The organism is Amycolatopsis orientalis DSM 40040 = KCTC 9412 (genome assembly GCF_000478275.1).
Taxonomy (GTDB): Bacteria; Actinomycetota; Actinomycetes; order Mycobacteriales; family Pseudonocardiaceae; genus Amycolatopsis; species Amycolatopsis orientalis.
In genome coordinates this window covers 1-56,564 of the sequence record NZ_ASJB01000065.1, presented here as the reverse complement: position 1 = coordinate 56,564, position 56,564 = coordinate 1, and the positions used below count along the sequence as shown (strand labels likewise).

Below are 56,564 nucleotides of genomic sequence, written 5' to 3'. Positions count from 1 at the left end.
CGGCGGGGACGAAATACCACTCGCGCAGCACCGCGGGCAGGAAGGCCAGTGCCGCGACGACCGGCCCCGCGAGCAGCAGGAGAACGATTTCCCAGACGAACGGCAGATCGGGCGTGGCGAGGAATCCGCCCGCCAGTGACAGCAGCACCCCGGCCACGCCGCCGGCCAGCCCGGCGGCCGCGGCTTCGGCCGACGCGAGCGCGAGGACCTGACCGCCGGTCGCGCCGCGGGCACGCAGCAGGTCCTGATCCGAGCGCAGTGACCGCTCCGAGGGGGTGGCCAGCAGCACCACGAGCGCCATCGCGGGAACCCACGGCGGGGCCGGGTTCCCCGTCCAGCCGTGCACCGCGAGCAGCGTGACGACGATCGCGACCCCGGCCGCGGACACGCCGAGCCGGGCGGGACGCACGCGCGCGATCCCGCCGACCCACAACGCCATCGCGGCGATCACCGGTCCCGCACCAGCTTCCCGTCGACCATCACCCAGCACTCACCGAACAACCCGGCCGGGGCGGGCTCGGCCGTGGCCACCAGCAGCCCGGCGGACAGCCGGTCCGCCGCGCGCACGAGCCGGTCCAGCAGCCGCTCCCCCGCGGGCCTGTCCAGCCACCCCGCCGGGTCGTCGGCGAGGATCAGTTTCGGCGCCGGTGCCAGCGCCCTGGCCAGCATGGCCAGCCGCATCTGCTCGCCGGTCAGGTCACGGGGGGCCTTCTTGGCGAAGCCGGCGAGACCGACCAGGTCGAGGGCGTCGTCGACGGCGTCACGGACGGCGGTGCCGGTGCGGCCCGCGAGGACCAGCGGCAACGCGACATTGAGCCGGACGTCGAGATCGCGCAGGAGCCCGCCGTCCTGCAGGACCAGCCCGATCAGTTCGGGACCCGGCGGCTCCGGCTCGAACGACGGCCACTCGATCGTGCCCGCCGTCGGTTTCTTCATCCCGGCGAGCAGATGCAGCAACGTGGTCTTCCCGGATCCGGCCCGGCCGGTCAGCACCGCGCGGGTCTCCGCGGCGATCGCGCAGCAGACGCCGTGCACCGCCACCACCGCGGTCAGCCCGGTGCCATAGGTGTACGCCAGTTCCTCGGTGCGGACCAGCGGTGTCGTCACGCCACTCTCACGATCCGGTGCGCGGCCGCCGCGATGTCGGGATCACGGGTCGCCACGACGACGGCCGTCCCGCGCCGGGCGACGGTGCACAACAGGTCCATGAGTTCGAGCGCGGCCAGCCTGTCGAGTTCGCCCGCCGGTTCGTCGGCGAAGACGACCTCGGGCGAGCCCGCCAGCACGACGGCGACCCCGGCCCGCGCGACTTCCAGCGCCGACAGGGTGGCCGGATAGGCGTCACCGCGGCCGGCCAGGCCGGTCAGCGCAAGCAGGTCAGTGGCGTTTTCCGGGGCTTTCTCGGGAGCACGGCGGGCGGCGAGCCTGCCCGCCAGCACGACGTTCTGCCCGACGGTGAGGTGGCCGAAGAGATTTCCACGCCTGAGCAGCACGCCGACGCCGCGGCCACCGAGAGGGGTGTCGCCTCCTCCGGCGGGCAGCACTGCCACACACTCGCCCGGGACGGCGAACCGGACGAGGGGGACGGATCCGGGCCCCGGGCCTGCCATGACGGCGGCACGTCGGCGCATGGCCCCAAGGTAAGGCGAACGGGGTCAACATCGCCTTGATCTGAGGTCAACGGACGGCAAAATATCGCGTCTGACGGGTGATCCTCTTCCTCGTCGGCCACACTCTGTCCGTGCGCCGACGGATCGTGACCCTCACCGTGCTGGCCGCGGTGCTGGCGATCACCCTCTTCGGGGTGCCGCTGGCCCTCGCGGTCGCCAAGTTCCACGAGAGCATGTCCACGCACGACCTCGAACGCGCCGCCGACACCGTCGCCCTCGCGGTGACCGGTGACCTCGCCAACGGACGGGTCCCGGAGCTGAGGCCCGCCGAACTCGGGCCCGAGGGCCAGACCCGGACCCTGGGCATCGTGATCGGGGTCTACTCGCCGACCGGCAGGCTCGTCACCGGCCAGGGCCCGGCACACGCCGACGACTTCGTCCGCAGCGCCCGCGACAGCGACCGGGCCAGCGGGCTCCTGGGCGACGAGGTGGTCCTCGCCGAACCCGTGCTCAGCGGGCCGGCGGTGGTCGGGGTGATCCGCGCCTCCCATCCCCGCGCCGTCCTGGACGACCGGATCCGGGCGACCTGGCTGAAGATGGCCGGGCTCGCGGGGATCGCGATCGGGGCCAGCTGGCTGATCGGGCTCAGGATCTCCGCCCGGCTGGCGCGGCCGCTGGAGGAGCTGGCCGTCACCGCCGAACGCCTCGGCGAGGGCGATTTCACCGTGCGTACCCGCCGCACCGGGGTCCGGGAAATCGATCAGGTCGCCGAAGCACTCGACGTCACCTCCGAGCGGATCGGCGAGACGCTGGAGCGCGAGCGGACGTTCTCCTCCGACGCCTCCCACCAGCTGCGGACGCCGCTGACCGGGCTGCGCCTGCAGCTGGAGGCGGCGCTGGAGAGCCCCGACCGCGACCCCTACGCGACCATCCGGGACGGCATCGCGTCGGCCGACCGGCTGGAACGCACCATCGACGACCTGCTGGCGCTGGCGACCCAGAGCCGGGCCCCGCGGGCCCTGCTGGACCTGGGCAAACTGTTCGAAGAGGTCCGCCAGACCTGGCACGGTCTGCTCGCCGGACGTGGCCGGGCGCTGCGGATCAGCGGGCGCGAGGCCCTGCCCGCGCGGGCGGCGGACGCGGCCGTCCGGCAGGTGCTCGCCGTGCTGCTGGACAACGCGGCGACGCACGGCCACGGCACGGTCACCGTCGTCGCCCGCGACGCCGGGGACGCGCTGGCCATCGACGTGAGCGACGAGGGCGCCATCCCCGACGGGGCGGATCCGTTCGTGACCAGGGACGAGGCGCAGGGGCACGGGATCGGGCTGCGGCTGGCGCGGAGCCTGGCCGAGGCGGAAGGCGGGCGGCTGCGGCTGTCCAGTCCGGCACCGACGACGTTCACGCTGCTTCTGCCCGCCGAACGTCCCTCACCGCGAGAAGAAGGCCCGGGCCTGGCGAGCTAGGGGGGGTTACTCGCCAGGCCGGGCCGGTAGGAGGCAAACGCGCCCCGACAGCGCGCACGGCATGCCACCTGAAAGAAGACGGTAAAGACCAACGGGCCAACAGACGGTACACGCCGGATTAACTGACACTTTGCTTTTCGATGTCACAGGAATTCAGCGACCGTCAAGCCGGGCTGAATCGATCGTGGGAAGATATGACGTATGACCACCGAGCCGGCGCCGAGATGGCGGAGACTGGAACCGGACGAGCGTAAGGAACAGATCTTCGCCTGCGCGGCCCGCCTTTTCGCGGACCGTCCCTACTCGGAAGTGTCCACATCGGACATCGCGGCCGAGGCCGGGGTCGCCAGGGGGCTCATCAACCACTACTTCGGCACGAAACGCGAGCTGTACCTGGAGATCATCCGGCGCGCGCTGACCGTGCCGCGGCTCGCCGTCGAGATCCTGCCCGACGGCCCGCTCGAACTGCGCGCCGACGTCGCCATCGACTGGTTCCTGGACATGGTCACCAGCCAGGAGAAGATGTGGCTGGCCGCGATCGCGCCGGAGGGCATCGGGCGGGACCTCGAAGTCGAGCGGATCCTGGAGGAGGCCGATCGCGAATCGGCGGACAGGGTGCTCGAAGCCGTCGGCCTGTCCCGCGAAAGCGAGCACGGACAGGAGCTGAACGCGCTGGTCCGCGCGTTCGGCGGGATGGTCAAGGCGGCGGGCCGGGAATGGCTCGTCCGCGGTTCGCTCGATCGCGGGCAGGTACACACGCTGCTCAGCAAGTCACTGGTCACCCTGGTCGGCGAGGTCTTCCCCGAGATCCAGCGCGCCGCCCCGCGAAGCTGACCGGAGAAGCCCCCGGCACCGCGAGGGGGAGGTTGGTGCCAGGGGCTCCGGACCGGCGGCGAACCCCCGGTATCACTCCACACTACGCCGATCCGGCGTCACCCTTGGTGTCGAACTTCGAAGACCGTCTCACGGTCACTCAGCTGGGCGAGCCGGTGCTCCAGCCCGTCGAGACAGCGCTCGACCGCGTAACCGTAGAGGCGTTCGTAGTACCCGGCCGCGAGATCGGGGTCGGCGACCAGCGCCGCGATCGACTCGCCGAGCGCCGCCATCCCCGGCAGGTCGTCGCGGTGACGGTACGCCGCGTAGCCCTCGCTCCGGTCGAGCTGCAGCGCCATCGCGCTCTCGCGGTCGTCCTCCATCGCGACGAACTGGCAGGCGGTGGCGAGCAGCAGGTTGTAGGCGAACGGCGCCTCGGCGCCGAACCCGGCCGCGAGCAGACGGCCGATACCGGTGTCCATGGTCGGCACCGCGGCCTCGACCGTCGGCCCGAACAGGGCCAGCCGTCGCGCCGAACCGGGATAGCGGCGCAGCACGGTGCGCACGGTGGGCAGGAATTCGTCGAACCAGGCCCGCCACGGCAGGGTCTTGTCGGGCAGGGTCAGTTCACCGACCACCCGGTCCAGCACCGCGACGACCACGGCGTCCCGGTCGCCGACGTGGTGGTAGACCACCGCGGGGTAGGCGTCGACCGCGGCCGCGAGCTGCCGCAACGTCCAGTTCTCCAGGCCCGACTGGGCCGACAGCTCCACGGCGGCGTCCACGATCCGGTCTCTGGTGACCGCCGGCCGCCCGGAGGCCGCGCGTGACCGGGAGCGGGAACCCACGTCTTCGGGGAAAGTCGGCATGCGGTCAACCGTAACCGGCCGGTGGCACGGCGGTGGACATCCGGGCAGGATCGGCGCCATGCCCCGTGCGCGCGTGAACGGCCTCGAACTCGAGTACGACACCTTCGGCTCCCCCGCGGACCCACCGCTCGTCCTGGTGATGGGACTGGGCGCCCAGATGGTCACCTGGGAGGAAGGCTTCTGCGAACTGCTCGCCGAGGGCGGGATCCACGTCGTCCGGTTCGACAACCGCGACATCGGCCTCTCGTCCTATCTGGACGATCTCCCCGTCCCGGACCTCGGCGCCCTCGCGGCGGGCGACCTGACGACGGCGCCGTACCTGCTCTCGGATCTCGCGTCCGACGTCACCGGCCTGTTCGACGCGCTCGGCTTCGACCGCGCGCACGTCGTCGGCGCTTCGATGGGCGGGATGATCGTGCAGCAGCTCGCGATCGACTCCCCGGAGCGGTTGCTCAGCCTCACGTCGATCATGTCGACCACCGGGGATCCGTCGGTCGGGCATCCGGAACCCGCCGCGCTCGCCGCGCTGACCAGGCCGCCCGCCGCCACCCGCGAGCAGGCGATCGAAGACGGTGTCGCGTGGTTCAAGCTCGTGGGTTCGCCCGGTCACCCCTCCGACGAGGAGTACCTGCGGATGAGGGCGGCGCGCAACTACGACCGGGCGAACCACCCGGCGGGCGGACTGCGGCAGGCCGCCGCCGTCGTCGCCTCGGGTGACCGCACGATGAAGCTGCGCGAGGTCCGCGTCCCGGCTTTGGTCATCCACGGCGAGAGCGATCCGCTGATCAACGTCAGCGGCGGGAAGGCGACCGTGGCGGCGATCCCGGACGCGGAACTGGTGCTGTATCCCGGAATGGGGCACGAGCTGCCGCGGCAGCTGTGGCCCGCGATCACGGGCGCGATCCTCGCGCACGCGCGGAAGGCCTGAGGCGTCAGGCTTTGTGGCGGTCAGGGGCCACTTTTCAGCACATGATGGCTCTTTTCTCCCCGGCAGGAACTTGGGCGGTTCGGGAGCCGGCGCTCCAGGCTCACAACTGTCCACAGAGGACGCGAGTCAACGAGAAATGTCCGCTTGCCTCCAGTTTGACCGTATCCTCAAGTACGTGAAGGCCCCCTTGCCTACCCTCAAGGTAGTGAAGGAGGCCTTCACGTACTTCTTCACGTCACAGGGGCTGATCACGCACGCGCGGAAGGCATGGGGCGTCAGGCTCGGCGGCCGGGGGGCGTGTGGGTTTTGCTTCATCTAACGCAACAAAATCCACACAGTCCCGTATCGCCACTCCCGACCATCAGAATTCCGTCAGGATTCCCGGCCTCCGCGTAGGGAACCCGTTCACGCGGACCGCACGTCCGGTGACGCGGAGTTGACTGTGCGGATGAGGAATTCCGACGGCTTCGGTTTCCCGTTCGGTTGCGCTTCCGTAGTCGGCGCGGCATCGCTGGCCGGGCTCCTCGGTGGGGCCGAGCGACAGGGTTTCTCCTTGGCGGCACTGGGTTTCGTCGTACTCGTCACCGGAGTGGTCACGAGTGTGGCCGCCGCGGCCGGAACCGGGGTGATCGCCTGGAGCGTCCATTCTGGATTCGCCGTCGGCACGCTCGGCGAACTCCAGTTCACCGCCGAGACCGGGGTGGCCGCGGTCGTGTTCTTCGGCGCGACGGCGACCGGCGCGGTCGCCGGGGCGGCACGGCGCGGCCGGTGGCTTCAGCGGGCGACGACCATCGCGACCACGGTCGTGAAAGAACCGCCGACGTTCAAGGTCAGCACGTTCCGCGCGCCCTCGACCTGAAGCGGCCCGGCCGTGCCCGCGACCTGGCGCGCGGCGTCGTGCACCATCCGCACCCCGGTCGCGCCGACCGGGTGACCGAGGCCGAGCAGCCCGCCGCCGGGGTTCACCGGGAGGACGCCGTCGCGCGCGATCCCGCCGGATTCGATCAGCCGTCCCGCCGTTCCGGGCGGGGCCGCGCCGAGATGTTCCAGCGCCACCAGCGCGGTGATGGTGAAGCAATCGTGCAGTTCGACGACGTCCATCTCCTCGGCGCCGGAGACCTCCGCGCGCCGGTACGCGTCGAGTACCGCACCGCGCAGATGCGGGAACAGGTACTCCTGCCCTTCGGCGCGATCCAGCTTGCCCCGCAACGACAAATGCGCCGTCCGGTGGCCGAATCCGGCCAGCCTCGGGACCTCCGCGAGGTCGCGGCCCGCGCGTTTCGCCCACTCGGCGGCGAAGTCCGGCGACGCCAGCACGATCGCGGCCGCGCCGTCGGAGATGCGGCCGCAGTCGTTCTTGCGCAGCACGCCTTCCACGACCGGGTTCAGCCGGTCGTCCTGGCCGAACGAACCGTCGGGGAAGGTCCAGTCGCGCGCCTGCGCCATCGGGTTGAGCGCGGCGTTCGCGAACGCGTTCCGCGCGAACAGGCCGAGATGCGCGGGATCGAGGCCGTATCGCCAGTCGTAGACGTCCGCGACGTCGGCGAACAAGGCGGGCCAAGGGAATTCGGCCGAGCGTGCCTCGGCGCCGACCCAGGCCGCGGAGCCGAGGTGCCCGGCCGCGGACCGCGCGTCGACGTTGCGCATGAGTTCGAGCCCGGTCACCAGCGCGACGTCGTAGCGGCCGGATTCGAGGTCGGCGCTCGCGGCGAGCACCGCCGTCCCGCCGGACGCGCAAGCGGCCTCGTGCCGGACGCTGGGCACGCCGTCCAGATCCGGGATGGCCGCCACCAGCAGCCCGCCGAGCTGGGCCTGGCCGGTGAACAACTCGGCGGCCAGGTTCGCCACGTGGGCGACGCCGATCTCGCCCGCCTCGACCTGCGCGTCCACCAGGGCGTCCGGGACCACTTCGGCGAACATCTCGAAGAGCCCGCCGCCCTCTTTCGCGAAGTTCCGCGCGAAATCGGTCTGTGCCCCGCCCAGTACGAAGACCGTCATCGGCCCGGTTCCACCCTTTTGACGCCGTGCCCGGGTCGCCCCGCCCCCTGGAAGGGGCGACCCGGACCGCGGCTTTCCGGATCACTCAACTACGGGAAGGTTCCAGCTGGTCCGCCCGGACCCAGGTCGCGTGAAAACCGAGCGGGACACGCTGGGGCAGCAGGACCCTGGCCACGGGTCCGGCAGCGAGATCGGCGGCGTCGAAGATGTCCAGCTCCGAGCGCCCCTCACGCTCGTCCTGGACGAAGGTCACCAGATAGCCGTCATCGGAATCGGCGGCCGCGCCGTCGCGGGGTGCGAACGGCGCCTCACTGCCCCACCGGCCCGCACCGAAGCGATGTTCGGTCTTGGAGCCGGCATGATTGTCGTAGCACACCAGGCCGTCGAACTTCAGCGTCGACTCCGGCGAGATGTGCACCGCGTAGGAGAAGCGATTCCGGCCGCCGACCACCCTCGAGTCGACGGACGGAAACTCGGTGTTGTCGTCGTCGAGCTGGTTCTCCAGGCACTGTCCGGTCCGCAGGTTGAACCGGTAGCGGTGCAGGGAGGCGTCCAGCCGCAGGTACGACAGCATCTTGGCGAGCGGGGTGCGGGCGTCGGCTGCCGGGGCGGCCAATTGATCATGCGGACGCTGGACGCGGCAGACGTCGAGGATGATTTCCTCGTCCTGCTCCCAGGAATTGACGACGTGGTAGATGTAGCAGGGGTCGGCTTCGAACCAGCGGATCTGGCTACCGTTACCGTAGCGAGGCAGTACCCCGAACCGGCTCGGCAGCGACCGGTCGAACAGCAGCCGGAGACGGCCGTTGCGCGCCGCCTCCGGGTCATGGATCAGCGGCAGATCCATCAGGATCGCGTAGTTCTCGGTGATCGCCATGTCGTGCGGCAGGCGGGGACCGGGGAGTTCGATCTCGGTCGTGCTCGCGACCTTGCCGTCCGCGCTGATCACGCCGTAGCGCAGGTACGGCGGCCGCGGCCCGTAGTCGAACCAGAACATCTCGCCGGTGCGCTCGTCGACCTTCGGATGCGCCATCATGTCGCCGACCAGCGTGCCGAGGAAGTTCTCGGCGCCCAGCGTCTCCAGGGAGAGCGGGTCGATCGCGTACGGCGTCCCGCACATGTACCAGGTGGAGAGCACCTGGCCGCGGTGGAAGATCAGGTCGGTGTTGGCGCTGTCCTTGACGTTCAGGCCGTGGGAGTTGCCGAAGGGATTGCCCTTCGGCGATTCCATGATGCCCTTCCACAGCGCCTTCCCCGCCTCGGATTCGGCTTCGAAGGCCTTCGTGCGGATCCAGCGGTTGCGGTAGCGGGCCTTGCCGTTCTCCAGGTGGACCGCGTGGATCATGCCGTCGCCGTCGAACCAGTGGTAGCGGCCTTCCGGCTCGAACCGCGGGTTGGGCCCGTTGCGCAGGTACACCCCGTTGAGATCCGCGGGGATCTGGCCGATGACCTCGAGATCGCTCGCGTCGATCTCTTCGCCGACCGGGGCGTAGACGCCCATCAGATACGGGTTGACCTCGGGTTCCGCGGCGGTGGCCGCCACGAGGATCGGCTGTTCGGAGGCACTCGTCATCGGTTTCTCCCCGGCGGGTTCGCGTTGACCGATTGGCTGAGACACTATGATTTCTGTAGTCAGCTGTCAATAGACTTCTTCTGCTGTAGTCAGTAGTACGCTGACGGCGACAACCTCACGGAAGGGATGTACGTGACAGAGGCGACGGCGCAGCGCGTCAGGCCGGCGGGCGACCCGCTCCGCCGGGCGCTCGAACTGCTCGGGGACCAGTGGACGCTGCTGATCCTGCAGAGCCTCTTCCTGCGCTTCCGTCGCTACGAGGAACTGCGGCTGCGTCTCGGCATCTCCCCCACCGCGCTTTCCGGGCGGCTGCGGGAAATGGTCGACGCGGGCGTGCTCGTCCGCACGCCCTACCGGGACGCGCGGCGCACCCGGCACGAGTACCGGCTCACCGAACGCGGCCTCGACCTGTGGCCGCTGCTGATCTCGATCTGGGCCTGGGAGCGGGAATGGGTCGAAGGGCGGCGCGCCGTCCTGCCGACGCTGATCCACCTCGACTGCGAACTGGCCACCTCGGCGCCGCTGGGCTGCGCCTCCTGCGAACGCCGCGTCGACGCCCGCGACGTCCGCGCGCGACGGCTCGACGACACCGGCGTCGTCGAAGCGACGGCGACGAAACGCTTCCGCCGCAAGGACGCCGAGTCCCTCGCGGGCGATCCGCTGATGTTCTTCCCGGACACCATGGAACTGCTCGGCGACCGCTGGTCGACCGGGCTCGTGGTGAGCGCGCTGCTCGGGGCGCGGCATTTCTCCGAGTTCGAACGGGAACTCGGGATCGGCCCGAGTGTGCTGTCGGGACGGCTCAGCAAGCTCGTGGACGTCGGCGTCCTGCGGACCGGCGTTGCGAAGACCCGCACCGACGCCCACGACTACCGCCTGACGGCGAAGGGGCTCGCGTTCTTCCCCGCGCTCGCCTTCATCGCCGAGTGGTCACGGGGGTTCGAGGTGCCGGGGCAGGCGCCGGACATCACGCTGGATCACGTCGACTGCGGTAACCGGCTGAAGCCGATCCTGCTGTGCGACCACTGCTGGCGGCCGCTGCTGCGGAGCCGGATCCGGTTCGGCGGACCGGTCCAGCTGCCCACACCGTCCAGGTGACGTAAATCGACTCGCCAAGCCGGTCCGTTCCTGACAGGCTGGCGTGGTCACACGTCGTCACCTCGGAGGTAGTAATGACTGAACCGGCACCGTCCCCAGCGGATGGCGAAGAGGACGACACCAAGCGCAAGTTCCGCGAAGCCCTGGAGCGCAAGCAGGCCCAGGCCCGTTCCGGTTCGGCCCACGAAAGCGGCGGGGCGAAGAACCTGCACGCCCACGGTCCGGCCGCGAACAAGCGCACCTTCCGTCGCAAGAGCGGCTGAGTCCCGGCCCCCAAGTGCCATGAAAGGTCCTTTCCTTGCGAATTTCGCAAGGAAAGGACCTTTCATGGCGTTACGGGACGAGCCCCTACACCGTCAGGATCGAGCGCAGCCCGCCCACCTCGGTCATCCGGCGCTCGGCCAGCCGGTCGGCCGCCGTCGCCGGTGGCACACCGTCGGCCTTGGCCAGCGCGAACACCGCCTTGGTGGTGTCGAAGATCGCCGTGGTCTTGCGCTTCGCCCGCGCGAAGTCGAAGCCGTGCCGTTCGTCGTCGACCTGGATCACGCCACCGGCGTTGACCAGGTAGTCCGGCGCGAAGAGGATGCCACGGTCGTCGAGCTGCTTGTCGACGCCGGGGTGCGCGAGCTGGTTGTTGGCCGCGCCGCAGACGATCTTGGACCGGAGCAGGCCGACGGTCTCGTCGGTGAGCACCCCGCCCAGCGCGCACGGCGCGAAGACGTCGAGTTCGGTGCGGATCAGGGTGTCCAGGTCCTCGACGACCTCCACCCCGGGGTACGCGGCGCGGGTGCGCTCGATCGCCGCGGGCGACACGTCGGTGATGACCACCTGCGCGCCCGCCTCGATCAGATGCCCGACCAGGATGTGCCCGACCTTGCCGACCCCGGCGACGCCGACCTTGCGGCCCGCGAGGTCCGGGACGCCCCAGACGGCGTCCGCGGAGGCACGCATGCCCTGGTACGTACCGAAAGCGGTGAGCACCGAGGAGTCGCCGGCGCCGCCGTTCTCCGGCGAGCGGCCCGTGACGAACTCCGATTCGCGGGCGACGATGTCCATGTCCTGCACGTAGGTGCCGACGTCGCAGGCGGTGATGTAGCGGCCGCCCAGTGACTGGACGAACCGGCCGAAGGCGCGCAGCAGCGCTTCGGTCTTGTGCTTGGCGGGATCGCCGATGATGACGGCCTTGCCGCCGCCGAGGTCGAGCCCGGCGAGCGCGTTCTTGTACGCCATCCCCTTCGACAGGGCGAGGACGTCAGCCAGCGCGGCGTCCTCGGACTCGTAGGGGTAGAACCGGGTTCCGCCGAGCGACGGCCCGAGCGCCGTCGAGTAGATCCCGATGATGGCCTTCAGGCCGGTGGCCTGGTCTTGGCAGAAGACGACCTGTTCATGGCCGGTACCTTGGCCGAACACTTCCGTCACTGTGGTGACTCCTTGTCCTGGAGTGCACGCTGCTTGTGGCTCACGTGCGAAGTTCCTGCAACAAGGCACAATCCCCGACGAAGGTCGTCCGGCGGCGACGGTGCCACATCGCAAACCTAGATCGCCCCGGCCCGTTCGCCAAGCCGGGGGGCGGGCCGTCTCAGCCGTTGACGACCTCTTCCAGGACGCGGAGCGCGGAATCGAGCTGAGTGTCGGACAGATACGGCGCCGGTCCGAACCTCAGGTACGCGCCGCGGCTGTCGGTCCGGACCCCGCGCCGGGCGAGGGCGGCCTGCAGCGCACCGGCGTCGGCGCACTTCAGGGACAGGAAGCCGCCGATGCGGTCCAGCGGCGTCTCCCGGTCACGCGTGATGACGGCTTCGGGCAGGCGGAGCCTGTCGAAACCCTCGGCGAGGTAACCGACCTGATGCCGCGACACCTCCCGCAGGAACTCGGGCGTGAGCCCTTGTTCGGCGAAGAACCGGAAGACGCGCGCGCCCCGGTAGTGGCTCGTCGGGTCGTAGGTCGCGCCGGCGAACCTGTCCGCTCCGGAGGCGTAGGCGACCTCGCCGGGACGGCGGTCGTCCGCGAGCGCACCGAACTCGGCGTACCAGCCGGTGACGACCGGGCGCAGTTCCTGCGCGTGCGCGGGCATCCGCAGGAAGCAGTTACCCTCGCCGAGCTGGAGGTACTTGTAGCCGCCGCCGAGCACCCAGGCGTTGGTGAGCCCGAGGTCGTGCAGCGAGAACGGGACGACGCCGAGCGCGTGGTAGGCGTCGACGACTAGGTTCACCGACTGCTTGAGACAGACGTCGGCGAGGTGGGCCAGTCCCGGCACGAGCCGGGAGGTCTCGAACAGCACGGCCGAGACGAGTACCGCGGCCGTGTCTTCGGTGACCTCGGCGGCGACGCGTTCGGCGAGCGTGGCGACCGGCGTCACGGGGACGCGGATCACCTCGACACCTTCCTCGGCCAGCCGTGCCAGCTGACGGCGCAGCGTGTGGAACTCGCCGTCGGTCGTGACGATCCTTGGCCGTCCGCGCAGGTCCATCGCGGACAGGAAGCGGATCACCAGGTCGTGGGTGCTGGCACCGAGCGCGATGGCGCCGTGCGGGTCACCGAGCAGCGCACGGAACCCCGCCCGCATCTCCTCGGCCTTCGCGAAGGCCCGGTCCCACTTCGTGTCGACCTCTTCGGCGGCGTCGGCGAAGGCTTCGAGAAGACCTTCCTCCGCGACGTCCGGCCAGGCCTGGTGCGAATGTCCGGTCAGCAGGATCCGGTCCGCCACACCGAATTTCGTGTAGTGCGCCGCGAGCGCGTTGGGGTCGCGGCGGAGTTCGCCGAGGTTCGTCACAGCCGGCTCCGCACCGCCCAAAGGTCCGGGAACATCGGAGAGAAAAGCGTCGTACGCAGGTAATGCGCGCCCGACGACCCCCCCGTCCCGGTCTTGTCTCCGATGGTGCGCTCGACCATCTTCACGTGCCGATACCGCCACTCCTGCATCCCTTCGTCCAGATCGACCAGGTGCTCCGCCACGACGGACGGCCCGGTGTCGTCGCGGTAGACCCGCAACAGAACCTCTTGGAGCGCTGGAGAGGGTTCGAGTGGCTTGGTGACATCGCGCCCGGTCGGGACGTCGTATCCCTTCACCGCCAGGTAGGCGGTGAAGGAATCGAAGAGCGACGGCCGTGACATCGCGCCCGCGATCTGGGCACGTTGCTCACCGCCCTCGGGGTAATGCGCGAACACCCGCTCGTCCCGGCGGCCGAGAACGGCCTCCAGTACGCGGAACTGAGCCGACTGGAACCCGCTCGAAGCGTCGAGTCGCGCCCGGAAACCGGTGAACTGGCTCGGAGTCATCGTCTCGAGCACATCGATCTGCGCGACCACCACCTTGAAGATAGTCAGAATCCGGCGCAGTGTGCGGACGGCGTGAGCGGTGTTACCCGCCTCGAGTTGCTCCTGCAGGTAAAGCGCCTCGTGGAGAACTTGTTTGAACCAAAGTTCATACACTTGGTGGATAACGATGAAGAGCATTTCGTCGTGCTCGTCCGACCGCGGATGCTGGGCGTCCAGCAGTTCGTCCAGCGAAAGGTAGGACGTGTAACTCAATGCGGCCTGTGTTTCGTTCATGGTTCGGTCACTCCATCGAAGTGGCGCTGCGCCGCCGGGGCCAGCGCCTGGTAAAGATCATGGAACAGCTCGACCGCGGCCGCCCGGCTCGGCGGAGCCGGTACCAGCCCGACCGGGAGTTCCGGGTCGAGCGACGGGAAGGCGCGGAAGGTGTGCGTCAACCAGGTTCGGACCTGGAACGCTTCGGCGTCAGGCAGATCGCCTGAATATCCGCCGAAATCTCGGACGAACGCGTCGTAACGCGCGGCGAGGCCGTCGAGGTTCCAGGCCCGGCCGGCGAAGCGCCGGACGTCGAGCGCGGGCGACGGGGTGCCGAGCATCAGCCCGGCGTATTCGGAGACGTCGAGTTCGGCCAGCAGGGTGAGCACCTCGGCCTCGCGGTCGTGCGGGGCGATCCAGGTGCCGTCCTGCACCGGGCCGAAGCCGAGGAAGCGCAGGCGGCGGACCAGCCGTTCCCGTGCCTGACGGCGGCTTTCCGGAATGCTCTGCCACAGCACGGTCCACTGCCCGACCTCCCGTTCGCGGCGGCCGAGGGAGAAGATCCGGCGGTCGCCGTCCTCCAGCAGCGCGATCGTGCGGCGGGTCAGCGAGTAGTGGACCAGCCGTCCCGCCTTGTGCCGGGCGAGCAGGTCGCGGCGGGCGAGCCTGGCCAGCGCGATCCGCGCCGCGCCGTCGGAGAAGCCGAGTCCGGCCAGCACGCCGACCAGGCCGCCGGACCAGACACGGCGGCTCTCGCGTGGCGACACGTAGGTGCCGAGCAGCGTCATCACCAGCTCCTGGGGAGCCGGGTCGCCGTGGGGCGGGGGCGATGCGGGCATGGGCGCAACTCTATACACCTCAGGCCGCTGCGGTGTAGCTTGATTCGGGTGACGTACTTCGCGGATTTGAGCTCGCGTCAGGTCGCGGCGCTCGCGTCCGACGAGCGTGTGCCGGTGCTGCTGCTGCCGGTGGGCGCCGTCGAACCGCACGGACCGCACGCGCCGCTGGGCACCGATCCCCTGATCTCGCGGGGGATGTGCGAACGCGCCGCCGCGCGGCTGGCCGGTGATCCCGGGGTGCGGGTGCTGATCCTGCCCGAGGTGCCCTATGGCGTGACGCGGTTCGCGGCCGGGTTCGCGGGCGGCATCTCCGTCGGCGAGGAGACCCTGCACGCGCTGCTGACCGAGATCTGCGGCGCGCTCATCGAGCAGGGACTCACCCGGATCCTGCTGGTCAACAACCATTTCGAGCCGGCACAGCTGGCCGTGCTGCGCCGGGTGGCGGAGACCGCGGGCGTCGGCTTCGTCGACCTGGTCCGCCGCCGGTACGCCTCGCGTCTCACCGACGAGTTCCGTTCCGGCGAATGCCACGCCGGGCGGTACGAGACGTCGCTCGTGCTCGCCGACCGGCCCGATCTGGTCGACGCCGCGATCCAGCGCGAGTTGCCGCCGGTCCACGTCGACCTGGCTCGCGGCGGGGTCACGGATTTCGCGTCGGCCGGGATGACCGAGGCCTACTGCGGCACCCCCGCCCAGGCGACCGCCGAAGAAGGCGAAGAGACCTTCTCGGTGCTCACCGACATCCTGGTCGAAGCGATCCGGGAGCTGGCATGACCTTCAACCTGGCGACCCATTTCGTCGACCGCCTCCCCGCCGGGCGGACCGCGTTGCTGTGCGGCGACGAGGAAGTCACCTACGGGGAGCTCGCCGCCCTGGTGAACCGGGCGGGCAACGTGTTGCGCGATCTCGGTGTCCGAAGTGGACAGCGGGTCCTGCTGGCGTTGAACGACAGCGTCGAATTCGTCGCCGTCTGGTACGCGGCGCAGAAGATCGGCGCCGTCACCGCCGAAGTCTATTCCTTCCTGCAGCCCAAGGATTACGCGTACTACCTGAACTACACCGAGGCCGTGGTCGTCGTCGCCGATTCCTCGACGCTGCCCGCGCTGCGCGAGGCCGGGGCGCGGAACCTGCTGGTGGTCGGCGATGCCGTGCTGGAGCCCGGCGAGCACTCGTTCGCCACGCTGGCCGCGTCCGCCTCCCCCGCTCTGGAGGCCGCGCCGACCACACTGGACGACGTCGCGATCTGGAAGTTCACCACCGGCAGCACCGGTTCGCCCAAGGCCTGTGTGCATCCGGCGCGGAGCGCGCTGGAGAGCTTCGAGCGGTACGCGCTCGGCGTGCTCGATCTGCGCGAGGACGACCGCGTGCTGGCCGTACCGAAACTGTTCTTCGGCTACGCGCGCGATCTGACCGCGCTGTTCCCGTTCGGGGTGGGCGCGTCCGGGATCGTCTTCCCGCAGCGCAGCACCGCGAGCCTGCTGTTCTCCCTGATCGAGCGCTACCGGCCGACGATCCTGGTCAACGTGCCGACCATGATGAGCGCGATGATCGCCGATCCGGCGGCGGCGGGTGTGGACATGAGTTCGCTGCGCCTCGCGACATCGGCGGGCGAGGCGCTGCCGTCGGAGCTGCATCGCAAGTGGGACAACCTGTTCGGGGTCCCGGTGATCGACGGGATCGGCTCCTCTGAGGCGTACCACATCTATATCTCCAACACCCCCGGCGCCCAGCGGATCGGCAGCCTCGGCCGCGAGGTCCCCGGCTACACCGCGCGGATCCTCGACGAGACAGGGGAAGCGTTGCCGGACGGGGAGATCGGCACACTGGAGGTCACCGGGCCGACCATCGCCCGCGAGTACCACGGCGACCCGGAGAAGACCGCCCGGACGTTCCACGGCGACACCCTGCGCACCGGCGACCTGTTCAGCCGCGACACCGACGGCTGCTTCCACCATCACGGCCGCGCCGACGACCTGCTGAAGGTGTCCGGCGTATTCGTGGCGCCGAGCGAGATCGAAGACTGCCTCATCGGTCATCCCGCCGTCGTCGACTGCGCGGTGGTGGGCGTGACCGTCGACGGCCTGGTGGTCCCGCGCGCGTGTGTCGTACTGGCCGAGGGCGCTTCCGTCACGGCCGAGGAACTCCGGAATCACGCGCGAGCGCAGCTGGCGAAGCACAAATACCCGCGCGAGGTGGTGTTCGTGACCGGACTCCCCCGCACCGCCAATGGGAAACTCGATCGGCGCGCGCTGCGCCGGGTGGAGGCGCAGTGAGCAGGATCGTCGTCGTCACCGGCGGGACACGCGGGATCGGCGCGGCCATCGCCGCCCGGTTCCGGGCCGCGGGTGACCGGGTGCACGCCCCCGGCCGGGCCGACTGCGACGTCACCGACGAGGACGCCGTCGCGCGGTACTTCGACGAACTGGGGCCGGTGGACGTGCTGGTGAACAACGCCGGGATCTCGGCGAGCGCCCCGCTGGCGAAGACGTCGCTGGACCAGTGGCGTACCCAGTTCGAGGTCAACGCGACCGGCGCTTTCCTGTGCACACGGGCGGTTCTGCCCGGGATGCGGTCCCGCGACACCGGCCGGATCGTCACGGTCGCCTCGACGGCGTCGCATATCGGCTACCGCTACACGGCCGGCTACACCGCGTCGAAACACGCCGCCGTCGGGCTGATGCGGGCCACCGCCGCCGAGGTCACCGGTACCGGCGTCACCGCGAACGCCGTCTGCCCGGCCTTCGTGCGCACGGATATGACAGCCGCCTCCGTGGCCCGGATCAGGGAACGGACCGGCCGGGACGAAGCCGACGCGGAGGCCGCCCTCGCGGCCGCGTCGCCACTCGGCCGCCTGCTCGAACCCGACGAGGTCGCCCACGCGGTGGCCTTCTTCGCGGCGCCCGAAGCGGCCGCGATCAACGGACAGACACTCGTCCTCGATGGAGGTGGGATCCAGTCATGAGCCCGTTCCGCGCCACGCCGCCGATCACGGCGAACTGGGAGCATTTCGAGTTCACTGTGGACGACGGCGTCGCCACGGTCACCTTGGACCGTCCCGAAAAGCTGAACGCGCTCACCTTCGACGTCTACGCGGACCTCCGGGATCTGCTGGCCGAGTTGCCGCACCGCGGCGACGTCCGGGTGCTGGTCGTCACCGGCCGGGGACGCGGGTTCTGCTCCGGTGGCGACGTCGAGGAGATCATCGGCGAGCTGCAGAAGATGGAGTCCGCGGAACTGCTGGAGTTCACCCGCATGACCGGTGCGGTGGTGAAGGCGCTGCGCGAATGCCCCATCCCGGTGATCGCCGCGGTGAACGGGGTCGCGGCGGGCGCGGGTTCGGTGATCGCGCTGGCGAGTGACTTCCGGCTGCTGGCGTCGTCGGCGAAGTTCGCGTTCCTGTTCACGAAGGTCGGCCTCGCCGGTGCCGACATGGGTTCGGCGTACCTGCTGCCGCGACTGGTGGGGCTGGGTCGCGCGACGGAGTTGCTGATGCTGGGCGACAAGATCGACGCCGCGCGGGCCGAGACGATCGGGCTGGCTTCGAAGGTCGTGCCCGACTCCGACCTGGCTTCCGAGGCTACGACGTTGGCCCGGCGTCTGGCGGATGGGCCGGCTTTGGCTTACGGGACAACGAAAGTGCTGCTGACGCGGGAACTGGACATGGACCTCGGGAGTTCCATCGAGCTTGAGGCGATCACGCAGGCTTTGCTGATGACGGCGAAGGACCACGGCGAGTTCTATGCGGCCTGGAGCGCCGGACGCGCGCCCCGCTGGACCGGCCGGTGAACTCTTTCCCGCGTTTAGTCGGCTAAATGCGATCCGGGGCGGCTCCCAGTAACCGTTCGGCCAGTACCCGGCATCGCTCCCCCAGTTCGGCCGGCTCGATCACCTCGAACGCGTGCCCCAGCACCACCACGTGCATCAGCAGGAAGTCGAGGTCCCCGGCCCCGCTCACCACCTCGCACCGCGAAGGACCCCGTTCCCGCACCACCGCCGCCGACGCCGGGATCTGTGCCCGCACCACCGGAGCGGGCGCGTGTACCAGGAATCGCGCTTGGTGCCGGTAGACGCGGCTGGCGATGTTCTCCTGCACGTAGGCCGCGGCGTCGGGAGCCGGCCGCGGGCGGAATCGCCACGTACGCGCGGAAACCCCGGTCATCCGGTCGACGCGGAAGGTCCGCCAGTCGGAGCGATCGAGGTCGTAGGCGAGCAGGTACCAGCGCCGCCCGGAAGCCACCAGCCGATACGGCTCGACCCGGCGCTGCGTCAGGCCCGAGGACGACGGATAGCCGAAGCCCGCTTCGACCTCGTCGCGGCAGGCACGCGCCAAGGTCATGAGGACGTCGGGGTCGATCGGCGCGCGGCTTCCGTCGAAGGAGACGACCGAGCCGGACAGCGCGCTCACCTCGTGCCGCAGCCGGGTCGGGAGCACCCGGTCGAGTTTCGTCAGCGCCCGGAGCGCGGCGTCCCCGCTGCCGGCGCCGGCGAGCAGGGAGACGGCGGTGGCGATCGCCTCCTCGTCGTCGAGCAGCAACGGCGGCATGTCGTGGCCGGGGCCGAGCTGGTAGCCGCCACCGACACCGTTGCTGGCCGCCACCGGAAAGCCGAGCGCGCGCAGCCGTTCGATGTCCCGCCGGATCGTGCGCGGGGTGACGCCGAGCCGCTCGCCCAGTTCGGGCCCGGTCCACACCGCGCGCTGCTGCAGGAGCCCGAGCAGGGTGAGCACCCGCTCCGTCGTCCCTAGCTCGTCCTCCATGTCACCCACCGTCGCAGAGGTAGCGGACCGATCCTGTCCGCTAGGCATGTCAGAGTAGTCCCATGAACCGAAAGAGCCGCGAAATCCAGGTCACCTTCGACGCCCTCGACCCGAAGGCCCTGTCGACCTTCTGGCGGGACGCCCTGGGGTACGTCCACCCCGGGCCGCCGGGGGTGGAGGTGCCCGAAGGCACCGACCCGCTGGACGTGTGGGCCGAGTTCCTCGAACGCGTCGGCGTGCCCGAGGATCAGCGCAACACCCGCTCGGCGCTGGAAGATCCCGCCGGGGAGGGGCCGCGGATCTTCTTCCAGCAGGTGCCGGAGGACAAGATCGCCAAGAACCGCGTCCACCTCGACATCCGTGCCGCCCCCGGGCTCCAGGGCGACGAACGGATGGCGGCACTGGAAGCCGAGTGCGACAGGCTCGTCGCGCTGGGGGCGAAGCGGATCCAGCGTTTCGAACCCGAGCAGCCGCTGAGCCTGGGCTTCATCGTGATGAACGACCCCGAGGGCAACGAATTCTGCCTGGACTGAGCCTTTCACGCTCGTGAGTGGTAATGACGGTTCTAACCCTCATTACCACTCACGAGGCTCGACGTGCGGCCGCCTCAGACCGTGGTCACGGCGATCGCGTTGTCCTCCAGCGATCCGAAGTACAGCGTCCCGGCCCGCTCGCGAACGCCGACGAGCACATGGAACCCGTCGATCTCCCCGCGCAGTTCGTGGACCTGCTTCCCGTCCGGGGTCACCCCGCGCACCCCGCATTCCCGCGCGGGCGCGGGCTGCAAGGCGGTCGGCAACGCCCGGACACCGGCCCGCAGCGGCGCGGGGAGCTTCTGTATCAAGGAGAGCGCGGGCACCTTCGGGCTGGCGATGGTGATCCAGATCAGCCCATCGCTGCCGGTCGAGATGTTGTCGGGGTAGCCCCACAGATCGTCGACGAGGACATCGCGTTCGCCCGCCTTGGCGCCGGTGAGCCACACGCGCGAGACCCGGTACGCGCCGGTCTCCGCGACGGCCACATAGGACTCGTCGGGTGGCAGCGCGACGCCGTTGGCGAACTGGAAACCGTCGGCCAGCTGCTCGATCTTCCCGTCCGGGGTCCGCCGCAGCAGACGGCCGCCGCCGGTCTGCTCGATCAGGTCGTCACGCCATTTCTCGATGCCGAACCGCCGCGACGAATCGGTGAAGTACACCGAACCGTCGGAAGCCACGGCGGCGTTGTTGCAGAACACGAAATCGAGCCCCACCGCAGAAGTCGCCAACGTGGTCACGGGACCACCGGCGAGCGGCATCGTGAGCAGTCCGGCCTTCGCGTCGCAGATCAGGAGGTCGTCGCCGAAGAACTCCAGGCCGAGCGGACGCCCGCCGGTGTCGCCGAGGACGTCGATCCGCGAACCGTCCGGTGCCACGCGGAGCACGCGCCCGTCGTCGACACCGGTGTAGATCCGCCCCTGATCGTCGACCAGGACGTCCTCGGGACCGTGCCCGTTGACCGGGATGACCTTGACCTCGCCGAACGTCATCGCGTTTCTCCTCGTGTCGCGGTGCGGGACACTAACGGTAGGTGAGCAGTTCGGCGGCTTCCGCCTCGAAATGCGGATGTTCGTTGAACGACAGCATGGTCACCCCGCCGCGGCCGGACACCAGTTTGGTGATGCCCGCGTTCACGGTGACCCGGTTCAGTTTCAGCAGCCCGGCCTCCGGCGTGCCCATGAGCACGCCGCAGACCGTGGCGATGACCCCGCCGGAGCTGAAGACGACGGCGTGTTCGCCTTTGCCCAACGACGCCACGACATCGGCCAGCGCGGCCTCGACCCGCGCCAGGAACGCGGGCCAGGTTTCGGCGCACGGGCTGTCCTCCCCCGCCGAGACCCAGGCGTTCAGCGCGCCGTCCAACGCGGCTTGATACGCCCGCGAATCGGTCTGCTGCACCCCGGCGGCGTGGTACTTCGCGATGTCGACGTGGTCGTACTCGTTCCAGCGCTCGTCCTCGACGACGGCGATCCCCGAACCGAGCACCTTCAACGCCGTCGCGGCCGTGTCCCGTTGGCGGGCCAGGGTTCCGGACCGCGCCTGGGTGAACTCGACGCCGCGCCGCAGCAGTTCCGCACCGGCCACAGTGGATTGTTCGAAGCCGCGTGGCGAGAGCTGGTCGTAGTTCTCCGCGCCGAACGAGGCCTGTCCGTGGCGGACCAGGTAGATCGCGCCCACCTACGCGTCTCCCTTCGCGATGATCCGGCGGCAGCGCCCGTCGAGGTAGCCGACGAACTGCCACAGATCCTTGAAGGCGGGGTTGTGCGTCTGTCCTTTGTGGAACCGGAAGTAGATCTGCTGGATCACCACGGCGAGCCGGAACAGACCGTAGACCTCGTAGAACGTCCAGTCGCCGATCTCGAGCCCCGACCGCTCCGCGTACCGCCGCACGAACTCCTCGCGTGTGTACATCCCCGGCACGTGCGTCGGCTGACGACGGCTGAGCTTCATCACGTCGTCGTCATCGCCGGACACCCAGTACGCGAGCGTGCTGCCCAGTTCCATCAGCGGATCGCCGAGGGTGGCCATCTCCCAGTCGAGGACGCCGACGATGTCGAGAGCGTCGTCGAGCACCAGGTTGTCGAGCCGGTAGTCGTTGTGGATCAAGCAGATCTTGACCTCGGACGGCTGGTTCTCCGCCAGCCAGGCCATCACTTCGGCGCAGTCCGGGACGTTCTCCGTGCGCGCCTTGCGGAACCGCTCGGACCAGCCGCGCACCTGACGCTCGACGTAGCCGGCGCCCTTGCCGAGGTCGGCCAGCCCGGCGGCCTCGACGTCGACGGCGTGCAACTCCAACAGCCTGTCGACGACCTTGCCGCACAGCTCGCGCGCGCCCTCCGCCGAGAGTTCGAGATCAGCGGGGAGATCTCCGCGCAGGATCAGGCCTTCGAGCCGTTCCATCACGTAGAAGTCCCCGCCCAGCACGGTTTCGTCGTCGCAGAAGGCGAGAACCTCGGGCACGTAGGGGAAGACCGGCCGCAGCCCCTGCTGGACCCGGAACTCGCGGCGCATGTCGTGCGCCGACGCGGCCTTGTGTCCGGCGGGCGGGCGCCGCAGGATCAGCTCCCGGTCCGGATAGGTCAGCAGGTAGGTGAGGTTCGAGGCCCCGCCGGGGAACTGGCGGACGCCGGGCGGCGTGTCACCGAGCCCGGGCACCCGTGCGGCCAGCCAGCGGTGCACCGCGGCGGGGTCGAACGAGTCCTCACCGCGTACCTCGACGGTCTTGTCCGCGGCCAGGGTCATGCGAACTTCTTCAGCACCGACGCGGGGATGAACCGGAACACCCTCGCGAGCACGCTCCACGGCCACGACGGAACGAACGCCTTCGCCCCCTCGGCTTCGATCGCCTTCACCATCGCCTGCGCGCCGGGTTCGGCCTTCGTGCCGAGCGGGACCTTCGAGATGTCCTCGTTCATCTCCGATTCGATGAACCCGGGCAGCAGCGTGGTGACCTTGATCGGCGTCTTCATCAACTCGATCCGGGTGCCCTCGGCGAACGCCCAGATGCCCGCCTTCGAAGCGGCGTACGCGGTCAGGTTGCCGGGGAAGGCGCGAAGCGCGGAGAAGGAGGACACGACCACGAGGTGGCCGTCCTTCTGTTTGCGGAAGATGCCCACAGCGGCCTCGATCTGGGCGGCCGCCGCCAGGAAGTTGGTCTGGAGGGTCTGCCGGTTGGCGTCGAACCGGCCGGAGCCGATGGGCTGGCCCTTGCCGAGTCCCGCGTTCACGATCACGCGATCGAGGGATCCGAGTTCCTCGCGGAACTCCTCGAAGACGGTGAAGACCTGGTCGTGATCGTTCACGTCCAGCTTCCGGGTGACGACGGTGATTCCGGGATAGGCCTTCTTGAGTTCCGCGGCGAGGGTGTCGAGCCGGTCCAGCCGCCGCGCGGCCAGAGCCAGATTGCGGCCCCTGGCGGCGTACTGCCTGGCCATTCCTTCGCCGAGTCCGGAGCTCGCCCCGGTGATCAGGATGTTCTTCCGCAGGACCATGTCTGGAGCGTACCCGTTGGTAACAAGTCCGGCGCCCCTCGGACAGGGGGCTGCCCCCGACGCCTGGGGTTCGCCGGGGGCAGCCTGTCCGAAAGGGCTCTACTTCACCTGAAGCAGCTTGTTCGCGGTGCCCCCGGTCGGGTTGCTGATCTTGCCGTCGGCGGCCGCGGCGACCAGGCCTTCGGCGACCTGGGCCGGGGTGGCGTCAGGGTGGGCCGAGAGGTAGAGCGCGGCAGCGCCGGCGACGTGCGGCGAAGCCATCGAGGTACCGCTGATGGTGTTCGTGGCGTCGTCACCGGTGCCCCACGTCGAGGTGATGTCGACACCCGGCGCGTAGAGGTCCACGACCGAACCGTAGTTCGAGAAGCTGGCCTGCTTGTCGGTCTTGTCGCTGGCGGCCACCGTGATGGCCTCCTTGACCCGGGCCGGGGAGGTGGTGCCGGCGTCGGCGGACTCGTTGCCCGCCGCGAGCGCGAAGGTCACGCCCTTCTCGATGGCACCCTTGACCGCCGCGTCCAGGGCGTCGTCCGCGCCGCCGCCCAGGCTCATGTTGGCGACCGACGGGCCCTTGGCGTTCGCCGCGACCCAGTCGACACCGGCGACGACACCCTCGGTGGTGCCGCTGCCGTTGGCGTCCAGCACGCGGACGCCGACGATCTTCACGCCCTTGGCCAGGCCGTGCTCCGTGCCACCGATGGTGCCGGCGACGTGCGTACCGTGACCGTGCTCGTCGTTGGGGGTGTCGTCATTGTCGACGAAGTCCTTGCCGCCGGTCGCGCGGTCCCCGAAGTCCTTGTGCGAGCCGCGGACACCGGTGTCGATGACGTAGGCGGTGACGTTGTCGGCCTTCGTCGGGTAGGTGTACTTGGTGTCGAGCGGCAGGTCCGCCTGGTCGACGCGGTCCAGGCCCCACGACGGCGGGTTGTCCTGGGTCTCGCTGATCTTGAACGTCTTGTTCTGGACGACGTAGGCGACCTGCGGGTCGGCGGCGAGACGCTTCGCGGCGGCCTCGTCGGCCTTGATCGAGAAGCCGTTCAGCGCCGAACCGAACGTGCGGGAAAGCGTGGTGCCGTACTGACCGGTGAGGCCCTGCGCCTTGGCGGCGACGTTCGCGGTGACCTCGTTCGCCGCGGCCACCCCCTTGCCGACCGCGGTGGGCTTGAGGACGACGATGTAGCTGCCGCCGACCGCGTTGGCCGCACCCGCGCCGCGGATCTCGCCCTGCTGGTCGGCCTGGGCCGCACCCGCGCCGAACGTGGCGACCGCCGCGGTCACCCCGGCGAGGGCGACCCCCGCCATCAAGCCGCTCCGGGTCTTTCGGGACTTCAGGTTCTTCCGGGACTTGCTCACTGGTTCCCTTCCTGCCGCGCCACGTGCGATCACCCGGGAGGATGATCGTTGCTGAGAGCCATGCAAGCCGGTGCGCTGGTGGCCGGGCAATGATTCACAGTTACCAGTACTAGGCCAAAAGGAGCAGTCCCGCTCGTCCGGAAAGTCGTTTTCGCCAGGCAGACAGTGCCACTGAAGCGTTACCCCAGACTGATAATGTTATTCGTGTTGTTATCAACCGGATCGGAAACGGCAGACGGGGGCGGTCGGGCGGCATATGGTGGCGGGGAGCGCGATCACGGACGACGACGACCAGCCACCGACGGCCTTCGCGACGACGTTGCGGTCGGCCATCGCCACCAGCGGCCTCAGCCTCGACCGGATCCAGGCCCGGCTCCTGGCGCGCGGCGCGTCGGTGAGCGTGACGGCGCTGAGCTACTGGCAATCGGGCAAACGGCAGCCTGAACGGCAGAGTTCGCTGTCCGCGGTCCGGGTCCTCGAAGAGGTACTGGCGGTGCCCGCCGGTTCCCTGCTCAGCCTGCTGCCGCCACCCCGGCCGCGCGGGGCGTCGTCACGCCGGAGCCGCGCCACCACCGAACAGCCGATGACCTTCCCGCTCGAAGCACTCCAGGCACTCCTGGAGAAGGTCGGCGCGCCCAACGCGCTCGAACAACACCATCAGCTGAAACTCGTCGGCCTGCACGATCTGTGCGAGATCGCCGCGGACGGCGGGCAGCGCGCGGTGACCGCGCGGGCGGTGTTCCAGGCGGGCGCGGACGGCCAGGACCGCTGGCTGCTGGTCTACGCCCAAGGCGATCCCGACGCCGGGCCCCCGGTGCTGAACACGCTGCGCAACTGCCACGTCGGCCGCGCCGAAGTCGACGTCGAACACGGGCTCACCGTGGCCGAACTGCTCTTCGACCGGCCGATCGACCGCGGCGAGACTCACCTGATCGAGTACTCCTTGACCAACCCCGGACCGCCGTACCCGGAATGCCGGAACACGCATTACCGCGAGTTCCGGCGTCCCGTGCGGGAGTACCTGCTGGAGGTCCGGTTCGACCCGGACACCATCCCGGCGAAGTGCTGGCAGTATTCGCGCCAGGGCACGTCACCGCTGGACCGGAAGGAACTCAAACCGGACCAGGGCAGCGGCGTCCACGCGGTCGCGCTCGACTTCGGTCCCGGCGTCTTCGGGATCGACTGGGAGTACTAGCCCCGGCCGTCTCGTGAGTGGTAATGACGGTTCTAACCGTCATTACCACTCACGAGGCTGGGCTCCTACCTAGTGCAGCTTGTTGCGCAGGACCTTCCCCGTCGCGTTGCGCGGCAGCTCGTCGAGGAACTCCACGTCGCGCGGCACCTTGTACCGGGCGAGGTTGGCCCTGACGTACTCGCGGACCCCGTCGACGTCCAAATCGGACTTCTCGGCCCGCACGACGAAGGCCTTCAACCGCTGCCCGAATTCGGGATCCTCGACGCCGACGACCGCCGCCTCGATCACGTCTTCGCGTTCGACCAGGAGGTTCTCCACCTCGATCGGGAAGACGTTCTCGCCGCCGGAGACGATCATCTCGTCGTCACGACCGTCGATGAACAGCAGGCCGTCCTCGTCGAAATGGCCGACGTCGCCGCTGGAGAGCAGCCCGTCGATGATCTCCTTGTTCCGCCCGTCGGTGTAGCCCTGGAAGCTCAGCCCGCTGCCGACGAACACCCGGCCGGTGACGTGCGGCTCGGTGATCTTGCCGCCCTTCTCGTCGTACAGCGCGACCTTGCAGCCCACCGGCGCGCGGCCGACGGTGCCCGGCGCCTTGCGCCAGTCTTCGGGCGTCGCGACCGTCGCGACCGCGACTTCGGTCGAGCCGTAGAGGTTGTGCACGACGTCGCCGAACGCGGCGGTCGCGCGGTTGCCCAGGTCCGGGGACAGCGCGGACCCCGCGACGAAGATGATCCGCAAGCACGACGTGTCGTACTTGGCGCGGACCTCTTCGGGCAGGTCGACGATCCGCTGCAGCATCGTCGGCACGAGGACCAGCGTGGTGCAGCGGTTCTCCGCGACCCCGCGCAGCGTCTCCTCCGGCACGAACTTGCGCCGCATGACGACCTTCGAACCGAGCGCGAAGGACAGGATGAACTGCGACAACCCGGTGCCGTGGAACAGCGGCGCGCCCATGTAGGTCGCCTCGCCGGTCCGCAGCGGGATGCGGTCGAGGAACTGCGCGGAGGCGAGCGCGGAGGTGTGCGGCCGCGGCGCGCCCTTCGGCGTCCCGGTGGTGCCGCTGGTCAGGAGGATGAACCCACCCGGTTTGGCGGGCGCCGGCCACGGGCGGTCGTCGGTGCTGGCGATCAGTTCGGTGACGATCGGGATCTCGTGCCCGGACAGCTCGGTACCCGAATCGACCCACGCCAAGTAGCGGTCGACGTCGCCCTCGACCGCGTCCAGCAGCTCGGTGAACTCCTGGTCGTACACGAGCGCGGTGACGCCTTCGCGCTTCGCGACGTCCGCGAGCTGAGGTTTGGCGAAACCGGTGTTCATCAGCAGCAGCTTGGCGCCGAGCTTGCCCGAGGCGAGCATCGTCAGCACGAGACCCCGGTGGTCGCGGCACAGCGCGGCGATCACCGAACCGGGGCCGAGGCCGCGTTCGGCCCAGGCCCTGGCCAGCGCGTTCGACTGGGTGTCGAGCTGCTTGAAGGTCAGCGGGCCGAGTTCGTCGATGATCCCCGTCGCGGTCGGGTCCCGGCGGGCGGCGATCATGTTCGCGCCGGCGAAGGGGCCCCATTTCCGCACCATGACCAGCGAACGCAGCCCCTCGTCGACCCGCGGGATCGGGAGCAGGCCCGCTTGGCGCATCACGTCGATGCTGCGCACGGTCTCGGTCACCTTGCCCGCCACCAGAGTGGCGAGGCCGGTGGGGTTTCTCATCCGGGCACCTCCGTTGCTGCTGCGGCGAGACGCCATTCCGCCGTCGTTCACGTACCGGCGGTATGGGGTTGCTACTCGACAGTAGCCGACCAATAGCGCAGGCGCACTAACCGTCTGGTGACAGAAATGTCGGGGGGAACCACCACAATGTGAGTGTGCAGGCGATCGCAGGTCAAGAGGAGGATGGCGACTTCGCGATCTCGATTTCCGGGGAACCGGCGCGCGATGGCTTGAGCCTGGCGCGGTTCGTCGACGAAGTACGCGGGTTGGAGGCGCAGCGGTCACCCAGATGGGTGTTCCCGTCGGTCGAGCGGACGTACCCGGCCCTGATCAAGGCCGGCGTCCGGGTCCGGCGCTGCCACGATCTGGAGCTGACCGAGGGACTGCTGCTGGCACACGAAGGCCGTCCGAAGGAATCGCGGAGCCTGCGCGCGGCGCTGGCCAGGGCGACCGGTCAGGAGCCGCCCGCCGACGAGCCGCCGCTCTGGGCCGAGGACGACCAGCCGACCCTGTTCGAGACGCGGGGCCCGCGGCTGCCCTCCGGCGTCACCGTGGTCGACGCCGCCCGCCTCGTGCTGGCCGAGCAGGAGAAGCGCGTCGCGCTCACCGAGCGTCCGGAGCGCCTTCGGCTGCTCTTCGCGGCGGAATCGGCGAGCGCGCTGGCCGCCGCCGAGATGTCCGCAGACGGGCTGCCGTGGCGCGCGGACCTGCACCTCGCGCTGCTCGCCGACCAGCTCGGCCCGCGGGTCCCGGCCGGGCACCGGCCGAAGCGGCTGGTCGAGCTGGCGGCGAAGATCAGCGACGCGTTCGGCGGGCGCCCGGTCAACCCGGACGCCCCCGCCAGCGTCATCCGGGCGCTCGGGCGCGAAGGCATCGAGATCACTTCGGCGAGGAAGTACCTGCTCCGCGACATCGACCATCCCGCCGTGCCACCGCTGCTGGAGTACAAGGAACTCGCGCGGCTGCATTCGGCCAACGGCTGGACCTGGCTCGACGAATGGGTCCACGACGGCCGGTTCCGCCCGCACTACATCGTCGGCGGGGTCGTCTCGGGCCGCTGGGCCAGCCGGGGCGGCGGCGCGCTGCAGATCCCGAAGATCCTGCGGACCTGCGTCCGCGCCGATCCGGGCTGGAAACTGGTGGTCGCCGACGCCGCCCAGCTGGAGCCGCGGGTGCTGACGGCGTTGTCCGGGGACCGCAAGCTCGCCGAGGTCGCCGCGGCCACGGATCTGTACGCGAGTCTCGCCGAGGCGATGTTCTCCGGCGTGCGCCGCGTGCCGGTGCCCGCCTGGGACGAGCGGACCGACCGCGACCGCGCGAAGATCGCGATGCTTTCGGCGATGTACGGCGGGACGTCCGGCGAGGCGGGTCCGCTGCTGGCCCTGCTGCGGACCAGGTTCCCGGACGCGGTGTCCTATGTGGAGCGTGCCGCGCAGGCAGGGGAACGCGGCGAACGCGTCCGCTCCCGCCTGGGCCGGACGTCGCCGGCGCCGTCGGAGGCGTGGCGCGCGCTGACCGGCGGGGCCGCGGAGGACGAGGCAGGCGAGCTGAAGGCGCGTCAGGCGTCCCGGAACTGGGGCCGGTTCACGCGCAACTTCGTCGTGCAGGCGAGCGCCGCCGACATGACCGCGGTCCTGCTGGCCACTCTGCGCGGCAAACTCCCCGCCCCCGCGCATCTGGTGTTCTTCCAGCACGACGAGGTCCTGGTGCACACCCCGGCCGAATTCGCCGACGAGGTCTCGAAGTCCATTGTGGACAGTATGACCGAGGCGGCGCGGATGCTGTTCGGGGCCGCCTGCCCCGTCCGGTTCCCGCTGCACATCGCCGCCGTGGACACCTACGCCGACGCGAAGTGACCCGCGCGTTTCGTCCTCTGAATGCGAAATGCGGCGGCGGCGTCCAGGGCCACTTTCGCCCCATGAACCCGACTCGTTACCACTGACCACACGGCGTACAACACCGGAGGCATCGTTACCCTTTTCATCACCGTGGGTAGAGGAATCGAAAGGACATGGTCGACTGACCAGCGCTATCGACCGACGTCGAAGTGTGGGTAGATTCCGAAAGATGGCGAAAAGGTCGCGCAAGAAGAAGGTGGCAAGCCTGTGGGGATACCTTTTGCTGGCCGCCGTCGTGTGCTTCTGGTTCACACCCTCGATCGGCCCTGGCGCGATCGCGATACTTTCGGGTTTCGTGGTGCTCTACTGCCTGTTCCAAGCTCCGATGTGGTGCTGCGCCGAAACACGGAATGACACACCCTGCCGCAATAACGCTCACGGAATCCTGCTCGGCTGCCACCTTCGACAACATAAATGGCAAAAACTTGCCATGGCCGTCAAGCAGCAATACTGGAGCAAGCTGACGAAGCGGGTGTTCAGTAGCGTCGGTGGGCAAGCCGCCACGTTCTCGGCTTTCGCCGCCATGCTCTCCGCGACCGTCGCGACCACAACCCTGATCGTCAAGTGAGCTGAAGGGAGCTTTCCCCGCATCTCATGCGAGGAAAGCGTCCTTCACCGCATCTCATGCGATGAAGGACGCTTTCAGCTCACGGCGGCGTCGTCCAGGGCCTTGATGACGCGCTTCAGCGAGACGGGGTGCGCGGTGCCGAGCGTCTGGGCGAAGAAGCTGACCCGCAGTTCCTCGATCATCCACCGAATCTCCCGCAGCGCGGGCGACGACGTCCGCGGCGGCACCGCGTCGAGGGCCGCCTGGTACTCGTTGCGCAGCCACGCGATGTCGCCGGTGCGCTGGATGTCGCGGGTCGGCTCGGTCGGAAGCTTCTCCAGCCGCCGTTCGATCCCGCGCAGGTACCGGACGACGTGCTTCAGCCTGTCCTGCCCCGTCTCGGTCACGAAACCCTTGTGCACCAAGCCGTCCAGCTGCGCGCGGATGTCGGCGAGCGAGTCCTTCGGGCCCCGGGTGTCGGCCAGCCGGGTCTCGACGTCGTTGGCCGCGCGCAGGATCTTCTCGACGTTGGTCAGCACGTCGAGCACTCCGGGGTTCAGCCCGGCACGCACCTTCTCCTGCAGGACGGCGAAACCGGCCTCGTCCCAGCGCGGGCCGCCGTTGTCGGCGACGAGTTTGTCGACGGCGCAGTCGACACAGTCTTCGAGCAGCGCCGCCACCGAACCGTGCGGATTGCGGTTCAGCACGAGTTTGGACGAATTGCCGAGGTTGCGGGTGATGAACTTCATCGGCGACGGCAGATTCAACCGCAGCATCCGCCGCGTACCCGCCCACATCGACTGTTCCTGCTGCCCCGGCGTGTCCAGCAGCCGCACCGCGACGGTGCCGCCTTCGTCCACCAGCGCCGGATACGCCTTGACGTCGTGCCCGCGCTGCTTGCTCGCGAACACCTTCGGCAGCTCTCCGAACGCGGGCGTCGTCAGGCCCTCGCGCTCGATGCTGTCGGCGGCCTTGGAGATCGTCGCGCGCACCTGGCCGCTCAGGTCTCGTTTGAGCGCCTCGATGTCTTTGCCCTCGGACACCTTCTTGCCGCGGACGTCCACCACGCGGAAGGTCATCTTCAGATGCTCGGGTACCGAGGACAGCTGCCAGGCGTCGTCCGGAATGGTGACCCCGCGCAGGGCCTCCAGCTCGTCCGCGACGGCGTGCAGCAGCGGCCCGTCGGCCGGGCCGACCCGCGACAGCACGAGCTTCGCGTGGTCGGGTGCCGGCACGAAGTTGCGCCGGATCGCCTTGGGCAGCGACTTGATCAGCTGCGTCACCAGCTCTTCGCGCAGGCCGGGGACCTGCCAGTCGAAGCCGTCCGGGGTGACCTGGTTCAGCACCGGCAGCGGGATGTGCACGGTGACGCCGTCCGCGTCCGCCCCGGGCTCGAACTGGTACGTGAGCTTGAAGGTCTGGCTGCCCTGAGTCCAGAAATCGGGGTAGTCGGCCTCGCGCACGCCGCCCGCGGTCTCGTTGATGAGCATCGTCTTCTCGAAGCTCAGCAGGTCGGGCTCGGTGTGGCGGGCCTTCTTCCACCAGCTGTCGAAATGCCGTGCCGACACGACCTCGGCCGGGACGCGCTGGTCGTAGAACTCGAAGAGCGTCTCGTCGTCGACCAGGATGTCGCGGCGGCGCGCCCGGTTCTCCAGGTCCTCGACCTCTTCGAGCAGCGCGCGGTTCTCGCGGAAGAAGTGGTGCCGGGTCTCCCAGTCGCCTTCCACCAACGCGTGCCGGATGAACAGTTCGCGGCTCAGTTCCGGGTCGATCCGGCCGTAGTTGACGCGGCGGTCGGCCACCAGCGGGACCCCGTACAGGGTCACCTTCTCCAGCGCCATCACCGCGCCCTGCTTGCGCTCCCAGTGCGGCTCGGAGTAGTTCCGCTTGACCACGTGACCGGCGAGCGGCTCGACCCATTCCGGCTCGATCCGCGCGTTGACCCGCCCCCACAGCCGCGACGTCTCCACCAGCTCGGCCGACATCACGAACCGCGGCTGCTTCTTGAACAGCGCCGAACCCGGGAACACCGAGAACCGCGCCCCGCGCGCGCCGAGATAGTCGCCCTTGGCCGGATCCTTGAGCCCCACATGCGACAGCAGCCCGGCGATCAGCGACGTGTGCACGCGTTGCGGATCGGCCGGGCCGGCGGTGTTGAGGGTGATGCCGAGCGGTTTGGCCAGCTGACGCAGCTGGCTGAAGATGTCCTGCCATTCGCGGATACGCAGGTAGTTCAGGTACTCGTTGCGGCACAGCCTGCGGAACTGGTTGGTGGACAACGCCTTCTGCTGCTCGCTGACGTACTCCCACAGGTTCAGGTACGCCAGGAAGTCGGACGTCTTGTCCGCGAACCGCGCGTGCTGCTCGTCCGCCGCCTGCTGTTTCTCCGCCGGCCGCTCGCGCGGGTCCTGAATGGACAGTGCGGCGGCGATGATCATCACTTCGCGCACGCAGCCGTTGCGCGAAGCCTCCAGCACCATCCGCGCCATCCGCGGGTCGACCGGGAGCTGCGCGAGCTTGCGGCCGGTCTCGGTGAGCTTCTTGCCGTCGGACATGTCGAAGGCGCCGAGTTCCTGCAGCAACTGGACACCGTCGGTGACCTGACGGCGGTCCGGCGGTTCCACGAAGGGGAACGCCGCGATGTCGCCGAGGCCGAGCGAGGTCATCTGCAGGATGACGGACGCGAGGTTGGTCCGCAGGATCTCCGGATCGGTGAACTCGGGCCGGGCGTCGAAATCGTCTTCGGAGTACAGCCGGATGCAGATACCGTCGGAGGTACGCCCGCAGCGGCCCTTGCGCTGGTTCGCGGAAGCCTGCGAGACCGGCTCGATCGGCAGCCGCTGGACCTTGGTGCGATGGCTGTACCGCGAGATCCGCGCGGTGCCGGGGTCGATGACGTACTTGATCCCCGGCACGGTCAGCGAGGTCTCGGCGACGTTCGTGGCGAGGACGACGCGGCGCCCGGTATGACGCTGGAACACCCGATGCTGGTCCGACGACGAAAGCCGGGCATACAGCGGCAGGATCTCGGTATTGCGCAGATCCTGTTTGGACAGAGCGTCCGCGGCGTCGCGGATCTCCCGCTCGCCGGAGAGGAAGACGAGGATGTCGCCCGGCCCCTCGTGCTGGAGTTCGTCGACGGCGTCGCAGATGGCCTGCGTCTGGTCCCGGTCCTGGTCGGCGTCGGGATCGTCCGGGTCGATGATCGGCCGGTAGCGGACCTCGACCGGATACGTCCGCCCGGAGACCTCGACGATCGGGGCGTCTCCGAAGTGCTTGGAGAACCGCTCCGGGTCGATCGTCGCCGAGGTGATGATCACCTTGAGGTCGGGACGGCGCGGCAGGAGCTGCTTGACGTACCCGAGGATGAAGTCGATGTTGAGGCTGCGCTCATGCGCCTCGTCGATGATCAGCGTGTCGTACTGCCGCAGCATCCGGTCGGTCTGGATCTCGGCGAGCAGGATGCCGTCGGTCATCAGCTTGACGAGCGTGTCCTGTCCGGACTGGTCGGTGAACCGGACCTTGTAGCCGACGGCCTCGCCGAGTTCGGTGTTCAGCTCGGAGGCGATCCGGTCGGCGACGGTGCGCGCGGCCAGCCGCCGTGGCTGCGTATGCCCGATCTGGCCGCGGATGCCGCGGCCGAGTTCGAGGCAGATCTTCGGCAGCTGGGTCGTCTTCCCGGAACCGGTCTCCCCCGCGACGATCACCACCTGGTGGTCGCGGATGGCGGCGGCGATCTCGTCCTTGCGCTGGCTGACCGGCAGCTCTTCGGGATAGGAGATCTTCGGGACGCCGTCGCGGCGGCGGGTGACCCGGAGTTCGGCGGCCTCGATGTCGGCCTCGATCCGCGCGGCGATGCTCTCGGCGTCGCGCGCCTTCCGGGCACCGTCGAGCCGGCGCCGGAGGCGGTGCTCGTCGCGCGACATCAATGCGGGCAGGCGAGCGCGCAGGGCGCCGAGCGGGGAAGGTTGAGAAGCCATGACCGGCACCAGGATAGCCGTGCGTGACGATCGAGGCTTCCGAATATCCCCCACGTCACCACCACCGCCCGCGTTTAGCGGGCTAAACGCGACGCCCGGCCGCGTTTAGCCCGCTAAACGCGAAGGTCAGGAGTGGGTGAGCGAGGAGGGGGTGAGGTCGGCGAGGGTGCGGTGACCGGACAGGCCCATGGTCAGGTCGAGGTCGGCGAGCAGGCTCCGCAGCACGTGCCGGACGCCGTCGCCCCCCGCGTGCGCGAGCCCGTACACCCACGGGCGCCCCACCAGCACGGCCTTCGCCCCGAGCGCGAGCGCCTTGGCGATGTCGGCGCCGGTGCGGATGCCGGAGTCGAACAGGACCTCCATCCGGTCGCCGACCGCGCTCACGATCTCCGGGAGCACGTCGAGCGAACCGACTGCGCCGTCGACCTGGCGCCCGCCGTGGTTGGACACGACGATCCCGTCCATCCCGGCGTCGACGGCGCGGCGCGCGTCGTCGGGATGCTGGACGCCCTTGAGCACGATCGGCCCGTCCCAGTGCTCCCGCAGGAACGGCAGCCTGCTCCAGGTGCTGTCGGTGCCGGTGACCATCGAGAGCCAGCGCAGGATCGCGGTGGGCGGATCCTCCTCGGGCGTCTTCTCCAGCAGCCCGCGGAACACCGGGTCACTGAACGGGACGCCGAGGCCCTCCCCCTTGATGAACGGCAGGTACGCGTGGTCGAGGTCGTTCGGGCGCCACGCGAGGGTCCAGGTGTCGAGCGTGACCACGAGCGTGCTGAACCCCGCGGCCTTCGCCCGCGCCAGGATGCTCGCGCAGACGTCGTTGTCGGTGGGCCGGTACAGCTGGAACCACCTCGGACCCGCGCCGCTGGCCTCGGCGACGTCCTCGATGCTGGTCGAGGACGCCGTCGACATGATGTAGGGCAGGCCGACCGACGCCGCGGCCCGCGCGGCCTCCGGCTCGGCGCCCTCGTGCACGATCGACTGGACGCCGACCGGCGCCAGCAGCACCGGAGCCGGCACCGGGGTGCCCAGCACGGTCGTGGACAGGTCGCGTTCGGTCGCGCCGGTGAGCATCCGGGGTACCAGGCGCCAGCGGTCGAACGCCTCCCGGTTGGCGCGCGCGGTGGCGCCCGAACCGGCGGAGCCCGCGACGTACCAGAACGGTCCCGGCTCCAGGATCTCCCTGGCCGACTCCTCCAGCTTCGTGGCGTCGGTGGAGCACGGCGGGAAGGTCCCGCCGAGCCCCTGCAGGTAGATCTCGTTCTGGTAGCCGCCGAACCGCTCCGTCACCCAGGCCTCCTCGTCACGTCGCCCTGACCGGCTCGTCGCGGCGGGTCGAGCCTCGGACGATACCCGCCGGTAGCAACCAGGTGAGTTTCTCCGAGCGGATGACCGCGACTGGACCGATCACGGCCAGCAGGAGGACGTAGCCCGCGACGAACGGCGCGACCCGCGAGTCCAGTCCGGCCGCCGTCGCCATCGCGGCGAGCACCAGGGAGAACTCACCCCTGGTGAGCACGGTCAGCCCGATGTTGACCCCGGCCTGCCGGTCGAAGCCGTGCAGCCGCGCGGCCAGCGCGCCCGCGCCCAGGTTCAGCACGATCGTCAGCGCCACCGCGATCAGCACCGGCACGACCACCGAGCCGACCGCGTTCGGGTCGATGCTGAGCCCGAAGATGAAGAAGAACAGCGCGCCGAACGCGTCCCGCAGCGGGAGCACCAGCTTGTGGATCCGCGGCGCGACCTTCGAACCGCCGAGCATCATGCCGACCATGAACGCGCCGATGGCGTCGGACACCCCGACCTCTTCGGCGACGGCGGCGCCCATGACGGCGACACCGACGAAGCACACGGTCAGCAGTTCGTCGTCGGCCGAACCGAACAGCTTCGACACCACCCGGCCGCCCCAGCGGGCGAGCGCGGCCATCACGATCAGGAAGGCGAAGGCCTTGCCGAAATCGGCCATGGCCGAGCCGAAACTCCCGGCGCCGGACAACACCGGCTGCAGCAACGCCAGGTACAGCGCGAGGAACAGGTCCTCGATCACGATGATGCCCATGATCAGCCGGGATTCGGGGTTGTTCATCCGGCGCGCTTCGAGCAGGAGCTTGGTGACGATCGCCGACGACGAGATCCCGATGGCACCGGCGATGACCAGCGCTTCCCTGGTCCCCCAGCCGAGCAGGAAGCCGAAGGCGAGCCCGCCGCCGATGTTGAGGACCAGGTAGATCAGCCCGGACCAGACGAGTTTGCGCCCGCCCTTGGCGAGGTCGTCGAGGGAGAATTCGAGGCCGAGGTAGAACAGGAGGAAGACGAGGCCGAGCCCGGCGAGCACGCCGAGTTCACTCGGATCGTCCACAAGGGACAGACCGGGGGTGTTGGGGCCGAAGACGAAGCCGGCCAGCATGAACAGGGGGATGGTGGGCAGCCCGATACGGGCGCCGGCTCTGGCGATCACGCCGGCGGCGAGGAACGCCCCGCCGACGGCCAGCAGGGCATGACCGGAACTCATGGAGACCTCCGATGGTGGCTGATTCGGGGGGTAGGGCCTGTTGGCGGAGCTGAGATAGACCCGCCGAAGCGACCGAACGCGTGAACCCGCCACGGCCGGAGGCCCCGCTATCGCGGTGGCAGGGCGCCTTCGCCGCACTGGCGAGGTGCATGACCAAACCGCGCCCTGCCGACGTCGATCGCGGACGCGGGTTCACCAACAGACGATGTAAGGACCGGATCAGCGCGGAGGCGCCCGCGCGGCGGCTCGGGGCAGCGCGCGGGTGACGACGGCGGGTTCGCCCCGCTGGGGAGCGGGACCGGCGTCGACGAGGTCGACGGCCGCCGTCGCGGCGGGCACGTCGGGGAGCGGAACACCTTGCCCGCCATGGAAGGCGGGGAGCGGATGGGTCGCGAAGACGGCGACGGGATCGTCCGCCGCGGCGACGGCGTGCCCGTGGGGGACGGTCGGGGTGCCGAAGGCGAAGACGAGCAAGATCAGGAGGAAGAAGACGGAACGGTGCCGTGGGGCGGGGGCACGGTTCGTCGTCATCTGGCCGTCACTTTACCAGTCCTTTATAGACAAATCGACGAGGGATCCGTCACGGATCACGCCACATGGGCAGCATCGGCGGCCCGCCTTCGACCGCGAAGGCCGGTCCGTGATCGCGGAAACCCAGCCGCCGGTACAGTTTCGCGCTCTCCGCGGTGCTGGCCTCCAGGTAGGCGGGTTCGGTGCCGTACCGGTCGAGCCCGTGCCGCAGCAGGCGGGCGCCGATCCCCTGCCGCTGCAGGATCTTGCGGACACCGATGAACTGCGCGTGGTGGTATTCCCCGCCGGGGCCGCACTTCACCATCACGTCGACCAGCGCGCCGAGCCGTCCCAGTTCGTCGTCGGCGAGCCCGGCGAACGCGTCGCCGTCCGGCTCGCCCTCCGCACCGCTGGGCGTCCAGACGACCGCGGCCGACAGGTCACCGGTGACATCGACGTGGCCGCCCATGGCCAGCGCCCCGCGCACCACCGCGCGGTAGAAGATCGGCAACGCCACGGCGCGGCGCCCGTCCCCGGGAAAGACCCATACGCTGACGGGGTCTTCGTGGAAGGCCTCGGACAGCACGTCGACCACAGTGTCTACTTCGGACGGTTCGACGGCTCGCACGTTCATCGCCGGGCCCCCAGCCCGGCGGGTTCGCGTTCGCCGTCGTCTTCGAGCGGGCCGCCGATCCCGGCGTAGGTCTCGGGCTCCCGCGTCCGCAGCACTTCCGCGCGCAGGAAACCCGCCAGTGCCGCGACGACCACGAGGCCGGGCAGCCCCCAGCGCAGCAGGAAGGTCCCGGCCGGGCCGAGCAGCAGGTCGAAGTTGAGCAGGATCAGCGCGAGGACGGCCGACAGCGCCAGTATCGCCATCGAGGGCGCGATCCAGCGGCGCCAGGCGTTTTCGGCCGCGCGGCGCCGTTTGAAGAACCCGATCACCGAAAGCGAGACGGCGATCATGATCACCACGACCCCCATCGACGCCGTCGCGCCGAGCCAGGTGAACAGTTCGGTGACCGGATCGCGTTCGGCGATCCCGAACGCGGCCACCACCACCAGGGCGAGCGTGGTCTGCGTGAGCGATCCGGCCACCGGCGCGCCGGTGCGCTTGCTCGTCTTCGCGAGCGAGCGCGGCAGCAGCCCTTCCCGGCCCAGCGCGAAGAAGTACCGTGCGACGGCGTTGTGGAAGCTCAGCAGCGCCGCGCACTGGCCGGTCACGAAAAGCGTGTAGGCGATGGCGGAGAACGTGTCGCCGAGATGCGCACCCGCCAGGTTGAACAGCAGATCCGGCCCCTGCGCGGCGGCGGTGGTGACGATGACGTCCGGTCCGGCGCCCACGGCCAGCGCGAGCGACGACACGACGTAGAGCACCGCCGTGAGCCCGATCGCGGCGAACGTCGCCCGGCCGACCGTGCGGCTGGGTTCGCGCGTCTCCTCGCCGTAGGTCGCCGCGCCCTCGAAGCCGATGAACGCGGCGGCGGAGAACGCGAACACCGCGCCCACGCCGGTGGTGAACAGGCTCGACGGCGCCAGCGGCACCCACGAAACGCTGCCACCGGCCGGATTCGCGAACAACGCGACGTCGACGATCGTGATGACGGCGACCTCCAGGCACAGGGCCACCCCGAGCACCTTGGCGTTGAGGTCGACCCGCAGCACGCCGAGCGCGCCGACGATCACCACCAGTACCAGCGCGCACAGCCACCACGGCGGCGGTGAACCGGTGAGCGTCCCCAGCCAGGTCGACACCGACCAGCCGAACAGGCCGTAGACGCTGATCTGGATGGCGTTGTAGGTGATCAGCGTGACGAACGCGATCCCCGCGCCGGTGGATTTCCCGATCCCGTTGGCGACGTAGGGATAGAAGGCGCCGGCATTGGTGATGTAGCGGCTCATCGCCGCGTACCCGACCGCGAACAGGCCCAGGATCGGGGCCAGCAGCAGGAACGACAGCGGCACCCCGAGGCTTCCGGTGACCCCGTAGTTCGTCGGGACCCCTCCCGCGATGGCGAACAGCGGACCCGCCGCCGCCACCACGAAGAAGACGATCTGGGCGGCTCCGAGCCGCCGATGGCCGAGACCGCGCCGCGGTCTGTGCGTACCCATGAACCCGTCCCCCGGACGTCGGTTTGGCGGCGAACGCGGTCGACGCGCGTTCTTGATCTTGCGAAGCCATCCCACCTTAGGGCCGGGCACCGCGGCCAGATACGTCCGTTCAGGCTAAAAACGGACCTCGGGTCGCAGCGGGCGGACGGCTACCGCTACTTTGGCCGTCCGCACTACAACGCCGGGGGGCATGCCATTCATGCGTCGGCTGACCTTGGTCGATTCCCTGTTCTTCCTAGCCCACGACGAGTTCACCGGAAAACCCGCGCTGCGCCGCACGGGACTCGGCATCGGAATGGCCGGTTCCGCGCTTTGTGATCTCCTCCTCGCCGAGCGGATCACCGTGGAGGGCAAGCGAATCCGCCCGCTGTCGCGAGCGCGTCTCGCGCATCCCGCGCTGGACAGGGTGTTCTCGGAAATCCGCGGGGAGAACGAACGGCACACCGTCCGGGAATGGGTCGACCACCTCCGCCAGGATCTCGGGGAAAAGGTCGCGGACAATCTGCTCGCCGCCGGGGTGGTCAGCCGCGAGACCGACCGGGTGCTGATGCGGAAAATCCGGCGCTATCCGCCGCGGGATCTGCTGATGTCGACCGCCGCGCGCAGCAAGGCCAGGTCCGCCGTACTCGGCACCGAACGGCCGGACCCGCATTCGGTCTGCCTGGCGCTGCTGGCCTGGACCGTGGGTCTCGACGATCTCTGCGAACCGGAACTCGACCGCGCCGGGCTGCGCTCCTGGGCGGAGACCACTCACCGGGAACTCCCCAGGGCGCTGGCCGACCTCATCACGGGCGTCGACGCCGTCTGCGCCGCCGTCGTCTACACCGGTGACCGGCGCTGAGCGCTCGGCTCTTGCCCGGATCATTCACTCGTGGTTATCGTATGCGCACGCCGCAGTTACACCTGAGAAGTAAATGCCCATTTCTCCGTGGAAAGGGACCCCTTTCATGAGTAACGCCCTGCGGCCCGCGATGCGTCGCGCTCTCGGCGCGGTTTCCGTCCTCGTTCTCGCCGTTTCCGGCCCTGTCGCACTCTCCTCGCTCGCCTCCGCCGCGCCCGTCCCGGCGTCGGCGTCGATCTTCGCCTCCGGTGGCGACCTCGCCTCGCCGGAGAAGAAGGAGATCGCGATGCAGATCGTCTCCAGCGCGGAAAACTCTTCGCTGGACTGGAAAGCGCAGTACTCCTACATCGAGGACATCGGTGACGGACGCGGGTACACCGCCGGCATCATCGGGTTCTGCTCGGGTACCGGGGACATGCTCGAACTCGTCGAGCGCTACACGAACTCGGTGCCGGACAATCCGCTCGCGGACTACCTTCCCGCCCTGCGCGAGGTGGACGGCAGCGATTCCCACGAAGGCCTCGGCAGCGGTTTCGAAAACGCGTGGCGGGAAGCCGCCGGTCGTGAGGACTTCAAGGCGGCACAGAACAGCGAACGCGATCGCGTCTATTTCGACCCGGCGGTGAATCAGGCGAAATCGGACGGCCTGGGCGCACTGGGACAATTCATCTATTACGACGCCATCGTGATGCACGGGCCGGGCACCAGCCAGGACAGCTTCGGCGGCATCCGCTCCACCGCGCTCCAGTCGGCCAAACCGCCGTCCCAGGGCGGTGACGAGACGGCGTACCTCAAGGCGTTCCTCGACGCGCGGCGCGTGGTCATGAAGCAGGAAGAGGCGCACGCGGACACTTCGCGGATCGACACCGCGCAGCTGGTGTGGCTCAACGACGGCAACCTCGACCTGCACACCCCGCTGAGGTGGGCGGTGTACGGGGACCCGTACGAGATCGGCTAGGGCGAGGTCCAGGCTCGGTCCGTGCTGGTCAAGTCTCGTGAGTGGTAATGACGGTTCTAACCGTCATTACCACTCACGAGGCCAGCAGGTCTTCCGCGGTCCGCGTGTTGATCACCCGGTCCGGCTCGATCCCCAGCTCGGTCGCCCGCGCGCAGCCGTAGGCCAGCCAGTCCAGCTGGCCGGGCGCGTGCGCGTCGCTGTCGATCGCGAAGTCGCAGCCCAGGTCCACCGCCAGGTTCAGCAGCCGGGTCGGCGGATCCCGGCGTTCGGGACGCGAGTTGATCTCGACCGCGACCCCGTTCTCCCGGCACGCGGTGAACACCGCCTCCGCGTCGAACTCCGACTCCGGCCGTTTCCCCCGGCCGCCCATCACCAGCCGTCCGGTGCAGTGCCCCAGCACGCGGACGTGCGGATTCCGCACCGCCGCGATCATCCGCGGGGTCATCTCCCGCGCGGGCATCCGCAGCTTCGAATGCACACTCGCGACGACGAAGTCCAGCTGCCCCAGCAACTCTTCCTCCTGGTCCAGCGTGCCGTCGAGGTGGATGTCGACCTCGATCCCGTGCAGGATCCGGAACGGGGCCATCGTCTCGTTCAGTTCCGCGACGACGTCCATCTGCCGCCGGAGCCGCTCGGCAGAGAGGCCGTTGGCGACGGTCAGCCGCGGCGAGTGGTCGGTCAGCACCATCCATTCGTGGCCGAGCGCGCGGGCGGCCTCGGCCATCTCCTCGATCGGGCTTCCGCCGTCGGACCAGTCGGAGTGGGTGTGGCAGTCGCCGCGCAGCGCCGCCCGTATCGGCCCGCCGTCGGGCAGCTTCGGCTCGCCGATCTTCTCGAAGTACGCGGGACGGCGTCCGGCGAGGACGTCCTCGACGACGGCCGCGGTCGCCTTGCCGATGTTCGGCAACGCGGTCAGCGTGCCCGCCTCGGCGCGTTTGCGCAGGTCGTCCGGCTTGATTTTGGCGATCACCGAGGCCGCCTGCCGGAAGGCCCGCACCCGGTAGGTCGGCTCGCCCGCGCGCTCCAGCCGGAACGCGATCTCCCTCAACGCCTGCGCCGGTTCCATGGCTACCTGTTTACCCCGTCAGCGACGTAAGGGCAGCTCATGCAGCGCGACATCGCACAACTCGCCGTCGCGGATCTCGGCGGTCTGGTAGGTGCAGAACGGCTGACGGCGGCGATCCGTCGGCGAGCCGGGGTTCAGCAGCCGCAGCCCCTTCGGCGTGACCGAATCCCACGGGATGTGACTGTGCCCGAACACGAGGACGTCCGTGTCCGGGAAGAGTTCGTCGCAACGACGCTCGCGCCCCTGCTTGCCGCCGGTTTCGTGGATGACGGCCAGCCGGACCCCGTCGAGTTCGGCCCGCGCGATCTCGGGGAGCCGGGCCCGCAGCTCCGGGCCGTCGTTGTTGCCGTAGACCCCGATGAGCCGCGTGCCGCGCGCCTCGAGTTCGTCGAGCAGGGCGGCCTCGACCCAGTCCCCGGCGTGGACGACGACGTCCGCCGCGTCGACCTCGCGCCAGACCTGGTCCGGCAGCGCCTTCGCGCGCAGCGGCAGATGGGTGTCGGCGATCAGCAGCAGCCGCATGACTATCCCTCGATGGCGCCGAGGACACGGTCCAGGAAGTCGCCGATATGGGCGCGCAGCAGCCCGGCCGCGCCGTCGGCATCACCCTTCTTCGCCGCCGCCAGTACCGCCTTGTGCTCGGTCCATTCCTTGCGCCAGCTGGGATTCGCCTCCCAGCCGACCACGCTGATCAACGCGGCGCGATCCTTGAGGTCGTCCAGCATCGACACCATCAGCGGATTGCCGCAGCCGCTGTAGAGCGCACGGTGGAACCGGCGGTTGAGCAGGCTGAGCGCGGCCTGGTCCTTGTCGGCGATCGCCGCGGACGCCTCCTTCAGCGCCTCGGCGGCGTCTTCGAGCAGATCCGGCGAGCGGCGCTCCACCGACCGGCGCACGGCCTCGGGCTCCAGCACCATGCGGACGTCGTAGACCGACTTCGCCAGTTCCGCGTCCACCACGCAGACCGACGCGCCCTTGTACGGGCTGAAGGTGACCAAGCCCGAGTTCGACAGCACCTTGAGCGCCTCGCGGACCGGTGTCTTCGACACCCCGAGCCGGGCCGCGAGTTCGGCTTCGACCAGCGGCTGACCGGGCTTCAGCTCACGGGTGAGGATGCCGCGGCGGATCTCCTCGAGCACCACTTCGGTGCGCGAGGCGGGCAGACTGAAGGTCGATGACATGGGGCGATCATATATGAGATGCCATACTCGTGTTCATGAGAGACCCTGAGGACCTCCGCAGCCATCGCTGGTTCGGCGGCGACGAACTCCGCGGGTTCAGCCACCGGGCCCGGACCAGGCAACTCGGTTACAACCCGGAGGAACACCTCGGGAAGCCGGTCATCGCGATCCTCAACACCTGGAGCGACATCAACCCCTGCCATATGCACCTGCGCGAACGCGCGGAACAGGTGAAGCGCGGGGTGTGGCAGGCGGGCGGTTTCCCGCTGGAGTTCCCGGTCGCGACGCTGTCGGAGACCTTCCAGAAGCCGACGCCGATGCTGTACCGCAACCTCCTGTCGATGGAGACCGAGGAGATCCTGCGGTCGTATCCGGTCGACGGCGCTGTCCTGATGGGCGGCTGCGACAAGACGACACCCGCGTTGCTGATGGGCGCGGCGAGCGCGGGGCTGCCCGCCATCTTCGTGCCCGCCGGCCCGATGTTGCGCGGGCACTGGCGGAACGAGGTCCTCGGCAGCGGCACCGACATGTGGAAGTACTGGGATGACAAGCGCGCCGGGCTGATCGGCGACGAGGAACTGTCCGAACTGGAGCGTGGGCTCGCCCGCTCCCCCGGTACCTGCATGACGATGGGCACCGCCTCGACGATGATGTCGGTCGCCGAAGTGCTCGGCCTGACCTTGCCCGGGGCGGCCTCGATCCCGGCTGTCGATTCGGCGCACCACCGGATGGCCGCGGCGAGCGGCGCGCGCGTCGTGGAGATGGTCTGGGAGGACCTCACCGTCACGAAGATCCTCGACGAACGCGCGTACGCCGACGCGATCACCACCGTGCTGGCGCTCGGCGGGTCCACCAACGCCGTCATCCACCTGATCGCGATGGCGGGCCGCGGGCGGATTCCGCTGTCCATCGACGATTTCGACGCGATCGCGCGCCGGGTCCCGGTACTGGCGAACATCCGGCCCGGCGGCGACTGGCTGATGGAGGACTTCTACTACGCGGGCGGCCTGCCCGGCCTGCTCTCCCGGCTGACCGACCTGCTGCACACCGATCGCGTCACCGTCACCGGCCGGACGCTCGGCGAGACGCTGAAAACCGCGCGGGTGCACAACGACGACGTCATCCGCACCCGCGAAAATCCCGTCGCCGCCGAAGGGGGCGTCGCGGTCCTGCGCGGCAATCTGGCGCCGTCTGGCGCGGTGATCAAGCACATCGCGGCGGAGCCGCATCTGCTCGTCCACACTGGACCCGCGGTGGTCTTCGACGACTACAAGGACCTGAAGAAGCGCATCAACGATCCCTCGCTCGGCATCACCGAGGACTCGGTGCTGGTGCTGCGCGGCTCCGGCCCGCTCGGCGGCCCCGGCATGCCCGAGTACGGGATGCTTCCGCTGCCGGATCACCTGCTGGCCAAGGGGGTCCGGGACATGGTCCGGGTCTCCGACGCGCGGATGAGCGGGACCAGTTACGGCGCCTGTGTCCTGCACGTGGCGCCGGAATCCCACGTCGGCGGACCACTCGCGCTGGTCCGCGACGGCGATCCGATCACTTTGGACGTTCCCGCCCGGCGGCTCAGCCTCGATGTCGGCGACAAGGAACTGGAGCGCCGACGGGCACAGTGGACACCGCCCGCGCCGCGCTTCGAACGAGGTTACGGCGCGTTGTACACCGAACACATCACGCAAGCCGACGAAGGCTGCGACTTCGATTTCCTCGCTCGGGTGGGGGAGAACCCCGAACCTGACGCCCAGTGATCACCCGGCGGAGTGGCTGCTCACCCGACCGGGCGAGTTGCAAGCCGACAAACGGCGCCCCGTATCTTGAACACACGTCCGGACGCGTGGAATGCCCGGATGTACGACGTGCCGTCCGGCGACCTCGCCGGCTGTGGAGGGTGGAAAGTTGCCGCAGGAACCGCGCTGGCCCGAGTCCCATGCCGAGCAGACGGACATTCTCCCGGTCGTCACGCCCGGGTTCGGGGAGTCTGCCACGCCGCCGGAGACCGCGCCACCGAAGCGCCGTCGCGGCTACCGCAAGGCGGCCTTCATCGGCGGGGGCGTGTTCGGCCTGCTGGTCGTCGCCTACGCCCTCGACCTGCTGGTCTCCCAGGGCAGCGTCCCCCGCGGCGTCACCGTGGCCGGGGTCGACGTCGGCGGGATGGACCGCACCGCGGCCGAGAAGGAGCTCAGGGGCGGGATCGAGCCGCGGCTGACCCGGCCCGTGAAGCTCGTCGCGGGTGACGTCGAGGAGGCGCTGGCGCCGAACGCGGCCGGCCTGCGCCTCGACTGGCCCGCCACCCTCGACCAGGCGGGTGACCAGCCGCTGAACCCGTTCACGCGGATCGCGTCGTTCTTCTCGACCACCGAGGTCGGCGTCGTCACCCACACCGACGACGGCAAGCTCACCGCCGCGATGGAGGGCCTGCGCGGCAAGATCGACCGCGATCCCGTCGAAGGCACCGTCCGGTTCGAAGAGGCCAAGCCGGTCGCCGTCGAGCCGAAGACCGGGCAGAAGCTCGACGTCGAGGCCGCCAAGCAGACGATCCTGGATCGCTGGGCCACCGGCGAGCAGCTCACCCTCGCGGTCACCCAGACCCCGGTCAAGGTCTCGCCGGAAGCCGTCCACGCCGCCCTCGAACAGGTCGCGAAGCCCGCCGTGGCGGCGCCGCTGGTGATCAAGGGCGAAGGCAAGGGCGCGGTCGTCAAACCGGAGGCCATCGCGGGCGCGCTGACCTTCGAGCCCGCCGACGGCGGGGTGCTGAACCCCAAGGTGGACAACAACAAGATCATCGAAGCCGCGGGTCCGCAGCTGAAGTCCACCGAAAAAGAGGGCAAGGACGCGCAGATCGTCTTCGAAGGCGGCAAGCCGACCGTCGAGCCGTCCGAGGACGCGAACGTCGTCGACTGGGAGCCGAGCCTCAAGCCGGTGCTCGACGTCCTCAAGCGCACCGGGCCCCGCGAGCTGCCGGTGACCTACAAGAAGACCCCGGCCAAGGTGACCACCGAGCAGGCGAACCAGCTCGGCATCAAGGAGGTCGTCAGTGAGTTCAAGACCGGCGGCTTCGCCCCGGACTCGGGGACGAACATCCGGGTCGTGGCGCAGAAGGTCAACGGCGCCATCGTGAAACCGAACGAGACCTTCAGCCTCAACGGGTTCACCGGACCGCGTGGCGCGGCACAGGGTTACGTCGAAGCGGGTGTCATCAAGGACGGCGCGCCCGGCCGCGAGGTCGGCGGCGGGATCTCGCAGTTCGCGACCACGCTGTACAACGCCTCGTACTTCGCCGGGATGAAGGACACCGAGCACAAGGAACACAGCTACTACATCAGCCGCTATCCCGCCGCGCGCGAGGCGACGGTGTTCCAGAACCACAACGGCGGCAGCGTCATCGACCTGAAGTTCACCAACGACGGGGACACCGGGATCGCGATCCAGACCATCTGGACGCCGTCGGACATCACGATCCGGTTGTGGGGCACCAAGAAGTACACCGTCGAGTCGATCCCGGGCGGCCGCTCCAACCCGTCCGAGCCACCGACCAAGCCCGGCCCCGCCGAGAACTGCAAGCCCAGCAACGGCGCGCCCGGCTTCACCACGTCGGACACCCGGATCATCAAGGACGCCGCGAGCGGCCGCGAGATCCGGCGCCACACCCGCAACGTGCACTACAACCCCCAGCCGAAGATCACCTGCGGTACGGAGTAACTTCCCCCCGGACGCGTTCACCGAACGCGTCCGGGGCGGTACCCTGAGTGGCGCACCCGACGGGACGGGGGTGTCACCTCGTGACTTCGACGGCGACCTTCCGGCAGCTCCTCACGGTCGGTGAACTGCGGGCGATCTGGTTCGCGGAACTCCAGTCCATCCTCGGCGATCAGGTGGCCAGGGTCGCCCTGTCGGTCCTGGTGTTCCAGCGGACCGGTTCGGCGACGTGGCCCGCGCTGACCTACGCGCTCACCTATCTGCCCGATCTGATCGGCGGACCACTGCTCGGCGGGCTGGCCGACCGGTTCCCGCGCCGCGCGGTGATGGTCTGTTCCGACGTCGTCCGGGCGCTTTTGGTCGCCGTACTCGCGATCCCCGGTATCCCGTTGCCCGCGCTCGCCGCCGTACTGGTGGTGGTGCAGCTGGCCAACGCCCCGTTCACCGCCGCGCAGGCCGCCGTCCTGCCGTCGGTGCTGAGCGGGGATTCCTATGTACTCGGCCAATCGCTGCTGAAGATCACCAATCAGGTCGGCCAGCTCGCCGGATTCGCCTTGGGCGGCGCGGTGATCGCCGTGATCGGGCCGGGCAAGGGACTCGCCCTCGACGCGGTGACGTTCGGCGTCTCGGCGCTCGTCCTTCGGCTGGGTGTCCGCGCCCGGCCCGCTTCGGGTGCCGGTGGACCGGCGACGTCGACGCTGCGGCGGCTTTCGGCCGGTGCCCGCACGATCTGGCGGGACCGGCGGTTGCGGGCACTGGTCGGCCTCGCGTGGCTGGCGGGTTTCGTCATCGTGCCGGAAGGGCTGGCCGTGCCCTACGCCGCGGAGATCGGCGGCGGGGCGGTGACGGCGGGGCTGCTGCTCGCGGCGCATCCGGCCGGGATCGTGCTCGGGGTGTTCGTCCTCGGCCGCCTGGTGCGGCCCGAAACGCGGCTGCGGCTGGTCGGGATGCTGGCGCTCGGCGCGATCCTGCCGCTGGCGGCGTTCTGGTTCCGCCCTTCGCTCCCCTACGCCGCCGGACTGCTCGTGCTGTCCGGGATGTGCGCGGCGTACCAGGTCACCGCCGGCACCACCTTCATGCGGCTGGTACCCGACACCGAACGAGGCCAGGCCTTCGGCCTCGCCGGGTCGGGGCTCATCGCCGTGCAGGGAATCGGGCTGATCGCCGGCGGCCTGCTCGTCGGCGTACTCGGTTCACCCGCGACGACGGTCTCGGTCATCGCACTGGCCGGTCTCGTAGTGGCTGTTCCGGCCACCCGGGCTTGGCGCCAAGTGGCCCCTCTTCACCCCCTTTGACCGGAACCCGGTACTCACCAGTTCTGCCCGCGCATAGGGCTCACCCCCTCGGCCTACCCGGTCCGGTCACGCGTGGTGCACCCACGCCTACCCATACAGCGTAGTGACACCTAGTATCCAACCGATTACGTTCGTCTCCGTGGCGCTAACGAATTGGGCGCTGTGGCGGCTACCCCACCGCGGTTTGATCGGCTTCGTCCTCCTGGTGGACGTCGCGGCGATCGCCGGATCCGCCTGGTCTTTTCTCCACCTCCCGGTCACCCCGGGCGACGCCATCCCGTTCGCGATCCTGATCGCCAGCGTCGTGCTGTACACGGAGTTGTCGCGGCCGGTGGAACGAGTGCGGGAACGATTCGCGGGCACGCCGCACATCTCGCTCGACAGCGTCTGGACCTTCGCCGCCGTCCTGCTGCTGCACCCCGGACTCGCCGCGCTGGTCATCGCCGTGTCCTTCTTCTACCGCTGGTTCCGGGGGCAGCCGAACCCGCTGTTCCGGCGGACGTTCTCCATGTCGGCCACCGTGCTCTCGGGTTTCGCGGCCTCCGCCTTTCTCACGCGGTACGCCGTCCCGTTCGACGTCCTCCCCCGCGACGTCCGGTCGTTCGGCGTGGTGGTCGCGGCCGGTGGGGTGTTCCTGCTGGTGAACACCGTGCTGATGACCGTCGCGGTGTATTACGGCACCCCGCACGACAGGCTGCGCGACGCGGTGGCGAAGCCGTTCGAGTACGCGCTCGAAGCCGCGACGATCGCGCTCGGCGTCGTCGTGGCGTGGGCGCTGCGGGACTGGCCGGTGGTGCTGCTGCTGATCATCGGGATCACGCTGGTGCTGCATCGCGGGGTGCTGCTGAGGCAGCTGAAACGGCAGGCGCGCAGCGACGCCAAGACGGGACTGCTCAACGCCAAGGCGTGGCGCGACGCCGCCGCCGACGAACTCGACCGCGCGCGGCGGGCGGGGCGGCACACCAGCCTGCTGATGCTCGACGTCGACCGGTTCAAGAAGATCAACGACCGGCACGGTCATCTGGTCGGTGACCGGTATCTCGCCGCCATCGCGGAAACGCTGCGCACCGAGGTGCGCGGGACGGATCTGGTGGGCCGGTTCGGCGGCGAGGAGTTCGTCGTCCTGCTGCCCGGCACCCCCGCGGTGCACGCGCACGCGATCGCGGAACGGATCCGGTCGAGTATCGCGAACCGGGGCGGCCTGCCGGAGCACGTCACGGTGTCGATCGGTCTCGCCGACCGGCCGGGCGTGACCGACCTCGACGACCTGATCGCCGTCGCGGACAGGGCGCTTTACGAGGCGAAGGCCACCGGCCGGAACCGGACTTCGGGCTACCAGGTGACCGGCTGACCCCGCCCTCTGGAACGCTATGAAAGGACCTTTCCTTGCAAAATTTGCAAGGAAAGGTCCTTTCATAGCGCGTCCGGAGGGGTTACGGGAGCCCGGCGAGGGACTTCTCGAGGGCGGAGTCGGGCAGCGCGTTGTCCACCATGTCGCCCGCCAGGTACGCGCCGTACGCCGGGAGGTCGAGGTGGGCGTGCCCGCACAGCGCGGTCAAGATCACCTTCTCCTCACCGGTTTCCTTGCACCGCAACGCTTCCTGAATGCACGCGGCGAGCGCGTGCGTCGGCTCCGGTGCCGGGATGATGCCCTCCGCGCGGGCGAACCGCACTCCGGCGGCGAAACAGTCCTCCTGGCCGATGGCGATCGCGTCGATCAGCCCGAGTTCGTAGATATGCGAGATCAGCGGCGACATCCCGTGATAGCGGAGGCCGCCGGCGTGGATGGGGTCGGGGATGAAGGCGTGACCGAGGGTGTGCATCTTCAGCAGCGGCGTCAGCCCGGCGGTGTCCCCGAAGTCGTACGCGTACGTGCCGCGGGTGAGTGACGGACAGGCGGCCGGTTCGACCGCCCGGATCACCGGGTCCATCCGCCCGGCGAGTTTCTCGCGCAGGAACGGGAAGGCGAGCCCGCCGAAGTTCGAACCACCGCCGGTGCAGCCGATGAGCACGTCCGGGGTGTCCCCGGCGAGTTCGAACTGCTTCAGCGCCTCTTCGCCGATGATCGTCTGGTGCAGCAGGACGTGGTTGAGCACGCTGCCCAGCGCGTACCGCGTGTTCTCCGCCTGAGCGGCCTGTTCGACCGCTTCACTGATCGCGATGCCGAGGCTCCCGGTCGACTCCGGGTCGGCGGCCAGGATCGCGCGGCCGGACTCGGTCAGCTCGGACGGGCTCGGATGCACGGTCGCGCCGAAGGTCTCCATCATCAGCTTGCGGTACGGCTTCTGGTCGTACGAGGCGCGGACCTGCCACACCTCGCATTCGAGCCCGAAGGTGGCGCAGGCGAACGCGAGCGCGCTCCCCCACTGACCGGCGCCGGTCTCCGTGGTCAGCCTGGTGACGCCCTCCGCCGCGTTGTAGAACGCCTGCGGCACGGCGGTGTTGGGCTTGTGCGAGCCGACCGGGCTGACCCCTTCGTACTTGTAATAGATGCGGGCGGGCGTGCCGAGCGCCTTCTCGAGCCGCCTCGCGCGGAACAGCGGCGACGGCCGCCAGAGCCGGTAGACCTCCAGTACCTCTTCCGGGATGTCGACGTAACGGTCGGTGGTGACCTCTTGGGCGATGAGCGCCTGCGGGAACAGCGGCGCGAGGTCGTCCGGGCCGACCGGCTCGCGCGTGCCCGGATGCAGCGGCGGGGGTGGCGGCTCCGGGAGATCCGGGATGACGTTGTACCACCTGGTCGGCATGTCGGCTTCGTCGAGGATGTACTTCGTCCGCTCCACCATGGCGCCTCCTCCGGTCGAGCCTTCCAACCTAAAGGGACGGACAGCGCGACACCAGGGATCGCCACTACGGTGGGGACATGGGGAATCTCGTACTGCTGGACGCGCCGTCCAATCTCGGCCTGCGTCCACCCGCCGAAGGAGTGGTTCCAGGCTGTTACAAAGCACCCGGCGCGCTGCGTGACCATGGCCTGCTCACCCGGTTGGGGGCGACCGACGGCGGGGTGGTCACCCCACCGCGCTATCTGCCGGACTGGACGCCGGACGGCGGCGTCCGTAACGCCGCCGGGATCGCGGCCTACACGACGGCCCTCGCCGCCCGCCTCGCGAAGATCCGCGCGGACGGCGGCTTCCCGGTGGTGCTCGGCGGCGACTGCTCGATCGCGCTCGCCGCGATGCTGACCCTGCGCCGCGAAGGTCGCTTCGGCATCGTCTACTTCGACGGGCACGACGACTTCCGCCACCTCGGCAACTCCGATCACGTCGCTTCCGTCGGCGGCGAGGCACTCGCCCTCGTCACCGGCCGCGGCGCCCCGGAACTGGCCGATGTGGACGGTCTGGCGCCCTACGTCCGCGACGAGGACGTCCTCGTGCTCGGCGTTCGCGAAGAGGAGTCCGCCGAGGCGAGGGAAGCCGGGCTCCGGACGGTGACCAGCCAGGAGATCATGGCCTCCGGCACCGGCGGCGCGCTCGCGGCCGCCCGCGAGATCTTCGCGCCGCTGGACGGATTCTGGATCCACGTCGACATCGACACCCTCGATCCGGAGTTCGTGTCCGCTGTGGACAGTCCCGACCCCGGCGGGCTCAGCCCGGACAAGCTCGTCGAACTTCTTCGCGGCCTGCTCGCGCTGCCCGGCGCGGCCGGACTGGAACTGACCATCTTCGATCCCGACCTCGACCCCGACGGCACACAGGCCGCACTGGTGACGGACTCGCTCGTCCGCGCTCTGGAAGGAATCCGATGACCGAAGTGACCGTCGCCGACGGCTCGTTCGACGCCCCGCTCTGGCTGCCCGAATCGGGTTCCGGCCCGGGTCTGGTCCTGATCCAGGAGATCTTCGGCCTCGACGACTACCTGAGGTCCGTCGCCGCCGATCTCGCCGCGCTCGGCTACGTCGTCGCCGTGCCCGAACTGTTCTGGCGGATCGCCCCCGGCTGGTCGGCCACCCACGACGAGGCCGGGATCTCGGCGTCGATGGCGGTGGCGGGCGAACTCGACCCGGCACGCGCGGTCACCGACGTGCTCGCGACCCTGGCGATGCTCCGGTCCCTGCCCGCGACCGGGGGCCGCGCGGGCGTCTTCGGCTTCTGCCTCGGCGGCTCGATGGCTTACGCGGCCGCCGCCGAGGGCGACCCGGACGTCGCCGTGTCGTACTACGGCTCGACAGTGCCGGGGCAGCTTCCGTTGCTGGACAAGATCACTTGCCCCATCCAGTTCCAGTTCGGCGGGGCGGACCCCTACATTCCCATCGAGGGCGTGCGGAAGCTGGCCGACGCGGTGGCCGCCCATGACGGCGCGGAGATCCACATCCACGAGGGCGCGGGGCACGCGTTCCACAACCACGTGGCGCCGATGTTCCACCAGCCCGAACCCGCCGCGGCGGCCTGGGCACTGACGCTGGAGTTCCTCGAGCGGGTATTTCCGGCGTAAGTGAGTGGTGGGGGTCGTGAGTGGTAATGACGGTTAGAACCGTCATTACCACTCACGACGGAATATGTCGGTGCCTCGCGGTAGTTTCCCCACCATGGCCACATTGGTGAGTTTTCACGCCCACCCCGACGACGAGTGCATCGTCGCGGGCGGCGTCATGCGCAAGGCCTTCGAGGAAGGTCACCGTGTCGTGCTCGTCGTCGCGACCCGGGGCGAGGTCGGCGAGGTGCCGGACGGCTTCCTCGACGAAGGAGAGGAGTTGTGGCAGCGCCGCGTCCAAGAGACGCACGCTTCGGCCGAGATACTGGGGGCCAAGCGCGTGGAGTTCCTGGGGTACACCGATTCCGGCATGATGGGCGAGCCCCGCAACGACGAGCCTGGCACGTTCTGGCAGGCCGACGTCGAGGAGGCCGCGCAGCGGCTCGCCGCGATCCTGCGCGAGGAGCAGGCCGACGTCCTGACCGTCTACGACGACAACGGCGGCTACGGGCACCCGGACCACATCCAGGTCCACCGTGTCGGCATGCGCGCGGCCGAGCTGGCGGGCACGCCGCGGGTCTACGAGGCGACGAGCAACAGTGACGAAATGCGCCGTGGCATGGAGGAGGCGGCGCGGACCGGGCAGATGAAACCCGAGGACCTCCCCGATTTCGACGACGGCATGGAGTTCGGCAAGCCCGAGGCGATCCTCACGGCGCGGGTCGACGTCACCGAGTACCTGCCCCACAAGCGGGCCGCGATGCGCGCGCACGCCAGCCAGATCAGCGAGGAATCGTTCTTCCTCGCGATGCCCGACGAGGGTTTCGCGCAGGCTTTCGGCACCGAATGGTTCATCCGCGCGGGCCAGGGACCGGGTATCACCGAGACCGACCTCATGGCCGGTCTCTGACACCCCGCGTTTCGTCCTCTGGATGCGTTCCTTGCACGCGCAACTACCGCATCCAGAGGACGAACCGCAGGCCGTGGGTCGGGCGGTGGGTCAGGCCGTGGGTCAGGCCGTCGAGGCGGTGACGTCGAGTTCGACGAGCTGCCCGCGGTAGCCGAGCTGCGCGACGCCGAGCAGGGTGCTCGCGGTGGTGAAGGCCTCGCCGATCTCCGACTCGACGAACCGGTCCCACACCGCCGAAAGCACGTCGGCGTCCGGCGTCACCACGTAGATCACCGTGCGGACGACGTCGGCCGGGGTCGCCTCGGCGAAGGCGAGCGCGGCGGCGGTGTTCGCGACCACCTGGTCGACCTGGGCGAGCACATCGCCTTCGACGACCTTGCCGTCTTCGGCGAGCGGGCACTGGCCGGCGAGGTGGATGTCCCGCCGCCCTTCGACGATGGTCACGTGGTGGTAGGTGGGCGTGGGGTGCAGACCGGGCGGATGGTGGCGTTGAATGGTCACGAGCCGCATCCTCATCGAACCGGTCTCGGCCGGCCAACTGGATTTCCCGGGGGAACCATGCGCAGGACGATCGACTGGACCGGCGACGCGGTCACGATCATCGACCAGACCGCCCTCCCCGCGGAGTACCGCCTGCTCGAACTCCGCACGGTCGGCGAACTCGTCGACGCCATCCAGCGGCTGGCCGTCCGCGGTGCCCCGGCACTCGGCGCGGCGGGCGCGCTCGGTGTGGTGCTCGCGACCCGCGCGGAGGGCGACGTCGAGGCCGAGGCAAAACGCGTCGCCCGGGCCCGGCCCACCGCGGTCAACCTGAGCTGGGGTGTCTCCCGCGCGCTCGCGAAGCTCCCGGAGGGGCCGGAAGCCGTACTCGCCGAAGCGCTGGAAATCCTCGACGAGGACGAGCGGATCAACCACGAGGCCTCCCGGCTGGCGGCCGAAGTGGTGCTCGAACACTGCGAGCGGCGGCCGTTGCGGCTGCTCAGCCACTGCAACGCGGGCCGCCTCGCGACGGTCGGCTGGGGCAGCGCGCTCGGTGTCGTCTGGCATCTGCACGCCCGGGGCCTGGTCGAATCCGTGCTGGTCGACGAGACCAGGCCGCTCCTGCAGGGCGCCCGCCTGACCGCCTGGGAACTGGCCGAAGCCGGTGTCCCGTACCGGATCTCCCCCGACGGCGCGGCCGCCGCCGCGATGGCCCGCGGCCTGGTCGACTGCGTGCTCGTCGGCGCCGACCGGATCGCCGCCAACGGCGACGTGGCCAACAAGATCGGTACCTACGGCCTGGCGATCGCGGCGCGGCACCACGGGGTCCCGTTCGTGGTCGTCGCCCCTTCGTCCACTGTGGACAACACGATGCCGGACGGCGCCGGGATCGTGATCGAGGAACGCGATCCCGGCGAGGTCCTGAGCTTCGGCGGCACGAAGGTCGCGCCCGACGGCGCGGAGGTGTTCAACCCGGCCTTCGACGTGACGCCGTTCGAGCTGGTCACCGCGGTGGTCACGGAGCACGGACCGCGTTCAGCCGGCTAAACGCGCCACCGAACCGCACAGAAGCGAGAGAAGCTCTAGAAGGATTCCAGGCAGCACGGCTCCCGGTCGGCCGCGAACGCCGCCGTCGCCCGCGCGACCGCGCCGGCGGTCCGCTCCTTGATCCGGCCCGCCGCGGCCAGCGTGCTCGGCCGGGTCCCGCCGAGGAAGATCGCGCCGAGGTCGATCACGTCCAGTTCGAGATCCGGAGCGTCCTCCACCCGCTTCACCTCGGCGTTCCCGTCGGCCGCGGCGGTGAGCCGCCAGTTCCCGGTGTTCCACGGGCAGAAGGCGTCACGGACGCCGAACACCAGGTCCACCGGACCGTGGTAGCGGCGGGTTGCCAGGCCGCGGTCGACGTCGACGAGCCGGAGCCACAGGGCGTCACCGGCGGACCGGGTGATGGCGCGGGGGTCGGCCAGAAGGTGGATGAGCGGTTCGTCGAGGGCGGCGAACGTCTCCAGCGTGAAGACCAGGTCGTAGTCGAGCAGGTAGCGGTACAGCGTCGCGTACGCCTCCGGGGTGGTCGCGACGAGTTCCTGCACGGTCAGCGTCCCGCGCGGGCCTTCTTCGTTCCAGTCGTTCTTCAGCCGGAAGATCGCGTAGCCGTCCGGCAGGACGGCGAACTTCAGCGCGGTCGCGCCGTGACGCCGGTACTCCGGGTCGTCGAGCAGGAATTCCCAGGTCGACTCGTGTCTGCCGAGCGCGCCGACCCGTTGCGGCGCTTCCTTTTCGTAGATCGCCCTGATCAGCGGGACAGCCTGCTCGCGGCCGACTTCGCGGACCCGCTCGGCTTCGAGTTCGACGCCGGGCCGGTACGCGGACTTCGCGCGCACCTTCGCGCGGTAGAACTGCGTCGCGAGGCCGTAACCGAAGCGCGGATAGATGATCGCTTCGGACGCCCACAGCGCGGCGATCGGTTCGCCGCCGTTCTCGTGCAGGCCGTGCAACTGCTCCCGCATGACCCGTGTGAGCACACCTCGCCTGCGGTGCCCCGGCGCGACACCGACCGACGTCACCGCGGCGAGCGGCGTCTGCCCGGCGCCGGGAACGGTGATCTCGCGGGTGAGCAGTTCGCCCGTGCCGATGAGGTCGTCGCCATCGAACACACCGTGCGTACGGTCCGGTTCGAACACCAGCTCTTCGCGGTGTTTCAACCCGTCCGTGGGGTCGGTGAGGAAAGCGCTCGCGAGCAACTCCGCGAACGCGGGCAGGTCGTCGGTGGTCAGGGTGCGGATGGTCAAGCTGTCATCGCTCACTCAGCCGTCCTACGCCCCTTCACCGACGACCGCCACGTATTATTTGAGAGGTAAGGCAAACGTGGCGTGATCGACTCGATGCCGTGAAGGTCCCCTTGCCTA

Annotated in this window: 53 protein-coding genes (1 of these 53 running past the window's edge); 24 read left to right on the top strand and 29 right to left on the bottom strand. The window is 69.6% G+C overall.

Translation table 11 applies throughout. From position 1 onward, the window contains the following. The 3 genes in view from L324_RS23925 to L324_RS23915 are tightly spaced (each overlapping or abutting the next) and all read right to left on the bottom strand, a layout consistent with a single transcriptional unit that may run on beyond the window. Positions 1–451 carry the 5' portion of an FtsX-like permease family protein gene (locus L324_RS23925; RefSeq protein ID WP_037312825.1) on the bottom strand. The gene continues 665 nt to the left of window position 1, outside the view, so only the first 451 of its 1,116 coding nucleotides appear in the window; its start codon is at positions 449–451; its stop codon lies beyond the left edge, outside the window. Next, entirely contained in the window at positions 448–1,107 is a 660-nt protein-coding gene (locus L324_RS23920) for an ATP-binding cassette domain-containing protein (RefSeq protein WP_037312823.1), read from the bottom strand. The genes L324_RS23925 and L324_RS23920 overlap by 4 nt, the downstream gene beginning before the upstream one ends. Next, on the bottom strand, positions 1,104–1,631 hold the full coding sequence (locus L324_RS23915) for a P-loop NTPase family protein (protein WP_037312820.1): 528 nt from the start codon (positions 1,629–1,631) through the stop codon (positions 1,104–1,106). The genes L324_RS23920 and L324_RS23915 overlap by 4 nt, the downstream gene beginning before the upstream one ends. Positions 1,632–1,708: 77 nt before the next feature. Between L324_RS23915 and L324_RS23910 the strand changes: the two genes are divergently transcribed. After that, the gene (locus L324_RS23910) at positions 1,709–3,073 is read left to right on the top strand and encodes a sensor histidine kinase (RefSeq protein WP_037312817.1); all 1,365 of its coding nucleotides are present in this window, start codon (positions 1,709–1,711) and stop codon (positions 3,071–3,073) included. A 201-nt stretch (positions 3,074–3,274) separates the two neighbouring features. Further along, complete coding sequence (locus tag L324_RS23905; protein WP_037312814.1) at positions 3,275–3,907, top strand: TetR/AcrR family transcriptional regulator; 633 nt, start codon at positions 3,275–3,277, stop codon at positions 3,905–3,907. A gap of 98 nt (positions 3,908–4,005) precedes the next feature. On the opposite strand, the gene L324_RS23900 is transcribed toward L324_RS23905, so the two are convergent. Continuing rightward, positions 4,006–4,755: a TetR/AcrR family transcriptional regulator gene (locus L324_RS23900; protein ID WP_037312811.1), complete on the bottom strand. Its 750-nt coding sequence runs from the start codon at positions 4,753–4,755 to the stop codon at positions 4,006–4,008. Positions 4,756–4,813: 58 nt separating this feature from the next. Here L324_RS23900 and L324_RS23895 point away from each other — a divergent pair, with 58 nt between their 5' ends. Together L324_RS23895 and L324_RS23885 are read left to right on the top strand one after the other, a co-directional pair. After that, a complete protein-coding gene (locus L324_RS23895) occupies positions 4,814–5,683 on the top strand; it encodes an alpha/beta fold hydrolase (RefSeq protein ID WP_037312808.1) in 870 nt (289 codons plus the stop codon). 448 nt (positions 5,684–6,131) lie between these two features. After that, a complete protein-coding gene (locus L324_RS23885) occupies positions 6,132–6,542 on the top strand; it encodes a hypothetical protein (protein ID WP_051174074.1) in 411 nt (136 codons plus the stop codon). Here L324_RS23885 and L324_RS23880 read toward each other — a convergent pair. Continuing rightward, a complete protein-coding gene (locus L324_RS23880) occupies positions 6,458–7,681 on the bottom strand; it encodes an acetyl-CoA acetyltransferase (protein ID WP_037312802.1) in 1,224 nt (407 codons plus the stop codon). The two genes, L324_RS23885 and L324_RS23880, sit on opposite strands and share 85 nt — an antisense overlap. A gap of 85 nt (positions 7,682–7,766) precedes the next feature. Next, on the bottom strand, positions 7,767–9,254 hold the full coding sequence (locus L324_RS23875) for a carotenoid oxygenase family protein (RefSeq protein ID WP_037312800.1): 1,488 nt from the start codon (positions 9,252–9,254) through the stop codon (positions 7,767–7,769). Positions 9,255–9,386: 132 nt separating this feature from the next. Between L324_RS23875 and L324_RS23870 the strand changes: the two genes are divergently transcribed. Both L324_RS23870 and L324_RS23865 read left to right on the top strand, forming a co-directional pair. Then, positions 9,387–10,352 (top strand): winged helix-turn-helix transcriptional regulator, encoded by a 966-nt coding sequence (locus tag L324_RS23870; RefSeq protein ID WP_037312923.1) that lies wholly within the window; start codon positions 9,387–9,389, stop codon positions 10,350–10,352. 74 nt (positions 10,353–10,426) lie between these two features. Further along, positions 10,427–10,615 carry a DUF5302 domain-containing protein gene (locus L324_RS23865; RefSeq protein WP_037312797.1) on the top strand — a complete coding sequence of 63 codons (189 nt, stop codon included), beginning with the start codon at positions 10,427–10,429 and terminating at the stop codon, positions 10,613–10,615. A gap of 85 nt (positions 10,616–10,700) precedes the next feature. On the opposite strand, the gene L324_RS23860 is transcribed toward L324_RS23865, so the two are convergent. The 4 genes from L324_RS23860 to L324_RS23845 form a co-directional block, all read right to left on the bottom strand. Beyond that, the gene (locus L324_RS23860; RefSeq protein ID WP_037312794.1) at positions 10,701–11,771 is read right to left on the bottom strand and encodes a Glu/Leu/Phe/Val family dehydrogenase; all 1,071 of its coding nucleotides are present in this window, start codon (positions 11,769–11,771) and stop codon (positions 10,701–10,703) included. 160 nt (positions 11,772–11,931) lie between these two features. Further along, positions 11,932–13,125, bottom strand: a complete 1,194-nt coding sequence (locus tag L324_RS23855) for a kynureninase (RefSeq protein WP_037312791.1) — start codon at positions 13,123–13,125, stop codon at positions 11,932–11,934. Continuing rightward, positions 13,122–13,904, bottom strand: coding sequence for a tryptophan 2,3-dioxygenase (locus L324_RS23850; protein ID WP_037312788.1), 783 nt, complete (start codon positions 13,902–13,904; stop codon positions 13,122–13,124). Before L324_RS23850 ends, L324_RS23855 begins: the two co-directional genes overlap by 4 nt. Continuing rightward, entirely contained in the window at positions 13,901–14,722 is an 822-nt protein-coding gene (locus L324_RS23845; RefSeq protein WP_037312785.1) for a PaaX family transcriptional regulator, read from the bottom strand. Before L324_RS23845 ends, L324_RS23850 begins: the two co-directional genes overlap by 4 nt. A 48-nt stretch (positions 14,723–14,770) precedes the next feature. Here L324_RS23845 and L324_RS23840 point away from each other — a divergent pair, with 48 nt between their 5' ends. Genes L324_RS23840 through L324_RS23825 form a run of 4 tightly spaced genes read left to right on the top strand, consistent with a single transcriptional unit; the run spans position 14,771 to position 18,508 of the window. Beyond that, complete coding sequence (locus tag L324_RS23840) at positions 14,771–15,496, top strand: creatininase family protein (RefSeq protein ID WP_037312782.1); 726 nt, start codon at positions 14,771–14,773, stop codon at positions 15,494–15,496. Beyond that, complete coding sequence (locus L324_RS23835; RefSeq protein ID WP_037312779.1) at positions 15,493–16,995, top strand: benzoate-CoA ligase family protein; 1,503 nt, start codon at positions 15,493–15,495, stop codon at positions 16,993–16,995. The genes L324_RS23840 and L324_RS23835 overlap by 4 nt, the downstream gene beginning before the upstream one ends. Further along, positions 16,992–17,684: an SDR family NAD(P)-dependent oxidoreductase gene (locus L324_RS23830; RefSeq protein WP_037312776.1), complete on the top strand. Its 693-nt coding sequence runs from the start codon at positions 16,992–16,994 to the stop codon at positions 17,682–17,684. The genes L324_RS23835 and L324_RS23830 overlap by 4 nt, the downstream gene beginning before the upstream one ends. Continuing rightward, positions 17,681–18,508: an enoyl-CoA hydratase family protein gene (locus tag L324_RS23825; RefSeq protein ID WP_037312773.1), complete on the top strand. Its 828-nt coding sequence runs from the start codon at positions 17,681–17,683 to the stop codon at positions 18,506–18,508. The genes L324_RS23830 and L324_RS23825 overlap by 4 nt, the downstream gene beginning before the upstream one ends. A gap of 22 nt (positions 18,509–18,530) precedes the next feature. Here the strand turns inward: L324_RS23825 and L324_RS23820 are convergent, their stop codons facing one another. Continuing rightward, the gene (locus L324_RS23820) at positions 18,531–19,478 is read right to left on the bottom strand and encodes a helix-turn-helix transcriptional regulator (protein ID WP_037312770.1); all 948 of its coding nucleotides are present in this window, start codon (positions 19,476–19,478) and stop codon (positions 18,531–18,533) included. A gap of 62 nt (positions 19,479–19,540) precedes the next feature. On the opposite strand from L324_RS23820, the gene L324_RS23815 reads away from it, so the two are divergent. Further along, positions 19,541–20,011 (top strand): VOC family protein, encoded by a 471-nt coding sequence (locus L324_RS23815; protein WP_037312767.1) that lies wholly within the window; start codon positions 19,541–19,543, stop codon positions 20,009–20,011. A 74-nt stretch (positions 20,012–20,085) separates the two neighbouring features. On the opposite strand, the gene L324_RS23810 is transcribed toward L324_RS23815, so the two are convergent. The 5 genes from L324_RS23810 to L324_RS23790 form a co-directional block, all read right to left on the bottom strand. Further along, a complete protein-coding gene (locus L324_RS23810; RefSeq protein ID WP_037312764.1) occupies positions 20,086–21,003 on the bottom strand; it encodes an SMP-30/gluconolactonase/LRE family protein in 918 nt (305 codons plus the stop codon). Positions 21,004–21,034: 31 nt separating this feature from the next. Further along, positions 21,035–21,691, bottom strand: coding sequence for a histidine phosphatase family protein (locus tag L324_RS23805; protein ID WP_037312761.1), 657 nt, complete (start codon positions 21,689–21,691; stop codon positions 21,035–21,037). Then, a complete protein-coding gene (locus L324_RS23800) occupies positions 21,692–22,756 on the bottom strand; it encodes a phosphotransferase family protein (protein WP_037312758.1) in 1,065 nt (354 codons plus the stop codon). Further along, on the bottom strand, positions 22,753–23,505 hold the full coding sequence (locus L324_RS23795) for an SDR family oxidoreductase (protein ID WP_037312756.1): 753 nt from the start codon (positions 23,503–23,505) through the stop codon (positions 22,753–22,755). Before L324_RS23795 ends, L324_RS23800 begins: the two co-directional genes overlap by 4 nt. A gap of 99 nt (positions 23,506–23,604) precedes the next feature. Continuing rightward, positions 23,605–24,855: a S8 family peptidase gene (locus L324_RS23790; protein WP_037312753.1), complete on the bottom strand. Its 1,251-nt coding sequence runs from the start codon at positions 24,853–24,855 to the stop codon at positions 23,605–23,607. A 256-nt stretch (positions 24,856–25,111) separates the two neighbouring features. On the opposite strand from L324_RS23790, the gene L324_RS23785 reads away from it, so the two are divergent. Beyond that, positions 25,112–26,050, top strand: coding sequence for a hypothetical protein (locus tag L324_RS23785; protein WP_173426395.1), 939 nt, complete (start codon positions 25,112–25,114; stop codon positions 26,048–26,050). A 69-nt stretch (positions 26,051–26,119) separates the two neighbouring features. On the opposite strand, the gene L324_RS23780 is transcribed toward L324_RS23785, so the two are convergent. Continuing rightward, positions 26,120–27,757, bottom strand: coding sequence for an acyl-CoA synthetase (locus L324_RS23780; RefSeq protein WP_037312750.1), 1,638 nt, complete (start codon positions 27,755–27,757; stop codon positions 26,120–26,122). A gap of 149 nt (positions 27,758–27,906) precedes the next feature. On the opposite strand from L324_RS23780, the gene L324_RS23775 reads away from it, so the two are divergent. Both L324_RS23775 and L324_RS42480 read left to right on the top strand, forming a co-directional pair. Beyond that, entirely contained in the window at positions 27,907–29,613 is a 1,707-nt protein-coding gene (locus tag L324_RS23775; protein WP_037312747.1) for a bifunctional 3'-5' exonuclease/DNA polymerase, read from the top strand. 211 nt (positions 29,614–29,824) lie between these two features. Then, positions 29,825–30,223, top strand: coding sequence for a hypothetical protein (locus L324_RS42480; RefSeq protein ID WP_145926781.1), 399 nt, complete (start codon positions 29,825–29,827; stop codon positions 30,221–30,223). Positions 30,224–30,297: 74 nt separating this feature from the next. Here the strand turns inward: L324_RS42480 and hrpA are convergent, their stop codons facing one another. From hrpA to L324_RS23745, 6 genes are all read right to left on the bottom strand, one after another. After that, a complete protein-coding gene (gene hrpA, locus L324_RS23770; protein WP_235783633.1) occupies positions 30,298–34,128 on the bottom strand; it encodes an ATP-dependent RNA helicase HrpA in 3,831 nt (1,276 codons plus the stop codon). Positions 34,129–34,308: 180 nt separating this feature from the next. Continuing rightward, complete coding sequence (locus L324_RS23765) at positions 34,309–35,472, bottom strand: lactate 2-monooxygenase (protein ID WP_037312745.1); 1,164 nt, start codon at positions 35,470–35,472, stop codon at positions 34,309–34,311. A gap of 13 nt (positions 35,473–35,485) precedes the next feature. Then, the gene (locus tag L324_RS23760; RefSeq protein ID WP_037312742.1) at positions 35,486–36,694 is read right to left on the bottom strand and encodes a cation:proton antiporter; all 1,209 of its coding nucleotides are present in this window, start codon (positions 36,692–36,694) and stop codon (positions 35,486–35,488) included. Positions 36,695–36,913: 219 nt separating this feature from the next. After that, a complete protein-coding gene (locus L324_RS23755) occupies positions 36,914–37,225 on the bottom strand; it encodes a hypothetical protein (protein WP_037312739.1) in 312 nt (103 codons plus the stop codon). A 49-nt stretch (positions 37,226–37,274) separates the two neighbouring features. Next, a complete protein-coding gene (locus L324_RS23750) occupies positions 37,275–37,838 on the bottom strand; it encodes a GNAT family N-acetyltransferase (protein WP_037312736.1) in 564 nt (187 codons plus the stop codon). Continuing rightward, positions 37,835–39,313, bottom strand: coding sequence for an APC family permease (locus tag L324_RS23745; protein ID WP_037312732.1), 1,479 nt, complete (start codon positions 39,311–39,313; stop codon positions 37,835–37,837). Before L324_RS23745 ends, L324_RS23750 begins: the two co-directional genes overlap by 4 nt. A 199-nt stretch (positions 39,314–39,512) precedes the next feature. Between L324_RS23745 and L324_RS23740 the strand changes: the two genes are divergently transcribed. Further along, positions 39,513–40,154, top strand: coding sequence for a GOLPH3/VPS74 family protein (locus L324_RS23740; RefSeq protein WP_037312729.1), 642 nt, complete (start codon positions 39,513–39,515; stop codon positions 40,152–40,154). Between the two features lie 106 nt (positions 40,155–40,260). After that, the gene (locus L324_RS23735) at positions 40,261–41,112 is read left to right on the top strand and encodes a chitosanase (RefSeq protein WP_037312726.1); all 852 of its coding nucleotides are present in this window, start codon (positions 40,261–40,263) and stop codon (positions 41,110–41,112) included. A 73-nt stretch (positions 41,113–41,185) separates the two neighbouring features. On the opposite strand, the gene L324_RS23730 is transcribed toward L324_RS23735, so the two are convergent. Genes L324_RS23730 through L324_RS23720 form a run of 3 tightly spaced genes read right to left on the bottom strand, consistent with a single transcriptional unit; the run spans position 41,186 to position 43,359 of the window. Continuing rightward, positions 41,186–42,178, bottom strand: coding sequence for a PHP domain-containing protein (locus L324_RS23730; RefSeq protein ID WP_037312722.1), 993 nt, complete (start codon positions 42,176–42,178; stop codon positions 41,186–41,188). A gap of 18 nt (positions 42,179–42,196) precedes the next feature. Further along, positions 42,197–42,700 (bottom strand): metallophosphoesterase family protein, encoded by a 504-nt coding sequence (locus L324_RS23725; protein ID WP_037312719.1) that lies wholly within the window; start codon positions 42,698–42,700, stop codon positions 42,197–42,199. 2 nt (positions 42,701–42,702) lie between these two features. After that, a complete protein-coding gene (locus L324_RS23720) occupies positions 42,703–43,359 on the bottom strand; it encodes a GntR family transcriptional regulator (RefSeq protein WP_037312716.1) in 657 nt (218 codons plus the stop codon). Between the two features lie 35 nt (positions 43,360–43,394). On the opposite strand from L324_RS23720, the gene araD reads away from it, so the two are divergent. The 4 genes from araD to L324_RS23700 all read left to right on the top strand — a co-directional run bounded on the left by araD (position 43,395) and on the right by L324_RS23700 (position 49,707). After that, positions 43,395–45,113 (top strand): L-arabinonate dehydratase, encoded by a 1,719-nt coding sequence (araD, locus tag L324_RS23715; RefSeq protein WP_037312915.1) that lies wholly within the window; start codon positions 43,395–43,397, stop codon positions 45,111–45,113. 148 nt (positions 45,114–45,261) lie between these two features. Beyond that, positions 45,262–47,064, top strand: coding sequence for a VanW family protein (locus L324_RS23710; RefSeq protein WP_037312912.1), 1,803 nt, complete (start codon positions 45,262–45,264; stop codon positions 47,062–47,064). 80 nt (positions 47,065–47,144) lie between these two features. Beyond that, the gene (locus tag L324_RS23705) at positions 47,145–48,356 is read left to right on the top strand and encodes an MFS transporter (protein ID WP_037312713.1); all 1,212 of its coding nucleotides are present in this window, start codon (positions 47,145–47,147) and stop codon (positions 48,354–48,356) included. Positions 48,357–48,495: 139 nt separating this feature from the next. After that, a complete protein-coding gene (locus tag L324_RS23700; protein WP_235783631.1) occupies positions 48,496–49,707 on the top strand; it encodes a GGDEF domain-containing protein in 1,212 nt (403 codons plus the stop codon). Positions 49,708–49,789: 82 nt separating this feature from the next. Here L324_RS23700 and L324_RS23695 read toward each other — a convergent pair whose 3' ends face one another. Then, complete coding sequence (locus tag L324_RS23695) at positions 49,790–51,142, bottom strand: TrpB-like pyridoxal phosphate-dependent enzyme (RefSeq protein ID WP_037312708.1); 1,353 nt, start codon at positions 51,140–51,142, stop codon at positions 49,790–49,792. Between the two features lie 77 nt (positions 51,143–51,219). On the opposite strand from L324_RS23695, the gene L324_RS23690 reads away from it, so the two are divergent. From L324_RS23690 to L324_RS23680, 3 genes are all read left to right on the top strand, one after another. Next, positions 51,220–52,104, top strand: a complete 885-nt coding sequence (locus L324_RS23690; protein ID WP_037312705.1) for an arginase family protein — start codon at positions 51,220–51,222, stop codon at positions 52,102–52,104. Further along, positions 52,101–52,790, top strand: a complete 690-nt coding sequence (locus L324_RS23685) for a dienelactone hydrolase family protein (RefSeq protein WP_037312702.1) — start codon at positions 52,101–52,103, stop codon at positions 52,788–52,790. The genes L324_RS23690 and L324_RS23685 overlap by 4 nt, the downstream gene beginning before the upstream one ends. Before the next feature lie 94 nt (positions 52,791–52,884). After that, the gene (locus L324_RS23680; RefSeq protein ID WP_037312699.1) at positions 52,885–53,679 is read left to right on the top strand and encodes a PIG-L family deacetylase; all 795 of its coding nucleotides are present in this window, start codon (positions 52,885–52,887) and stop codon (positions 53,677–53,679) included. A gap of 102 nt (positions 53,680–53,781) precedes the next feature. Here L324_RS23680 and L324_RS23675 read toward each other — a convergent pair whose 3' ends face one another. Continuing rightward, positions 53,782–54,189: a RidA family protein gene (locus tag L324_RS23675; RefSeq protein WP_235783632.1), complete on the bottom strand. Its 408-nt coding sequence runs from the start codon at positions 54,187–54,189 to the stop codon at positions 53,782–53,784. A 48-nt stretch (positions 54,190–54,237) separates the two neighbouring features. Between L324_RS23675 and mtnA the strand changes: the two genes are divergently transcribed. After that, entirely contained in the window at positions 54,238–55,206 is a 969-nt protein-coding gene (gene mtnA, locus L324_RS23670) for an S-methyl-5-thioribose-1-phosphate isomerase (RefSeq protein WP_037312696.1), read from the top strand. A gap of 35 nt (positions 55,207–55,241) precedes the next feature. On the opposite strand, the gene L324_RS23665 is transcribed toward mtnA, so the two are convergent. Then, on the bottom strand, positions 55,242–56,462 hold the full coding sequence (locus tag L324_RS23665; protein WP_037312693.1) for a GNAT family N-acetyltransferase: 1,221 nt from the start codon (positions 56,460–56,462) through the stop codon (positions 55,242–55,244). Positions 56,463–56,564 lie beyond the last annotated feature (102 nt).

What these genes read in the sequence shown, in the direction of transcription:
- L324_RS23915 (WP_037312820.1), bottom strand. Translation starts at nt 1,631, where the DNA reads ATGCGCCGACGTGCCGCCGTCATGGCAGGCCCGGGGCCCGGATCCGTC.
- L324_RS23905 (WP_037312814.1), top strand. Translation starts at nt 3,275, where the DNA reads ATGACCACCGAGCCGGCGCCGAGATGGCGGAGACTGGAACCGGACGAG.
- L324_RS23900 (WP_037312811.1), bottom strand. Translation starts at nt 4,755, where the DNA reads ATGCCGACTTTCCCCGAAGACGTGGGTTCCCGCTCCCGGTCACGCGCG.
- L324_RS23895 (WP_037312808.1), top strand. Translation starts at nt 4,814, where the DNA reads ATGCCCCGTGCGCGCGTGAACGGCCTCGAACTCGAGTACGACACCTTC.
- L324_RS23885 (WP_051174074.1), top strand. Translation starts at nt 6,132, where the DNA reads ATGAGGAATTCCGACGGCTTCGGTTTCCCGTTCGGTTGCGCTTCCGTA.
- L324_RS23880 (WP_037312802.1), bottom strand. Translation starts at nt 7,681, where the DNA reads ATGACGGTCTTCGTACTGGGCGGGGCACAGACCGATTTCGCGCGGAAC.
- L324_RS23875 (WP_037312800.1), bottom strand. Translation starts at nt 9,254, where the DNA reads ATGACGAGTGCCTCCGAACAGCCGATCCTCGTGGCGGCCACCGCCGCG.
- L324_RS23865 (WP_037312797.1), top strand. Translation starts at nt 10,427, where the DNA reads ATGACTGAACCGGCACCGTCCCCAGCGGATGGCGAAGAGGACGACACC.
- L324_RS23850 (WP_037312788.1), bottom strand. Translation starts at nt 13,904, where the DNA reads ATGAACGAAACACAGGCCGCATTGAGTTACACGTCCTACCTTTCGCTG.
- L324_RS23845 (WP_037312785.1), bottom strand. Translation starts at nt 14,722, where the DNA reads ATGCCCGCATCGCCCCCGCCCCACGGCGACCCGGCTCCCCAGGAGCTG.
- L324_RS23835 (WP_037312779.1), top strand. Translation starts at nt 15,493, where the DNA reads ATGACCTTCAACCTGGCGACCCATTTCGTCGACCGCCTCCCCGCCGGG.
- L324_RS23825 (WP_037312773.1), top strand. Translation starts at nt 17,681, where the DNA reads ATGAGCCCGTTCCGCGCCACGCCGCCGATCACGGCGAACTGGGAGCAT.
- L324_RS23820 (WP_037312770.1), bottom strand. Translation starts at nt 19,478, where the DNA reads ATGGAGGACGAGCTAGGGACGACGGAGCGGGTGCTCACCCTGCTCGGG.
- L324_RS23815 (WP_037312767.1), top strand. Translation starts at nt 19,541, where the DNA reads ATGAACCGAAAGAGCCGCGAAATCCAGGTCACCTTCGACGCCCTCGAC.
- L324_RS23810 (WP_037312764.1), bottom strand. Translation starts at nt 21,003, where the DNA reads ATGACGTTCGGCGAGGTCAAGGTCATCCCGGTCAACGGGCACGGTCCC.
- L324_RS23800 (WP_037312758.1), bottom strand. Translation starts at nt 22,756, where the DNA reads ATGACCCTGGCCGCGGACAAGACCGTCGAGGTACGCGGTGAGGACTCG.
- L324_RS23795 (WP_037312756.1), bottom strand. Translation starts at nt 23,505, where the DNA reads ATGGTCCTGCGGAAGAACATCCTGATCACCGGGGCGAGCTCCGGACTC.
- L324_RS23785 (WP_173426395.1), top strand. Translation starts at nt 25,112, where the DNA reads ATGGTGGCGGGGAGCGCGATCACGGACGACGACGACCAGCCACCGACG.
- L324_RS23780 (WP_037312750.1), bottom strand. Translation starts at nt 27,757, where the DNA reads ATGAGAAACCCCACCGGCCTCGCCACTCTGGTGGCGGGCAAGGTGACC.
- L324_RS42480 (WP_145926781.1), top strand. Translation starts at nt 29,825, where the DNA reads ATGGCGAAAAGGTCGCGCAAGAAGAAGGTGGCAAGCCTGTGGGGATAC.
- hrpA (WP_235783633.1), bottom strand. Translation starts at nt 34,128, where the DNA reads ATGTCGCGCGACGAGCACCGCCTCCGGCGCCGGCTCGACGGTGCCCGG.
- L324_RS23760 (WP_037312742.1), bottom strand. Translation starts at nt 36,694, where the DNA reads ATGAGTTCCGGTCATGCCCTGCTGGCCGTCGGCGGGGCGTTCCTCGCC.
- L324_RS23755 (WP_037312739.1), bottom strand. Translation starts at nt 37,225, where the DNA reads ATGACGACGAACCGTGCCCCCGCCCCACGGCACCGTTCCGTCTTCTTC.
- L324_RS23750 (WP_037312736.1), bottom strand. Translation starts at nt 37,838, where the DNA reads ATGAACGTGCGAGCCGTCGAACCGTCCGAAGTAGACACTGTGGTCGAC.
- L324_RS23745 (WP_037312732.1), bottom strand. Translation starts at nt 39,313, where the DNA reads ATGGGTACGCACAGACCGCGGCGCGGTCTCGGCCATCGGCGGCTCGGA.
- L324_RS23740 (WP_037312729.1), top strand. Translation starts at nt 39,513, where the DNA reads ATGCGTCGGCTGACCTTGGTCGATTCCCTGTTCTTCCTAGCCCACGAC.
- L324_RS23735 (WP_037312726.1), top strand. Translation starts at nt 40,261, where the DNA reads ATGAGTAACGCCCTGCGGCCCGCGATGCGTCGCGCTCTCGGCGCGGTT.
- L324_RS23730 (WP_037312722.1), bottom strand. Translation starts at nt 42,178, where the DNA reads ATGGAACCGGCGCAGGCGTTGAGGGAGATCGCGTTCCGGCTGGAGCGC.
- L324_RS23725 (WP_037312719.1), bottom strand. Translation starts at nt 42,700, where the DNA reads ATGCGGCTGCTGCTGATCGCCGACACCCATCTGCCGCTGCGCGCGAAG.
- L324_RS23720 (WP_037312716.1), bottom strand. Translation starts at nt 43,359, where the DNA reads ATGTCATCGACCTTCAGTCTGCCCGCCTCGCGCACCGAAGTGGTGCTC.
- araD (WP_037312915.1), top strand. Translation starts at nt 43,395, where the DNA reads ATGAGAGACCCTGAGGACCTCCGCAGCCATCGCTGGTTCGGCGGCGAC.
- L324_RS23695 (WP_037312708.1), bottom strand. Translation starts at nt 51,142, where the DNA reads ATGGTGGAGCGGACGAAGTACATCCTCGACGAAGCCGACATGCCGACC.
- L324_RS23690 (WP_037312705.1), top strand. Translation starts at nt 51,220, where the DNA reads ATGGGGAATCTCGTACTGCTGGACGCGCCGTCCAATCTCGGCCTGCGT.
- L324_RS23685 (WP_037312702.1), top strand. Translation starts at nt 52,101, where the DNA reads ATGACCGAAGTGACCGTCGCCGACGGCTCGTTCGACGCCCCGCTCTGG.
- L324_RS23680 (WP_037312699.1), top strand. Translation starts at nt 52,885, where the DNA reads ATGGCCACATTGGTGAGTTTTCACGCCCACCCCGACGACGAGTGCATC.
- L324_RS23675 (WP_235783632.1), bottom strand. Translation starts at nt 54,189, where the DNA reads ATGCGGCTCGTGACCATTCAACGCCACCATCCGCCCGGTCTGCACCCC.
- mtnA (WP_037312696.1), top strand. Translation starts at nt 54,238, where the DNA reads ATGCGCAGGACGATCGACTGGACCGGCGACGCGGTCACGATCATCGAC.